51 protein-coding genes and 1 pseudogene (1 of these 52 running past the window's edge) are annotated in these 57,671 nt (G+C 67.8%); 33 read left to right on the top strand and 19 right to left on the bottom strand.

Annotated features, from left to right (window positions below; translation table 11 throughout):
- Together CA982_RS22100 and CA982_RS22095 are read right to left on the bottom strand one after the other, a co-directional pair.
- Positions 1-694 carry the 5' portion of an NADH:ubiquinone reductase (Na(+)-transporting) subunit F gene (locus CA982_RS22100; RefSeq protein WP_425269096.1) on the bottom strand. Its footprint begins 344 nt before the window's first position, so the window shows 694 of its 1,038 coding nt (coding positions 1-694); it begins with the start codon at positions 692-694; the stop codon falls past the left edge of the window.
- Positions 695-697: 3 nt separating this feature from the next.
- The gene (locus tag CA982_RS22095) at positions 698-1,933 is read right to left on the bottom strand and encodes a cytochrome P450 (protein ID WP_086537324.1); all 1,236 of its coding nucleotides are present in this window, start codon (positions 1,931-1,933) and stop codon (positions 698-700) included.
- A 122-nt stretch (positions 1,934-2,055) separates the two neighbouring features.
- On the opposite strand from CA982_RS22095, the gene CA982_RS22090 reads away from it, so the two are divergent.
- Together CA982_RS22090 and CA982_RS22085 are read left to right on the top strand one after the other, a co-directional pair.
- Positions 2,056-3,045 carry an AraC family transcriptional regulator gene (locus CA982_RS22090; RefSeq protein ID WP_086537323.1) on the top strand — a complete coding sequence of 330 codons (990 nt, stop codon included), beginning with the start codon at positions 2,056-2,058 and terminating at the stop codon, positions 3,043-3,045.
- A gap of 51 nt (positions 3,046-3,096) precedes the next feature.
- Positions 3,097-3,588 carry an SRPBCC family protein gene (locus CA982_RS22085; protein WP_086537322.1) on the top strand — a complete coding sequence of 164 codons (492 nt, stop codon included), beginning with the start codon at positions 3,097-3,099 and terminating at the stop codon, positions 3,586-3,588.
- A 139-nt stretch (positions 3,589-3,727) separates the two neighbouring features.
- Here the strand turns inward: CA982_RS22085 and CA982_RS22080 are convergent, their stop codons facing one another.
- On the bottom strand, positions 3,728-9,223 hold the full coding sequence (locus CA982_RS22080; protein WP_086537321.1) for an ATP-binding protein: 5,496 nt from the start codon (positions 9,221-9,223) through the stop codon (positions 3,728-3,730).
- 446 nt (positions 9,224-9,669) lie between these two features.
- On the opposite strand from CA982_RS22080, the gene CA982_RS22075 reads away from it, so the two are divergent.
- The 4 genes from CA982_RS22075 to CA982_RS22060 all read left to right on the top strand — a co-directional run bounded on the left by CA982_RS22075 (position 9,670) and on the right by CA982_RS22060 (position 12,899).
- Positions 9,670-9,948, top strand: a complete 279-nt coding sequence (locus tag CA982_RS22075; protein ID WP_158097828.1) for a PLDc N-terminal domain-containing protein — start codon at positions 9,670-9,672, stop codon at positions 9,946-9,948.
- 17 nt (positions 9,949-9,965) lie between these two features.
- Positions 9,966-10,946 (top strand): M28 family peptidase, encoded by a 981-nt coding sequence (locus tag CA982_RS22070; protein WP_158097827.1) that lies wholly within the window; start codon positions 9,966-9,968, stop codon positions 10,944-10,946.
- Positions 10,947-11,216: 270 nt separating this feature from the next.
- The gene (locus CA982_RS22065) at positions 11,217-12,245 is read left to right on the top strand and encodes a sensor histidine kinase (protein WP_158097826.1); all 1,029 of its coding nucleotides are present in this window, start codon (positions 11,217-11,219) and stop codon (positions 12,243-12,245) included.
- A gap of 9 nt (positions 12,246-12,254) precedes the next feature.
- Positions 12,255-12,899, top strand: a complete 645-nt coding sequence (locus CA982_RS22060; RefSeq protein ID WP_086537317.1) for a response regulator — start codon at positions 12,255-12,257, stop codon at positions 12,897-12,899.
- Positions 12,900-12,951: 52 nt separating this feature from the next.
- Here CA982_RS22060 and CA982_RS22055 read toward each other — a convergent pair whose 3' ends face one another.
- Complete coding sequence (locus tag CA982_RS22055) at positions 12,952-14,058, bottom strand: YdcF family protein (RefSeq protein ID WP_086537316.1); 1,107 nt, start codon at positions 14,056-14,058, stop codon at positions 12,952-12,954.
- Positions 14,059-14,635: 577 nt separating this feature from the next.
- On the opposite strand from CA982_RS22055, the gene CA982_RS27090 reads away from it, so the two are divergent.
- Together CA982_RS27090 and CA982_RS22050 are read left to right on the top strand one after the other, a co-directional pair.
- Positions 14,636-14,761: a hypothetical protein gene (locus tag CA982_RS27090; protein ID WP_279627981.1), complete on the top strand. Its 126-nt coding sequence runs from the start codon at positions 14,636-14,638 to the stop codon at positions 14,759-14,761.
- A 191-nt stretch (positions 14,762-14,952) separates the two neighbouring features.
- On the top strand, positions 14,953-16,071 hold the full coding sequence (locus CA982_RS22050) for an alpha/beta fold hydrolase (protein ID WP_158097825.1): 1,119 nt from the start codon (positions 14,953-14,955) through the stop codon (positions 16,069-16,071).
- Positions 16,072-16,113: 42 nt separating this feature from the next.
- On the opposite strand, the gene CA982_RS22045 is transcribed toward CA982_RS22050, so the two are convergent.
- The gene (locus CA982_RS22045) at positions 16,114-16,437 is read right to left on the bottom strand and encodes a hypothetical protein (protein WP_086537314.1); all 324 of its coding nucleotides are present in this window, start codon (positions 16,435-16,437) and stop codon (positions 16,114-16,116) included.
- Positions 16,438-16,646: 209 nt separating this feature from the next.
- Here CA982_RS22045 and CA982_RS22040 point away from each other — a divergent pair, with 209 nt between their 5' ends.
- Positions 16,647-17,843, top strand: a complete 1,197-nt coding sequence (locus CA982_RS22040; RefSeq protein WP_086537313.1) for a cytochrome P450 — start codon at positions 16,647-16,649, stop codon at positions 17,841-17,843.
- A gap of 77 nt (positions 17,844-17,920) precedes the next feature.
- On the opposite strand, the gene CA982_RS22035 is transcribed toward CA982_RS22040, so the two are convergent.
- Entirely contained in the window at positions 17,921-18,559 is a 639-nt protein-coding gene (locus CA982_RS22035; protein ID WP_086537335.1) for a TetR/AcrR family transcriptional regulator, read from the bottom strand.
- Positions 18,560-18,687: 128 nt separating this feature from the next.
- On the opposite strand from CA982_RS22035, the gene CA982_RS22030 reads away from it, so the two are divergent.
- Genes CA982_RS22030 through CA982_RS22010 form a run of 5 tightly spaced genes read left to right on the top strand, consistent with a single transcriptional unit; the run spans position 18,688 to position 24,530 of the window.
- Positions 18,688-19,827, top strand: coding sequence for a VOC family protein (locus tag CA982_RS22030; RefSeq protein ID WP_086537312.1), 1,140 nt, complete (start codon positions 18,688-18,690; stop codon positions 19,825-19,827).
- Complete coding sequence (locus CA982_RS22025; protein ID WP_086537311.1) at positions 19,824-20,762, top strand: fumarylacetoacetate hydrolase family protein; 939 nt, start codon at positions 19,824-19,826, stop codon at positions 20,760-20,762. Before CA982_RS22030 ends, CA982_RS22025 begins: the two co-directional genes overlap by 4 nt.
- Entirely contained in the window at positions 20,759-21,349 is a 591-nt protein-coding gene (locus CA982_RS22020; protein ID WP_086537310.1) for a DoxX family protein, read from the top strand. The genes CA982_RS22025 and CA982_RS22020 overlap by 4 nt, the downstream gene beginning before the upstream one ends.
- Positions 21,346-22,914 carry a bifunctional 3-(3-hydroxy-phenyl)propionate/3-hydroxycinnamic acid hydroxylase gene (locus CA982_RS22015; protein WP_086537309.1) on the top strand — a complete coding sequence of 523 codons (1,569 nt, stop codon included), beginning with the start codon at positions 21,346-21,348 and terminating at the stop codon, positions 22,912-22,914. Before CA982_RS22020 ends, CA982_RS22015 begins: the two co-directional genes overlap by 4 nt.
- A complete protein-coding gene (locus CA982_RS22010) occupies positions 22,911-24,530 on the top strand; it encodes an FAD-dependent monooxygenase (protein ID WP_086537308.1) in 1,620 nt (539 codons plus the stop codon). Before CA982_RS22015 ends, CA982_RS22010 begins: the two co-directional genes overlap by 4 nt.
- Positions 24,531-24,579: 49 nt before the next feature.
- On the opposite strand, the gene CA982_RS22005 is transcribed toward CA982_RS22010, so the two are convergent.
- From CA982_RS22005 to CA982_RS21985, 5 genes are all read right to left on the bottom strand, one after another.
- Positions 24,580-25,677, bottom strand: a complete 1,098-nt coding sequence (locus CA982_RS22005) for a phosphotransferase (protein ID WP_086537307.1) — start codon at positions 25,675-25,677, stop codon at positions 24,580-24,582.
- On the bottom strand, positions 25,674-26,030 hold the full coding sequence (locus CA982_RS22000; RefSeq protein ID WP_064570383.1) for a hypothetical protein: 357 nt from the start codon (positions 26,028-26,030) through the stop codon (positions 25,674-25,676). Before CA982_RS22000 ends, CA982_RS22005 begins: the two co-directional genes overlap by 4 nt.
- 28 nt (positions 26,031-26,058) lie before the next feature.
- Entirely contained in the window at positions 26,059-27,144 is a 1,086-nt protein-coding gene (locus CA982_RS21995) for a TIGR03857 family LLM class F420-dependent oxidoreductase (protein WP_064570382.1), read from the bottom strand.
- Positions 27,137-28,231, bottom strand: a complete 1,095-nt coding sequence (locus CA982_RS21990) for a phosphotransferase (protein ID WP_086537306.1) — start codon at positions 28,229-28,231, stop codon at positions 27,137-27,139. Before CA982_RS21990 ends, CA982_RS21995 begins: the two co-directional genes overlap by 8 nt.
- Before the next feature lie 193 nt (positions 28,232-28,424).
- Positions 28,425-30,158 (bottom strand): PEP-utilizing enzyme, encoded by a 1,734-nt coding sequence (locus tag CA982_RS21985; RefSeq protein WP_086537334.1) that lies wholly within the window; start codon positions 30,156-30,158, stop codon positions 28,425-28,427.
- A 268-nt stretch (positions 30,159-30,426) separates the two neighbouring features.
- On the opposite strand from CA982_RS21985, the gene surE reads away from it, so the two are divergent.
- Positions 30,427-31,227, top strand: coding sequence for a 5'/3'-nucleotidase SurE (gene surE / locus CA982_RS21980; protein WP_086537305.1), 801 nt, complete (start codon positions 30,427-30,429; stop codon positions 31,225-31,227).
- 335 nt (positions 31,228-31,562) lie between these two features.
- Here the strand turns inward: surE and CA982_RS21975 are convergent, their stop codons facing one another.
- Together CA982_RS21975 and CA982_RS21970 are read right to left on the bottom strand one after the other, a co-directional pair.
- Entirely contained in the window at positions 31,563-32,192 is a 630-nt protein-coding gene (locus CA982_RS21975; RefSeq protein WP_086537304.1) for a hypothetical protein, read from the bottom strand.
- Complete coding sequence (locus CA982_RS21970) at positions 32,189-33,775, bottom strand: AMP-binding protein (protein WP_244176428.1); 1,587 nt, start codon at positions 33,773-33,775, stop codon at positions 32,189-32,191. Before CA982_RS21970 ends, CA982_RS21975 begins: the two co-directional genes overlap by 4 nt.
- A 165-nt stretch (positions 33,776-33,940) precedes the next feature.
- Here CA982_RS21970 and CA982_RS21965 point away from each other — a divergent pair, with 165 nt between their 5' ends.
- Genes CA982_RS21965 through CA982_RS21940 form a run of 6 tightly spaced genes read left to right on the top strand, consistent with a single transcriptional unit; the run spans position 33,941 to position 40,649 of the window.
- Entirely contained in the window at positions 33,941-35,140 is a 1,200-nt protein-coding gene (locus tag CA982_RS21965) for a cytochrome P450 (protein WP_086537303.1), read from the top strand.
- Positions 35,137-36,591, top strand: a complete 1,455-nt coding sequence (locus CA982_RS21960; RefSeq protein WP_086537302.1) for an aldehyde dehydrogenase family protein — start codon at positions 35,137-35,139, stop codon at positions 36,589-36,591. The genes CA982_RS21965 and CA982_RS21960 overlap by 4 nt, the downstream gene beginning before the upstream one ends.
- A complete protein-coding gene (locus CA982_RS21955) occupies positions 36,588-37,415 on the top strand; it encodes an SDR family oxidoreductase (protein WP_086537301.1) in 828 nt (275 codons plus the stop codon). Before CA982_RS21960 ends, CA982_RS21955 begins: the two co-directional genes overlap by 4 nt.
- A gap of 11 nt (positions 37,416-37,426) precedes the next feature.
- A complete protein-coding gene (locus CA982_RS21950; RefSeq protein ID WP_086537300.1) occupies positions 37,427-38,905 on the top strand; it encodes a pyruvate, phosphate dikinase in 1,479 nt (492 codons plus the stop codon).
- Positions 38,905-39,618, top strand: a complete 714-nt coding sequence (locus CA982_RS21945) for a TetR/AcrR family transcriptional regulator (protein ID WP_086537299.1) — start codon at positions 38,905-38,907, stop codon at positions 39,616-39,618. Before CA982_RS21950 ends, CA982_RS21945 begins: the two co-directional genes overlap by 1 nt.
- Positions 39,615-40,649: a ferredoxin--NADP reductase gene (locus CA982_RS21940; protein WP_086537298.1), complete on the top strand. Its 1,035-nt coding sequence runs from the start codon at positions 39,615-39,617 to the stop codon at positions 40,647-40,649. The genes CA982_RS21945 and CA982_RS21940 overlap by 4 nt, the downstream gene beginning before the upstream one ends.
- On the opposite strand, the gene CA982_RS21935 is transcribed toward CA982_RS21940, so the two are convergent.
- Both CA982_RS21935 and CA982_RS21930 read right to left on the bottom strand, forming a co-directional pair.
- Positions 40,650-41,063, bottom strand: coding sequence for a (R)-mandelonitrile lyase (locus CA982_RS21935; protein WP_086537297.1), 414 nt, complete (start codon positions 41,061-41,063; stop codon positions 40,650-40,652). It lies immediately after the preceding gene.
- A gap of 39 nt (positions 41,064-41,102) precedes the next feature.
- Positions 41,103-42,122 carry a zinc-dependent alcohol dehydrogenase family protein gene (locus tag CA982_RS21930; protein ID WP_086537296.1) on the bottom strand — a complete coding sequence of 340 codons (1,020 nt, stop codon included), beginning with the start codon at positions 42,120-42,122 and terminating at the stop codon, positions 41,103-41,105.
- Between the two features lie 170 nt (positions 42,123-42,292).
- Here CA982_RS21930 and CA982_RS21925 point away from each other — a divergent pair, with 170 nt between their 5' ends.
- The 8 genes and pseudogenes from CA982_RS21925 (at position 42,293) to CA982_RS21895 (ending at position 46,995) form a co-directional block, all read left to right on the top strand.
- The gene (locus CA982_RS21925; protein WP_086537295.1) at positions 42,293-43,159 is read left to right on the top strand and encodes a helix-turn-helix transcriptional regulator; all 867 of its coding nucleotides are present in this window, start codon (positions 42,293-42,295) and stop codon (positions 43,157-43,159) included.
- 126 nt (positions 43,160-43,285) lie between these two features.
- A complete protein-coding gene (locus CA982_RS21920) occupies positions 43,286-43,696 on the top strand; it encodes a globin domain-containing protein (protein ID WP_086537294.1) in 411 nt (136 codons plus the stop codon).
- Between the two features lie 107 nt (positions 43,697-43,803).
- Entirely contained in the window at positions 43,804-44,973 is a 1,170-nt protein-coding gene (locus CA982_RS21915) for an LLM class flavin-dependent oxidoreductase (protein WP_058249683.1), read from the top strand.
- A 1-nt stretch (position 44,974) separates the two neighbouring features.
- On the top strand, positions 44,975-45,388 hold the full coding sequence (locus CA982_RS21910; protein WP_086537293.1) for an SRPBCC family protein: 414 nt from the start codon (positions 44,975-44,977) through the stop codon (positions 45,386-45,388).
- Positions 45,389-45,452: 64 nt separating this feature from the next.
- The gene (locus CA982_RS21905) at positions 45,453-45,989 is read left to right on the top strand and encodes a flavin reductase family protein (RefSeq protein WP_208618052.1); all 537 of its coding nucleotides are present in this window, start codon (positions 45,453-45,455) and stop codon (positions 45,987-45,989) included.
- Positions 45,986-46,108: pseudogene (locus tag CA982_RS26970) on the top strand (3,4-dihydroxy-2-butanone-4-phosphate synthase); the annotation flags it as partial. The gene CA982_RS21905 and the pseudogene CA982_RS26970, both read left to right, overlap by 4 nt.
- Positions 46,109-46,200: 92 nt before the next feature.
- Entirely contained in the window at positions 46,201-46,629 is a 429-nt protein-coding gene (locus CA982_RS21900; RefSeq protein ID WP_425269097.1) for a GTP cyclohydrolase II, read from the top strand.
- Positions 46,630-46,995 (top strand): hypothetical protein, encoded by a 366-nt coding sequence (locus CA982_RS21895; protein WP_086537291.1) that lies wholly within the window; start codon positions 46,630-46,632, stop codon positions 46,993-46,995.
- Between the two features lie 311 nt (positions 46,996-47,306).
- Here the strand turns inward: CA982_RS21895 and CA982_RS21890 are convergent, their stop codons facing one another.
- Positions 47,307-48,125 carry a helix-turn-helix transcriptional regulator gene (locus CA982_RS21890; protein ID WP_244176426.1) on the bottom strand — a complete coding sequence of 273 codons (819 nt, stop codon included), beginning with the start codon at positions 48,123-48,125 and terminating at the stop codon, positions 47,307-47,309.
- A 77-nt stretch (positions 48,126-48,202) separates the two neighbouring features.
- Here CA982_RS21890 and CA982_RS21885 point away from each other — a divergent pair, with 77 nt between their 5' ends.
- Entirely contained in the window at positions 48,203-49,801 is a 1,599-nt protein-coding gene (locus tag CA982_RS21885) for a fatty acyl-CoA synthetase (protein ID WP_086537289.1), read from the top strand.
- A gap of 12 nt (positions 49,802-49,813) precedes the next feature.
- Here the strand turns inward: CA982_RS21885 and CA982_RS21880 are convergent, their stop codons facing one another.
- From CA982_RS21880 to CA982_RS21870, 3 genes are read right to left on the bottom strand one after another with little or no spacing between them, the layout of a single operon-like run.
- The gene (locus tag CA982_RS21880) at positions 49,814-52,204 is read right to left on the bottom strand and encodes a PEP/pyruvate-binding domain-containing protein (protein ID WP_086537288.1); all 2,391 of its coding nucleotides are present in this window, start codon (positions 52,202-52,204) and stop codon (positions 49,814-49,816) included.
- Positions 52,201-53,223 carry a TIGR03617 family F420-dependent LLM class oxidoreductase gene (locus CA982_RS21875; protein ID WP_086537287.1) on the bottom strand — a complete coding sequence of 341 codons (1,023 nt, stop codon included), beginning with the start codon at positions 53,221-53,223 and terminating at the stop codon, positions 52,201-52,203. The genes CA982_RS21880 and CA982_RS21875 overlap by 4 nt, the downstream gene beginning before the upstream one ends.
- Before the next feature lie 9 nt (positions 53,224-53,232).
- Complete coding sequence (locus CA982_RS21870) at positions 53,233-54,348, bottom strand: Rv3169 family protein (RefSeq protein WP_086537333.1); 1,116 nt, start codon at positions 54,346-54,348, stop codon at positions 53,233-53,235.
- A gap of 50 nt (positions 54,349-54,398) precedes the next feature.
- On the opposite strand from CA982_RS21870, the gene CA982_RS21865 reads away from it, so the two are divergent.
- The 3 genes from CA982_RS21865 (at position 54,399) to CA982_RS21850 (ending at position 57,597) form a co-directional block, all read left to right on the top strand.
- Positions 54,399-54,998 (top strand): TetR-like C-terminal domain-containing protein, encoded by a 600-nt coding sequence (locus CA982_RS21865; RefSeq protein WP_086537332.1) that lies wholly within the window; start codon positions 54,399-54,401, stop codon positions 54,996-54,998.
- A gap of 251 nt (positions 54,999-55,249) precedes the next feature.
- Positions 55,250-55,915 carry a TetR/AcrR family transcriptional regulator C-terminal domain-containing protein gene (locus tag CA982_RS21855; RefSeq protein WP_086537286.1) on the top strand — a complete coding sequence of 222 codons (666 nt, stop codon included), beginning with the start codon at positions 55,250-55,252 and terminating at the stop codon, positions 55,913-55,915.
- Entirely contained in the window at positions 55,915-57,597 is a 1,683-nt protein-coding gene (locus CA982_RS21850) for an acyl-CoA dehydrogenase family protein (protein ID WP_086537331.1), read from the top strand. Before CA982_RS21855 ends, CA982_RS21850 begins: the two co-directional genes overlap by 1 nt.
- The last annotated feature ends 74 nt before the right edge of the window (positions 57,598-57,671 follow it).

The raw sequence follows: 57,671 nt of genomic DNA, 5'->3' as shown, positions 1-57,671 counted from the left end.
GCACGTGGCGGGCGATGGACTTCAGCGGGGCGAGTCCGGTGCCGCCGCCGATGAGGATCGCCGGCTCGGCCTGCTCGCGGACGAGATGGAACTGGCCGAGCGGTCCGCGGAGTTCGATCCGCTCCCCCACCGCCAGCGAACCGAAGATCCAACCCTCCGTTGCTCTTCCACCGACGGTGCGCTTCACGTGGAACTCCAGGAGCTTCGACTCCGACGGCGGGTTGGCCATGGAGTACTGACGCCCCACACCGGTACCGGGAATAACCAGCTCCGCATACTGGCCGGCGTTGAACGACATCGGCTCGTCCAGTTCGACGACGAGTCGGCGCGTATCGGTGGCGATGTCGTCCAGGACGACGACGGTGCCGTCGTGATCGCGCAGGGGATGTCGGGGCGCTCCGTCGTCGACCGCGGCGCCCAGCGGTTCGACGACCAGGTCCGAGCACGGGGTGGCCATGCAACCCAGCACCAACCCGGCACACCGTTCGGCAGGCGTCAGCGTGTAGTCGGGTGAGTCATTGTGCGCCACTTCGCCGTCGAGTACTCGGAGCTTGCAGGTACCGCAGGTCCCCTGCGTGCAGGAGTGCGGCAGCCATTCCCCCGCGCGCAGAACCGCATCGAGAACCGATTGATCGGCGGCGACCTCGAGCGGCGTGTCCGAACCCTGGATACGCACACGATGTGTGGTGGTCACGCCTCAGACCTCCCACTGGACGTGGAGCTCCTTGGGGCCACGGAAGCCCCAGCCCCAGAAGTTGACCTCGTGGTCGGTGTCGCGCTCGATGTTGGGGATCGTCTCCAGGAGTTCCTCGAGCGCGATCCGGATCACGTTGTTGGCGAAGTAGGTTCCCGCACAGGCATGGACACCGCCGCCGAAGGTCATGTTCGGGATCACCGCGCGGTCGAGGTCGTAGGCGGTCGGGGCGTCGTAGGCGTTCTCGTCCTGATTCGCCGAACCGTAGGAGAGCATCACCACGGAGTTCTGCGGGATCGTCACCCCGCCGACCACGACCTCGTCGGTGGCGATCTTCGCGGCCGCCGACCAGATCGGTGCGACCCACCGCATGCCCTCGCCCACCGCCCGCGGGATGAGGCCCGGGTCGTCGACCACCCGCTCCAGCTGGTCCGGCCGGCTGAACAGGCCGGCGAGCGTGGTGGCCATCGCATGCCCCGGCTCCTGCATCGCGCCGAGCAAGAACACGTAGAGGTTGGGGTAGATGACATCACGACTGCGCGTCTGCCCCTCGGGCATCCCGTCGTGCAGCCAGTGCGAGATCGCGCTGTGGTCGGGGTTGACGATCCACTCATCGATCTTGGGGTCGACATGCGCGATGATCTCGGCCTTCGCCTCGTCACCGGGGACGAAGCCGTTCGGGTTGGCGAACTCGCCGTCGGAGGTCATCGCGGAATTCGTGAACGAGACGCTGAGCTTGTGGAACCACTCCCGCAGCTTGTCGGTGCTCACGTCACCCAGGCCGAGCAGATCGCCGAGTGCCCGGACACTGACCGGTTCGCAGTACTCGGCGACGATGTCGGCCGAGCCGTTGTCCTCGATCCGTTCGAGCAGTTCGCGAGCGTACGGCCGGACCAGGTCGTCGATGTAGTTGTCGACGGCCGACGGCTGCAGATGCGGCTCGACCATGTCGCGGAGATCGCGATGCTCGGGACCGTTCGTGTTGAGCAGCGCTCCGTGACCGAAGGTGCGCCCGCCCGCCGGGGAGATCACCGCAGGCCAGCTGTCCGAATCCTTCGCGATCTGCATGCACAGCTCGCGGGTCGAGACGATGTACATCCCGAGGGAGGGCACGAACGCCACCGGTGCCTCCTTCCGGAGCCGCTCATAGAACGGGTACGGATCCGCCTCGAGTTCGGCCATCGTGATCTCTTCGACGAACTTCGGGGTGACCTCGTGCGAGGGCTGGACTGCGGTCATGGTGACTCTCCGTTGTCGTTCCGGATATCGGTTGTCGGGAGCCGGTTCGTTCGGTCATGCCGCCGGCCACCGTGGCAATGTCTTGTGATCTGGAACACTATGGGTGGAGGTGAGGGGAGAGAATGACTGCGAATGCACCGATGGATGACTCCGCGTGCACCGCCGGTTCCGTGGAACTGAGCACCCGCGAGCTCGCGAGCGCCGAGGGTCGGGTCCGCTGGGCGGAGGCGCTCGACGCCACCTTCTGCGAGATGGACATCGACTGGCCCCAGGATCGACGTCCGTTCGCCGCCCAGATCGTCGCCCGCCCCGTCGGCAGCCTGTCGGTGAGCGTGGTCCGCGCCGATCCACACACCGTCGTCCGCACCCCGGCGATGATCGAATCCGATCCGGCCGACGACTATCTCCTGTGCCTCATCACCCAGGGGGCGGCGACGATCTCGCAGGGCGAACACACCGGGCTACTGGAGCACGGTGCCTTCGGGATCATCGACGCCACTGCACCTTTCGTTGTCAGCGGCGCCACCGAGTTCGAGCAGATCGTCGTACGCGCCCCGCGGGATCAGCTCGCCGCGCGGGCTACGCACGACATCATCGACGACGCGACGGGGCGGGCCATCGCGGTCGATTCGGGCATCGGACGGCTCGTGTCGAGCTTCCTGGTCGACGTCGCGGCCCAGGTCCAGGGGATCTCTGTGTCGTCGTCCGGCACGGTGGCGAGCGCCGTGCTCGACATGGTCGCCGGCGCGGTGACCGAGCAGATCTCACCCCGCACCGCGACGGACCGGATACATGCCGCCGACCTCCGCGCGGTCCAGAACGCGATGACCGATCACCTGCACGATCCCGACCACACCATCGCGCTGGTGGCCGCCGAGGTCGGGATGTCGGTCCGCTACGTGCACAAGCTGTTCAGCACCACCGGCACCACACCGCGGGCCTGGCTCTACGCCCGACGGCTCGACCGGGCCCGAACCCTGCTCGTGCAGAGCGATCTCTGCGTCGCCGACATCTGCGCGCAGGTCGGTTTCCGTGATCCGTCGCACTTCAGTCGTGCGTTCAGCCGGACCTTCGGGGTCAGCCCGTCCCGGTACCGGACCACCGCCCTCTGAGCTGCGCCTTCCCTAGGATGGTCCCTACTACGCGATCACGGGAAGGGACCCATGACGACCAGCGACACCGAACGCAGTGCTCGATTCACCCGCTCCGAGTCCATCCGCATCGACGCCACGCCGCAGCAGGTCTGGGACCTGGTGACCGACATCGGTCGCACCGGCGAGTGGAGTCCGATCTGCAAGGCGTGCTGGTGGGAGGACCCAGCGGTCGGACCCGAGGTCGGCGCCTACTTCCACGGCCGCAACGAGACTCCCGAACGCGTGTGGGAGACCCGCTCGCGAGTCGTCGTCGCCGAGGAACCACGGGAGTTCGCCTGGATGGTGAACGAGAACGCCGTCCGCTGGTCGTACACGATCACACCCGACGGTGGCGGGACGACGCTGACCGAGTCCTGGGCCGTTCAACCGGCCGGTTTCGAGCTGTTCGCACAACGGTTCGGCGACGACGCCGACGCCCAACTCGAGCAGCGTCGCGACGCCGCACTGTCGGGCATCCCGGCCACTCTCGCCGCGATCAAGGAGATCGCCGAGCGCGGGTGATCTGCCCCCTGAGGTGCGAGGAGCGCAAGCGACGAGCCTCGAAGGGCCCGGCGGCTCATCTCACCAGGCCCTTCGAGGCTCGCTCCGCTCGCACCTCAGGGAGCAGGGGCCCCTCGCTTCACCTCAGGAGCAGAGACAGCTACGAGCTGACCACCTCGGAATCCTGCTTGCCCCACGCCGGCGACTTCTCGATGGCACCGATGATCTGGGGCCGGAGCTCCTCGGCCTGGATGACCGCGTCGACCGAGCCGACCTCGACGGCGCGGCGGATGCTGTGCACGGCGTCGAACTCCGCGGCGATCTCACTGATCTTCTCCGCGCGCACGGACTGGCGTAGGTCGGCCAGTTCGGCGTTGAGCCGCGAACGGTCCGGGCCGGTGGCCTGCGCCGTCTCGGCTTCGAGTTCGCGCACTCGGGCATCGGCACTCACCCGCTTGGCCACATCGCCGGCGAAGACGACCGCGGCCGCGGGTGCGCCGCCCAGGACGGAGGCGAACGAACCGTCGATCGCGAGCACGGTCATGTTGGGATTCAACGCCTTCGAGAACACCACGAACGCACCACCGTGATAGCGCGAGATCACGCAGAACACGATGGGGCCCTCGAAGTTCACGATGGCACGGCCGATCTCCGCGCCGTACTCCAGCTGCAACTTACGCAACGACTCCGGCGATCCGTCGAACCCGGACAGGTTCGCCAGCACCACGAGCGGACGGTTGCCACTGGCCACGTTGATCGCGCGGGCCGCCTTCTTCGACGACTGCGGGAACAGCGTGCCGGCGGTGTAGGTGTCCGGACCATCGGTCGGCGTGTACCCGCGGCGCGGCACCTCGCGCGATTCGATACCCAAGAGGCACACCGGGATTCCACCCATGTGCAGATCACATACGACCGCGGTCTCGGCGTCGGCCATCCCCGCCCAGCGTTCGAGCACCGGGTGGTCCTGGTCGGCGACGGCGCGGATCACCGTGCGGATGTCGAACGGCTTCTTGCGGTCGGGGTTCGAGGCTGCCGAGAAGATCTGCCCGACCGTGGTGAAATCGCTGCCGGCCAGGACGTGCGGGTAATCGGAGATGTCACGGTCCACCGGGTCGCTCGTGATCGCGCGACGCGGCGTCTGCTCGCCCGACGCCACGTAGGTGTGCTCGTAGTGAGCCATCAGGAGATCCCGTGCGGCACCGAGATTCGGCGCCCAGTACTGCGCCTGTCCGTTGGGACCCATGACGCGGTCGTAGCCGCCGATGCCGAAGTTGTCCTCGGCCGACACACCGCCGGAGAAGTCCAGCGACTGCTTGCCGGTGAGCACCATCGCCGACTCCGGGGTCATCACCAGGATGCCCTTGGTGTGCATGAGCATCGTCGCCTCGGCGTTCCAGTAAGGCTGGCCGCCCACGTTGATCCCGGCCACCACGATGTTGATCTCACCGCCGGCCTGCGTGAACTCGACGATCCGCTTCAGCGCCCGGGCGATCCAGTCCATGTTCTCGGTACCGGAATCCATGGAGATCCGCGCGCCCGACGAGAGCGCATACCACTCGAGCGGGACCTGCATCTGCTCGGCGAGATCGAGCGCCGCGACCAGCCGGCTGCACTCCGGCTCCGCAAGCGCGCCCAGCGATTTCGTCGGATCGCCGAGCAGGACCACGCGGGTGACACCCCGCGGGTACTTCTCGGTGGGCGTGGTGACCACACCGGCGACGATCGCAGCCGAGTTGCGGCCCTTGGGGCGGTCGACCTCCACCAGACGCTGCTCGGCGTCGAGGTCGTACTCGGTGAAATCGCCCAGGATGGCGGCCAACTCGTACGGATAGACGGTGTTGCGCTTCGCTGCGCGCAACACCTTCTGGCGGTACTCGTCGACCGGCTCGATGGGTTCGTCGCTCGGATCGACGACCCGGACGTCGTACCCGCCGGTGGGGTTGACCGAGAAGTGAACCGAGACCTTGCTCAGCTCACCGGTGTCGCGGTCGCGGCGCCGCGCGATGAGCTGGACCTCCTCGAGACCGACTCCCTGTGTCGTGCCGCGGATGTGATCGGCGATCAGATCGAGGATGTCGGCGTCGACGTCGATCGGCGGCCACACGTACATGATGATCCGGTTGGCGCTCGACAGGTTGGTGGACCCTCGCTGCGCACGCCGGATCGAGTCGACGCACGACGCGAGCGCGGCCTCGGCGGTCGGCAGCGTCAACAGCCGGCCGTCCTGCTCACGCAGGGCAGTCAGGTCGCGCACCTGAGCGAACGCGACGAGACGCCGGTCCGACGGATTTTCCCGTGCGACACAACGGAAGAGGTAAACCTCTTCGTCGTCCGACGACGGCAACCGGGTGAGGTCGAACTTACGCAGGCGCTCCATCTGCATCCGCTGTGCGATGTAGGGATGCAGACCGCGGATCAGACGCTCCTCGGCCATGCCGGTCGCCGACGGCCGGAACGTGACGTGGTGGTGCATCCGCGCGTCGGCGCTCCCGGCGACGGTGATGGTGACGCGATGAACCTGCGGCGGAAGCGAACTCGTGGCGACGATGTCGTGCAGCGTGCCGGCGAGGACGTCGAAGTCGTCGGGCTGCTGCTCCCAGGCGAGGTAGATGTCGGCGTCGACCGCGGCGGTGTCGCGGGCAAGCTCGGCCAGTCCGCCGATGGTGGCGGGCAGGGCGTCGAAACCGACTGCGGCCGAGGCGATGTTGCCTGCGTCGCGTTCGGCGACCACGAAGGTCGCGCCACCGGCCTCCCGGATCCGGATGTCGGCGAGACCCCGGTTGCCGTAGTAACGCCGGGTCAACACCTCGAGCATGACCGAGTTGTCGGCGTGCCGTTCGATGCGCTGCCCGAGAAGCCGCACAAGCGGTTCGGTGCTGCGGACCATGTCGTCGATGCGACTCGTACGGTCGGCGGCGGCGGGGTTCTCGTCGAGGTACTTCAGCTGCTTGCGCACGTTGCTGTAGACCCGAGCGCGGTCGCGCAGCAGCAACGGCTGGCCGTACCAGGCGTAGATGACGCCGCGTGCGAGGTCGGCGACTGCCGGGAAGCGGACCTGGGTGGCGGCGACGAGGCGGTCGAGAGCGGTGCCCACCGCCTCACGGAGTTCGTCGCGCGGGGTCGGCTCGTCGAGCCATTCCAGCAACAGCGCGCTGATCACCGAGGCCGAGTCGTTCGGGTTCTGCAGCGCGAGGAAGATCCGGAAGACCGCGGCCTCGAGCTCGGGGGTGCGCTCGAGGTCGGTGACGCCGTAGTGGCCGAGTGCGCGACCCAGCTGATCATGGAACGCCGCGGGCAGTCCGTCGCGTTCGGCGTCGAGACTCTGCAGGTAGGTGTGGAAGTTCTCGCGTGCGCTGTGCACGTGCTCGACACCGACCTCGTGGCTCGACGGCCGGTTCTGGCTCAGCTCGGCGAGGTCGGCGAACACCGTCACGAGCTCGAGTTCGTCGGCGAGCGGACGACGCCCGCTGTCGATGGCGGCACGGCGGACCGACAGGTATTCGTCGAGCAGTCGTGTCCGGTGATTCGGGTCCACGTCGAAGCCGAGCAGCTGGCTGCGCAGGTCTTCCTGGCTACGGGTGGTCCGCTCGGTCGGATCGACCTGGGGCTCCTCCGGCAATTCGAGGTCGACGGTCGCGCCGACCTCCTCCTCCGCCTCGTCCTCGTCGTCGGCGAGCGGCTCCAGGCGCATCAGGGTGGCGCCGGTCTCGACCTGCGTACCGACCGAGACCGCGCACTCCTTGATCCGCGAGCGCACCGGGGCACGCAGCACCGTCTCCATCTTCATGCTCTCGAGCACCAGGATGGGGGCACCGGCCTCGACCTCGTCGCCGGCCTGGACCGGTGTGGCGACGACAAGTGCCGGTGCGGGCGAACGCACCACACCACCCTCGTCGCGACTGACGCGGTGAGTGACCCCGTCGACGTCGACGAGGTGGATGGGTCCGTGGGTGTCGGTGAGCAGGCGGTAGCGGACCCGGTTGACCACGAGCTGTGCGGCGTGCTCGTCGAAGCGTTCGAGGTCCACGTCGGCGGTGCGGGTCTCGCCCGGCGCCTCGATGACGACGCGGAAGCGGTGTGCCCCGATGGCGGCGACCCGCACACGGTAGGCGACGCCGCGCAGCTTGAGGTCGAGCGGACGCCCGCTCTCGTGCTGAACCTGCGGACGGCCTCCGGAGGCCGTCGACATCAGGCGCTGCCGTTCGACGAGTTCCTCCTCCTCGTAGGCGTCGATCGCGGCGGCGATGAGTGCGATGGCCGAGTGCCGGTTGGCGACGAGGCCGCCGTCTGCGCGTACGCGGTCGATCCAGCCGGTGTCCGCGCTGCCGTCGATGACCTGCGGCTGATCCAGCAACTCGAGAACGAAGCTCTTGTTGGTCGCGCCGCCGGCGATGATGACGCGGGTCTCGCGGATGGCCCGGCGCAGACGGCCGAGCGCCTCGTCGCGATCGCGGCCGTAGGCGATGATCTTCGCGATCATCGAGTCGAAGTCGGCGGGGATGGTGTCGCCCTCGCTCACGCCGGTGTCGACGCGGATGCCCGGTCCCGCGGGCAGCTCGAGCAGGTCGATACGGCCCGGAGCGGGCGCGAAGTCGCGATCGGGATCCTCGGCGTTGAGACGGGCCTCGATGGCGTGTCCGCGCTCGCTCGGTGGCTCGCCTTTGAGTCGCCCGCCGGATGCCACATGGAGCTGCGCACGCACCAGGTCGAAGCCGGTGGTGGTCTCGGTGATCGGGTGTTCGACCTGGAGACGGGTGTTGACCTCGAGGAAGGCGAGCAGGTTCTCGCCCGGGTGGTAGAGGAACTCGACGGTGGCCGCGCCCCGGTAACCCACTGCCACGGCGAGCCGCTCCGCCGATGCCTTGAGCTCGGCGACCCGGTCGGCGGGCAGGACCGGCGACGCCGATTCCTCGATGATCTTCTGGTTCCGTCGCTGTACCGAGCAGTCACGCACGCCCAACGCCCAGGCGGTGCCCTGTCCGTCGGCGATGACCTGGACCTCGACGTGACGCGCGCCGGTCACGAGTCGTTCGAGGAACACGACTCCGCTGCCGAAGGCACGCTCGGCCTCCTCGCGGGTACGGGTGTAGGCGTCGCGGAGGTCGGCGTCGCTGGTGACCTTCCGGATGCCGCGGCCGCCGCCGCCCGCCGTGGCCTTCAGCATCAGCGGGTAGCCGATCTCGGCCGCCGCGGCCACCGCCTCGTCCAGGGTGTCCACCCCGCCGCGGCTCCACGCCGCCACCGGTACGCCCACTTCTTCGGCGATCAGCTTGGCGCCGATCTTGTCGCCGAGCTTGCGCATCGCGTCGGCCGACGGCCCGACGAACGTGACGCCGATCCGGTCGCAGAGTTCGGCGAACAGCGGGTCCTCGGCGACGAAGCCCCAGCCGACCCATGCCGCGTCGGCACCGGTCTCCAGCAGCGCGTGCTCGAGCACCTTCATGTTCAGGTACGGACGCGACGCCGCGGGCCCGAGGTCGTAGGCGACGTCCGCCTCGCGCACGAACGTGGCGTTGCGATCCACGTCGGTGTGCAGGGCGATGACCTCGATGGGTTGCCGGGTCTCCTCCGACAGGCCCCGAACGGCGTGGATGAGCCGCATCGCGGCCTCACCTCGGTTCACGATGGCGATACGAGAAAACAACACCGGCTCCATTCACGTCGTCGTCGTGCGGTTGAAGGTCCGCAGGTACGGTACAGCGCGACGACCCAGCTCAGTGGCGATCCGGGACGCGCGGGGTGGTTCGACGGTGTGATTCTTACGAGTCAAATCGCTACGCGCGAGTACGGCGCGTCGCGGGAGTGCGCGGAACCACGCGATTCGGACTTCAGACGCATCCTCGCGCCACGCCCGGTGCGACGTCGGTGCGCCGTCCCGTGGCGGTCGTCGAGCGGCCCCGGCGGTTGCTTCTCGTGACGTGGTCGGCCGGGCACAGCACCATCCGCCGTCGGCCGTCGGTCGTCGTTCAGATGTAGGCGGGTCCGTCTCAGGGTGTACCGGCGCCCCCGAATGATCGGCACTCTGGGCGACGCGACAGAGGATGCTGCGCTCCTACCGTGAATCGAGATGGTGTTGAACCGATTCATCGACTCACAGGAGAAGTGATCATCTTGTTGGACAAGTACTCTGCTGTCCTGGCCGCGGCGGCCACCGAGGACAACACGCCCCAGCTGATCGTCACGATCGTGCTGTTCGCGGCGCTGGCTGTGGCCGCGGCGGCGTTGCTGGCCCTGGTGATCGCGGCGCTGCTCAGCATCGCGCGGTCGACCTCATACAGCGGGATCGAGAAGGTCTGCTGGGCGGGGATCGTGATCATCTTCCCGCTGGTGGGATCCCTGGGCTGGTTCGGGGTCGGACGCCGTATGCGGGAAGTGGGGTGATCTTGATGCCGAGGAGGATGAGAACTGTTCTCACTCTGCCGGTGGTGGCTGCGGTGATGCTGACCGCATCAGCGTGTGGGGACGATTCGACCACTTCCGACGGGCCTGGCGAGGCCGCGGCCTACCCCTACCTCGAGTCCATCAGTGAGATCGCGAACGAGCACGGCGGCAACCGTGCGGTCGGCACCGACGGCGGCCGGGCCACCCGCGACTACATCGTGGAGCAACTCACCCGGATGGGCTACCAGCCGCGCACACAACCGGTGACCAGTGGCGAAGGCGACATGGGTGCCAACATTCTCGCCGACACCGGTGGCCCCGGGCGCACCGTGATCGTCGGGGCCCACTATGACTCGGTGAAGCAGGGACCAGGAATCAACGACAACGGCACCGGGGTGGCGACCGTGCTGGCCATCGGCGAGCGGTTACGTAACACTCGGCCGAATCTGAACGTGCGCTTGGCATTCTGGGATGCAGAAGAATACGGCATCGCCGGTTCGCACACATACGTGAAGTCGATGTCGCCCGCTGAGACGAAGTCGGTCGTCGCCTACATCAACGCCGACATGACAGGGACTCGGGAACCGACGGCGATGGTGTACGACGCGGACGGCTCGTCGGCCAAGCGGCTCGTGGAGAAGGTCAAGCAGGACCCGGACCTCGTACGAGGGATCAACGCGGCGATCCCGCCGAAGGATGCCGAGTCGGAGAACTTCGAAGCGACGCTGCGTGAGTGTCTGGGGAGGGAGCACATCCCCGTCGACGAGGACGTTCTCTTGAACGGCAGTTCCGATACCGCGCCATTCGTGGGCCGGGTGCCGGCGGGAGGGGCGGTGCTCGTGCACGAGGTCTTATCGCCCGACAATGTGCTGCAGTATGCGCCGGGATATCACACCTCGGGTGACACGATCGACACCGTCGACGCCGATGTCCTGGAGCGAACGACCGACGCGATGTGGTGCTCGGTCCTCACTGTCTCGGACGGTGCGCTGTCGTGACGTCGAGCTCGGCAGTTGACCGAACCGGGGTGAACACGATGTCCTCTTACCGTGACGAATGAACGCCTGCCCTCGGCCGGAGAGGTCACTGATCGTGACCGCCCCGGCCGAGGCGCGTTCTGGTTTCGGGATCCGCTCCGGACCGCCCGGCCCACGACACGTCAGCTGATCGCAGACGGTGTCTGGGCATGCGCGGCCGGCCTGATGTGCTTTCTGGTCGGCAACGGGTCCGACCCAGTACTACTCACCGTGGCTTTGTGTGCAGCTCTCGTGGTTGCCACCGCGACGCGTCACGCCATCCCGACGTTGTCCGTCATCTGCGTGGTCGCCTATCTCGGCGCCCGGATCGCGATCGGACCGCTGAGCTTCATCACGGTCTGGTTCGTCGCTCCGATCGTGTATTCGTTCAGCGCACACACCTCGCGTGCCATCCGCTGGGCGGCGCTCGGTGCGGTGACAGTGGTGTCCCTCCTCGGCGGATGGAAGGTCGCGCAGCTGGTGTCGGATTTCTCGACTCTGGGTCAGCTCCCCGACATCGCCGCCCTCGTCTCGAGCACCGTTCTGGTCTGTGTGGTTCCCGTAGCAGCGTGGGCCGCCGGAATGATGAAGTTCCACCGTGATTCCGCCACGGCTGCCCAGATCGCCGCGGCGCGCGCAGAAGCCGAGCGAGCACGAGCCGTCGAGGCCTACGCTCACGAAGCGGCCCGCAGCCAGATTGCGCGTGATGTCCATGACGTGGTCGCGCACTCGCTGGCCGTGATCATCGCGCAGGCCGATGGCGCTCGCTACTCCCTACGCAGTTCCCCGACTTCCATCGAACCGGCGCTCGGGGCCATCGCCGCCACCGGGCGATCGTCGTTGCTCGAGGTTCGGGCGTTTCTCGAGCGACTACGTACCGACCTGGAGACCCACGACGACACGATCGATCACCTGGACGAGGAGCACCTCCTCGCGCGGATGCGCGCGGCCGGGCTCCGGATAGACCATCACGTCATCGGTGATCCCGAAACTGCCTCGCCGGCAACAACACACGCGGTTCTGCGGATCCTCGCCGAGGCCCTGACAAACGCACTCAAACACGGCGACCCGCGAGAATCGGTCATCATCAGGCAGCGGTGGGACGATCCGGTCACCGTGGAGGTCGTCAACGTGACTGCCGCCCATTCGGGAGAGGCCGGTGGTGGCGGATACGGGACGATCAGCATGACCGAACGAGCACGTCTGGCCGGTGGCTCCCTCGACTCGCGCCGTGTCGGCGACAAATGGGTGGTCACCGCCGTACTTCCCCTGAGACGGTAGTTTGCACCAGTGATCTCAGTAGCTCTCGTCGACGATCAGCCGCTGTTCCGCAGCGGCATAGCGATGGTGATCAACAGTCAGGACGACATGACCGTGGTCGCCGAAGCAGCGACGGGCGCGACCATCCTTACACTGTGCCGCACCCACCGTCCCGACGTCGTGCTGATGGACATCAGAATGCCGGACACCGATGGCATCGAAGCGACGAGCACGTTGTTCGCCGAACTCGGCGCGGAAGCGCCAAAGGTGCTCGTGCTGACCACCTTCGACCTGGAAGAAGCAGCCCTGTCCGCAATCGAGGCCGGCGCCAGCGGATTCATCGTCAAAGACACCGAACCCGAGTTCCTACTCGCGGCCATCCGTCAGGTGAACGCGGGATCGAACGTCGTGTCGTCGGCCGCCACACGATCGCTGTTCGAGCAGTTCCGCCCTGCCGCGCGGAGCACGCCGGGCGCAGAATACGGAGAACTCACTCCGCGCGAACGCGAGATCCTCCTCTACGTGGCACAAGGAATGTCCAACTCGGAAGTCGCCGGCCAACTGTTCATCTCCGAGGCCACCGTGAAGACCCACGTGTCCCGCATACTCACCAAACTCGACCTTCGGGACCGCATCCACATGGTCATCTACGCGTACGAGCACTCCCTGGTGTGAGGTCTCCACCGCAACAACGGTGGCCGGCGGGACCCGCCGACCACGCGGTGGTTCACTGGCCGGGGCCGACAAATCCCGCGGGGTCCCCCCATGACAGCACGTACCAGCAGATGGCGATCCATCCGGCCATCACGAGCACCGACGCCACCGTGGTGCCGCGGCGGAAGTGGACGACAGTGGCGGCGAACTCCCGGAGGAATGCGCTGGGAAGGTAATACGCGGCGGTGGGTGCCCCGACAGACGACGAAGAGATCCCGAGCTGTCTGGCCAGCGAGGCCGCCCGCATGATGTGAAAGTTGCTGGTCGCGATCGCCATCGTCGTCCACGCGATGCTCCGCTCGGCGAGTGCCGCCACAGAGAATGCGAGATTCTCCTCGGTGGAGGTCGATCCGGACTCCAGGATGATTTTCTCAGCCGGGACACCTCTCGTTGCGAGGTACTCGGCCATCGCCTCGGCTTCCGACCGACGCTCGTCGGAGCCCTTTCCTCCGGAGACAACGATGACCGGGTTCTCTCCGGCGACGCATCCTCGCTCGTACGCGGCCATTCCTGCATCCAACCTCGAGGCGAGTAGGGGCGTGACCTGATCACCGGCCAGCCCCGAACCCAGAACCACCACGACGTCGGCGTCACCCTCCCCCGTCATTCTCGAGTAGACAAACGCATACAACGCATAGGCGACGAGCTCGAAAACGATGACCACCCCGGGCGAAGCAACGACCGGGACCAGGAGAACAGCCACACGTCCGAGAGAACTTCCGCTGGCGAGCCACGCGGCCACCTGAAGGACCACCGAGACCAGTGTCATCACGATCAGCCCACCGATGGCTGCAGGGGCCAGGGTCGCCAGGTTGAGACGCTCCCGGCGAGCGACGACCACGGAGTTGATCACCAGGAAGAAGGCCAGCGCCAAGAGGACGAGCGGCACTGCGAGAATCGGATAGACGATGATGATCGCCAGCCACGACTGCACCGTCCCGGGCTCTGTGCCGAGGCCGGCGACCACCGCACAAATCCACAGCAGAACGACGCCGAAGCTGACCCAGATCCCATTCGACGGGCGGCGCGGCTCCTGCCACGTCCGAACCGTTCCGACGGCGATCACCGCGAGTGACGAGAGGAACAGAACAGCGGTCGCGTACATAGCCCAGGTGGTCATCGTGTTGACTCAGCTTCTGCGTCGAAGGACGTTGTGCGAAAAGAACTTCACGCTGTGGCCCCGACACTCGGATGCGTCTGGCGACCCTGGTCGGTGCCTGATTCCGGATCGGAGGAGGGAGTTGAGCACTCCCTCCCCCAACCCCCTGTGAGAGGAGGCCCGAAGCGATCGTCGACGGTGTTCGACTCTCACGCACGGAGATTCACACCGACGTCGCGCACGGCGTGACCGGAATCGTACGACGACCGGCTCGTTCTCGTGCATATCGCCGACACTAGAGCGATCACCCAGCTCGTCACATCGGCCTCGAGTGGGCTTTCGCGTACGTCTTCGGGATGACCGGGGTGCGACCAGCGGAGTACTGAAGGGGCAGCCCGCGAGTCCACCGAGTCGATGTTCCGTTGCCGCAGCCGGCCACCGACCTCCCCGCCACCCTCCCGCCAGGACAGGAACTCGCTCGCCGCCATCCGTCTCGCGGATGACGCGGGTATCGCCCTGGACGCCGATGCGAGAAGTCCGGAGCCGCACTTACTTTGGCCCTCACGACCAATGACTGCGACGCGAAGGACCGATCCACGTGAACCAAACCACCACCGGCCCCGTCACCACCGCGGCCGCCCGCTGCGACGGCGCCGCGCCGTGCCCGGCGGCGACACGCACAGCCGGCGACCCGACTGCTCGTCTGATCGGCGGTCTCCGATGATCGGCACGCGACCGATGCTGGTCGCACTTGCACTCGCCACAGTCGCCACCGCCGCGGGGTGTTCGAACACGAGCACCGCACACCCCCAGCCGGAACCGATCAGCTGGCAACGATGCGAATCTGCGCTGACCGATGCGATCACCGCAATCAGGACCGATCGGGTCAGCGCACTCCGCTGCGCACACCTTTCCGTGCCTCTGCACTACGACATACCCGACGGCCCCACCGTCGACATCGCGATCAGCCGAATGCCGGCCAGTTCGAAGCACAAACGCGGAACACTACTGGTCAACCCCGGCGGCCCCGGACTCGAGGCGAGGACGCTACCGGTGATGCTCACCGAGGTCGCCGGACTGGCCGACTGGGACATCATCGGTGTCGACCTTCGAGGCACCGGGGCCAGCACCCACCCCACTTGCACCGCCATCAGCGATGCAGCCCCGCCGACCAGCGGCCAGATCACGCAACCCGATTCCGAGGCAAGAGCTTTCGTCGACACCATCACGCGAGCCAACCGCGACTGCACCGAGACAGACGGCCCGTTGCTCTCGAGTCTGACCCCCAGGAACGCCGCCCACGACCTGGACCGGGTGCGGGCAGCACTGGGAGTCGACAGGGTCAGCTACTACGGCGCCTCCTGGGGGACGGAATTGGGCGTCGCCTACCGCACCCTGTTCCCCCACCGCCTCGACACGATGGTCCTCGACAGTCCCATGTACCTGGGAACATCACCGGACCAACAGAACAGAGACCTCGCCCAGGCGATTGGCCGTCATCCCCACCCCGAGGAAGCTCCGCCGCCCGCCGACGAGCCACCTGCCGATGACGGCCCGGCGGCGGAAACCACCCCTCAACCCGACACCCCGCCGGCACCTCCGCTGAACCTGTTCACCCCGGCCGCGCGGACCGCCTACACGTGCAACGTGCTCGACCCGGAACCCGACGCGCACGCCCAGTGGGCCGCACACGTCGCGATCACCAGCGAGGCGCGCCTCCCGGTCTCCACCAGACTTCCGCACCCGGCAAACTCCGAGATCCCCGGCGCAAGCGCCTGTTCCGGATGGCCTACACCAGGCCAAGGAATCGATGCGACCGACACCCGACGCCCCCTGCTGATCGTCGGGCACCGGTCCGAGACAACCACACCTCACGTGTGGGCCACGCAAGCCGTGGGCCGGGTAGGTGGCCGGCTGCTCACCATCGAGGACGGTGCGCATGGCTCCGGTCTCGGCGGCTCGTGCGCGGATTACCTGACCGCCTTCCTCGCCGATCAGACACCACCACCCACGACCTGCACTCCGGAGAGATAGGGACGGCGCCGCACCGCGGCGACCGTCGATCGGATCCGACTCTCACCAACACAGGTGAGTCGGGCCCGCGGTGGCAACCGCCCATACGAGCGCGATGGCGAGTGCGATCGACAATGCGGCGACGATCGACCAGGCCACGCTGCGTCGACGAGCAGCGACGGCGACGAACGGCAGCACCCACACCGGTGGGACCACAAACGCCAGCCATCCACCGCCGTCGAGGGTGCGTCCCACCGGACCGTCGCAGGAGGTGTCGACATTGAGCGTCCACGTTCCCCACCACAGAAACGCGGCCGCGCCGACCGTCCATAGGAGCAACGCCGCCGCCAGCACGGCATTCGCGATGATCTGACCGCGGGTGGTCACACAAGGGCCTTTCTCGATCCACGACAGTGAGTGAGTCCATGTGGCCAGTCAGCGCGGGGGTTGTCAATGACAACGCCTGCCGTCACCCGGAATCACGGCGCGACGACGACTTGACCTCAGCTCTCACCTGGGTGATGATTTCGTCAGATTTGACGAACTCGGACCACAGCGCCGGCCGGCCGGCCGCGGTTCTCGACTGAGGCGGGCAGATGACGGGACAGCGTGCGTCGTCGCGGCCGGAAACCCATCGTGGGGCTCCGGTCGTCGACGTCGATCTGTACGGCGACGAGGCCGTCGACGATCCGCATCGGGTGTATCGGCGCCTTCGGGACGCCGGACCCGTGGTGTGGCTACCCCGCCACGGCGTTTTCGCGATCGGGCGGTTCGACGACGTGCGAATGGCATTGCGCGACGACGCCACATTCCGCAGCGGGCGGGGTGTGGCGGCGAATCCACTCGCGAACACCCTCGGGCACTACACGACCCTCGCGAGCGACGACGACACACACATGACCCGCCGCATGATCCTGATGCAGTCACTGACCTCGCGAGCGATCCGGCCGTCACTGCCTACGCTCGAGCGGGAGGCGGTGGCGACCGTCGACAGGCTCCTGACCCACCCCGGCTTCGACGGCATCGCCGATTTCGCCACGCGTTTACCGGTACAGGCCGTAGCAGAACTGGTCGGGGTGAAGGTGTCACCGGAGCAGATGCTGAGGTGGGGGCGAGCGACTTTCGACGGCCTCGGCCCCACCAACCGGCGCGCACGTCGATCTCTACGCGGTTCACTGGGGTTGTTCTTGTACACGATCGCGATCGGGCGTCGGCACGTGACGCCCGATGGGTGGGCGGCGACCGTGCTCGATGCGGCCGACCGCGGGGAAATCGGCCGCATCGAGGCCAAGAACATGATCATCGACTTCGTCGCACCGAGCTTGGACACCACCATCCTCTCGACCGGCCAGCTGCTGTGGAGTCTGGGAACCGATCCCGAAGTCTGGCGCCAACTGCGGGCAGAACCTGACCTGATCCCGACCGCGGTGGTCGAAGCCGTGCGGATGGCTTCGCCGGTTCGAGTGTTCACCCGATCGGTAGCGGCCCACACACAGATGGGCGGAGTCCATCTGCGGCCCCGGGACCGGGTGGCGGTGGTGTTCGCCGCAGCGAACAGCGACGAGCGGCGCTTCGATCACCCCGAGCGTTTCTCGCTGCTGCGACGGGGCAGCAACGTCGGATGGGGACACGGGGTGCACACCTGCGTCGGTATGCAACTGGCCAAACTCGAGATGCAGACCTTGCTCCGCGCCATGGTCGAGCGAGTCGAGACCGTCTCGGTCAGCGACCCGATCCCCCTGCGCAACAACTGCCTTCAGGGCCTCGAGAGCTTTCGCGCCTCCTTCACCTGATGCGATCACACAGGCGAGCTCACTGAAGGGCTACTGCGTCCCGTCGCGGAAATGCAGCACACCGTGGGCGTCGGCGATCAGTCCCACCTCGGTAGCGGCAGGGCGATGAGAGCACGGATGTCGGACTCCGCGACCCCCAGGGCTCGGAGGACATGCTCGGCGACGGCGTCTGTTGCGATCGCGTCGTCGCGCTCGGGCTGTTCGAGGAGCAGCAGCGCCAGCGACAGAGTCGCGCCGGAGACCACGGTCAGCGCGAGATCCACGTCGGGGGCGACGAAGCGTCCGGCGGCCACCGCGGCCTCGATGTCGCGTCGCGCGCGCGGAAGCAACCCGGCATCCGAGCTGGTGAGCATCGACATGCCGTAATTGACAACGACCTTGCTCAGCTCCGGGAACCGACGATGCAGACGTCCGGTCAATCGGAAGCTCTGCGTGAACGCCTCGGCCGGGTCCGCGACGTCGTCGGTCAAACCGTCGAGCAGATCGCCGTGATCGTCCACGATCGCCACCACCGCAGCCTCGAACAGCTCATCTTTGGTCGCGAAGTGGTTGTAGAACGAGCCGTTCCCCACGTCGGCCAGCGTGGTGATCTCGAGCACCGAGGCAGTCGTACGCCCCTCAGCCATCAACTGCTGCGCCGCACGAATGAGCGACCGACGCGTCTGAGCCTTACGCCGCTGCGCGCGCGTCGTCACTGCGGGGTCGTCTCCTGCCATCGGCCGATCCTTTCGCCGGAACGCCTCATGGTCGCACATCCACCACTGACGAAATCGTCAGATTCCCTTGACTGATGCATGCGGCGTGTATGACGATATCGTCAATCAAGAGATCGATCGGAGCCGCGATGCCACTGCAACACGACGTGCACGAGGGTCTGCACGCCGACGAGGGGGCCCGACTTGGCGAGCATCCCGGACGACGCCGGCAACCGGTAGTGAAAGTGCGCGACATCGCCTGGCTGGAGTTCGACAAGCCCGATCTGGCGCGGACCGCAGCCTTCGCGGTCGACTTCGGGTTCAGTCCGACGCTCCAGACACCGCGCGAGCTTCACCTCCGCGGGGCACTGGCGGGTTCTCCGTGCGTGATCGTCCGGCAGGCACCCCGAACAGCGTTCACCGGCGTTGCGTTCCGCGCGAACGACGTATCCGATCTGCACGTCCTGGCCGAAGCGTGGGGACGACCAGTCGAACAGCTCGGCGAGGCCCTCGGCGGCTGCGCGGTGACGACGCGCGACCCGAGTGGATGTCGAGTGCGAGTGGTTGCCGGGGTCACCGAGTGGCCATCGTTGCCACTGCAGACCGTGCGGGGCTCATTCAACTTCGAGCACAACACGATCCGCACCAACACTCCGCAACGCCCACCACGCGCGCCCGCGGTCGTCGAACGGCTCGGCCACGTGGTGCTCCAGTCCACGCGCTACCTGGCATCTCTGAACTGGTATCTGCACAACCTGGGCATGATCGTCAGCGACTTTCTCTACTATCCGGGACAGCGCGAACGCGGCCCGGTCATGAGCTTCATGCGTTGCGACCGGGGACCTGAGCCGGCCGACCACCACACGCTCGCCCTCACGCTGGGTCCGGCCGACCGCTATGTCCACTCGGCGTACCAGGTATGCGACCTCGACGCCCTCGCGGCCGGCGGCGAGTATCTGACCGATCGCGGGTACGCCCGCTCCTGGGGAGTCGGCCGCCACATCCAGGGCAGTCAGATCTTCGATTACTGGCGCGATCCCGACGGATTCCTCGTCGAGCACTTCACCGACGGCGACCACTTCGATCACACGGTCGCCCCCGGTTGGGCGCCGATGACCGCCTCGGGCCTCAACCAATGGGGCCCGCCGGCCACCGCCGATTTCCTCGGCGTCAAACCAGGCCGCGCAGCGCTGCGGGAGTTCACCGCGATCGTGTCGTCGCTGCGCGAGTCGGAGAACGAGTTCGATGTCCAACGCCTACTCGGCCTGATGAAAGTTGCACGCTCATGAGCTTTTCCGTCTTTCGCACCGACGAGGCGTGGTGGGTGCTCGCGCCCGCCGGCGCCCGTCGGATCGACACCTCCGCGACCACGACTGCCGAGCTGATCGCCGACCGCTCGGCGGTTGCCAGGGCCGCTTCAGGCGACGGACCGACGACCGACCCGTCCGAACTCGACCTGCTCTCGCCGGTCACCGCGCCGTGCCGGGTCATCGCGCAGATGACCAATTATGAGTCGCACGTTCGTGATTCCGGGATGGATCCGGACCGGGTCCCGCTGACGTTCTTTCGTAAGTCGTCGGGGTCGATCACCGGTCCGACCGCTGACATCGTCAAGCCCAGCCACGTGTCTTTGTTGGACTACGAAGTCGAGATCGGCGTCGTCTTCGGTCGGACGCTTCCCGTGGGATCGACGGTCGACAACGACTCGCTGGCCGAACTCGTCGCGGGTCTGGTCGTCACCAACGATGTCTCGGCCCGCGACGTGCAATTGCCCAAAACCCAATTCTACGAGGCGAAGTCGTACCCGACATTCACACCGGTCGGTCCGGTGCTGCTGCTCCTGGAACCCGGCGAGTGGGCGAAGTTCAGCACCCTCACCCTGCAACTGCGGGTCAACGGGGTCACCCGTCAGAACAGCTCCGTCGCCGACATGATCTACAGTCCCCTCGAGGCGGTGCGCACCCTCACCCGCTTCCAGCGAGTGGACGCCGGCGACCTGTTGCTCACCGGAACCCCGGGAGGAACTGCGCTCACCGCTCCGCCCAAGCCCATCGAGATGATCGGGGCGCTGCTTCCTCCACACGTGAAATGGAAAGCGTTCTTCCGCCGACAGGGCAGCAACCCCAAGTACCTCACCGACGGGGACATCGTCGAAGCGAGTATCCGTTCGGGGGACGGCACACTCGATCTGGGCACCCAGCGCTCTGTGGTGCGCGAGGCATGAGGTCGTCCGCGACCGGCAGAGACGCCGCGCTCTGGCCTGCCTACGGCTCCCCCGCCGATCTCGTACTCGAGGGATACGGACTCACCGAGGCGACGTGCGCGCGTGTGCGGAGCTTTTTCCACGGCCGATCCGACGGGTCGGTCGGACAACGGATGCCCTGTCAAGATGTACGTGCTGTCGACGACCGGTGGGATGACGTCCCGACCGGCTCCGTGAGGCGGCTGCTCGTCTCGGGCCGCATCCCTGCTGGACGCGGGGTAGCCGTGTGCCTGGCCGCCACCGGCATCGCGAAAGTCCTTGCGCTCGAGCCCATGGTCGAGCGCGCACACCACGTGCGATTCCCGGTGCCGGCGTTCCGCCTGATCGGTGCCGCCGAACTCGCCGGCGCATCCGGACTCGTTGTGGGTGAACGACATCCACGCATCGGCGCAGCGGCAGCAGTGTCGCTCTGCACGGCGATGGTGGGTGCATGCGCAGTGCACCTGCGCATCGGTGATCGTTGGCCGGCCGCGGCCCCGGCGGCCATCATCGGCGCTGCCACCGCCTACGCCGCGGCCGGCTTCGTGGCCCGGGTACGACATCGATGAGTCCGTGCAGTGCCCCGGTGCTGATCGTGGGGGCAGGACCCACCGGACTCACCGCCGCGACGTTGCTCGCCGACCTGGGTGTGCCGTCGGTCGTCTTCGAGCGCTGGGACGGGATCTACCCGCAACCACGCGCGGTGCACCTCGACGACGAGGTGTATCGGATCATCTCCCGACTCGGCATCGGTCCGGAATTCGCGGCGATTTCCCGGCCCGCGCTGGGCCTTCGACTCGTGACGAAGTCGCTCGAGGTGATTGCCGAGTTCCCACGCGATCCCCAGCCGGGTCCACACGGCTTCCCCGCCGCGTCGATGTTCGACCAGCCTCGGCTCGAGGAGTTGCTCCGCGAGGCCGCCGCCGACCGCTCCACGATGATCACCCTGCGTTCAGGTGTCGAGATCGAGGGAGTCGACCAATCCGATGCCGGAGTGACAGTGACCGGCCGCTCCCGGCGGACCGGTGAACCGATCGTCCCCGTGTCAGGCAGCTATCTACTCGGCTGCGATGGCGCCGGCAGCGTCACCCGCTCAGCGATCTCCGCTGGATGGCGGGATCTGGGATTCAGTCAGCGATGGCTCGTCGTCGACATCGAGACCTCCGCCGACCTCGGGCAATGGGACGGCGTGTCGCAGGTCTGCGATACCCGCCGAGCCGCCACGTACATGCGGATCGGCGACACCCGATATCGGTGGGAGTTCCAACTCCTCGACCATGAGAGCGCCGCCGGTTACCGCACCGTCGCCGGCGTCAGACCGCTCGTGCAACCGTGGCTGAACGGCGTGGACGCTCCCGATCTGACACTGATTCGCTCCGCGGAGTACACCTTTCGGGCGCGGCTCGCTCGACGGTGGCGAGATCGACGGATCTTCCTCCTCGGTGACGCCGCGCATCTGACCCCACCGTTCATCGGACAGGGGATGGGAGCAGGCATCCGCGACGCGGCAAACCTCAGTTGGAAACTCGCCGCCGTCCTCTCGTGCGACATACCGCCGACGACGCTGGATTCCTATGAAGAGGAACGCATGCCACACGCGGGCAGCATGATCCGGCTCGCCACGGCAACAGGCGCCGCAATGACCGGCGGCGGCCGCGCCGGCGACGCAATCCGTCGTGCCCTGGCGCCCGTGGTCGCCCGGACACCCCACCTCACCGAGCGACTGACCGACAGCACAACCGCTGCGCTCGGGCCCTCGTGGTACGTCCGTGCCGGCGCACTCGGAGCGTGTCTGCCTCGATGGGCGCGCCGCCACACCGCCGCGTCGTCGGCCGGCATGCTCATGCCCAACGCCATCACGACAGAGCACGGACGCCGTCTCGACGACCGTCGATCCGGCTTTCAACTGGTCTCCGTCGATGCGCCCACCCCGGAACAGTCCTTCGAGATCGAGCGACGCGGCGGCTCCATCCTCGTCGTGTCCGCCGACCATCCTCTCCGACGCTGGCTACTCGACCACCACGCCCGTGCCGCGATCGTTCGTCCCGACGCCACGGTGATGGCTGCCGGCCGGTCGATCGCGGCCATCTACACCCTGCTCCCCACGTTCGCCACCAGACGGGATGCGCGATGAGCCCCCACCCCGGCACCGAAGCCGGCAGCTACGACCTCGCCATCATCGGATTCGGACCCGCCGGCGCCACGGCCGCGAACCTCGCAGGCCGACTCGGCCTGCGCACGCTCGTTGTCGAACGCGACCCGGACGTCTTTCCCCGGCAACGCGCCATCGCCATGGACGACCAGGCTCTGCGCGTGATCCGGGACATCGGCCTCTACGACGAGGTGACCGCGCGCATGCACATGGGTGTGACCGCCCGCTTCATCGGCGTGGACGGCCGGCCCATCCTGACGACTCCGACCCGGCCCAGCGACGAGTGTGGGGACCCCCTGGCCAATTTCTTCCACCAGCCGTGGCTGGAGTCGACGCTGCGCGGCGGCGTGACACGCTTCGACAACGTCGAGGTCCTGCTCGGTCACGAGGGCCGGTACCTCGCTCAGAACGACGACTGCGTGACCCTCGGACTCGACGCCGTCGGCGAGTCCGTACCTCTCCGGCAGGTGCGCGCTTCCTACGTCCTTGCCTGCGATGGTGGTAGCAGCCCCACGCGCAAGTCGCTGGGAGTCGCGTTCGCCGGCAACTCCTACTCCGAACTCTGGATGGACGTTCAGGCGAAGCTCCGCCGACCACTCGCCTATCCCCCGCACTTCGACTTCATCTGCGACCCCGATCGTCCCGGGGTGCGGTGCCCCTGCCCCGGCGGTTACTTCCGGTGGGAGTGGCGCATCAACGCCGGCGAGACGCCCGAACAGATGCTGGCGCCCGAGAACATCTGGCGAATGCTGGCGGCCGACGGCATCACCCCCGATGACATCGACATCCACCGGACCTGGACGTACACGTTCCATGTCCGCAAAGCGGCCGAGTGGCGAATCGGGCGTGTACTCCTCGCAGGCGATGCCGCGCACGTGATGCCACCGTTTGCCGGCCAGGGGATCTCGGGTGCCATCCGCGATGTCGCGAATGTCGTCTGGAAGATCGGCGACGTCCTCGCCGGCCGCGCCGATGATTTCCTGCTCGATTCCTATCAGAGCGAGCGACAAGCACACCACGACTTCATGACCCGCCGCGCGGAAATGTTCGGCCGAATCGTCATGCCACCGAATCGAACGGTCGCGCGGACGCGAGATGTACTGCTGCGGAGCCTCTCCCGGACCCCATTGGGGAGATACGTGGTCGAGCACCTGGCACAGCCACCCGCGCTCGGGCCGGGTTTCTCCGATAGCTCCCGCACTCGCAACCGTGCCGTCGGCCACCTACTGAAGTCGGTGACGGTGGCGTCTCCCGGCATCGTGCTGCATCGAATCGACGCCGCGCTCGGACCAGGCTGGGCGATCCTCGGCCTGAACCGGACACCGTCCGTCGAGGTGCCCCAACACATCCTGGCCGCATGGGAGACCTTCGACCCTCGGCTCATCACCATTCGCCCCGGCACCTCGGTGGTCGGCGACGGCGAAATCGGCGATCCCGTCGGCGAACTCTGGGATTGGATGCGGGCCAGGAGCATCAGGTTCGCCATCGTGCGGCCCGACAGATACATCCACAGTGCCGCCTACCACGCGGCCGATCTTCCGCTGCCTGTCCGTCAGCGTCCGTCCGCGACCAGAACAGGGGCAGCCGCCGGCGCCTGAATCCTGGACGGGCTGCGGACATCGAGCGCCGCCCGGCCGGTGGTGGGGTTCAGGCTGTGCCGCCCACCAGCGCACGCACCTGGGCCACCGAGTCCCAATCGACCACCGCGGCACAGTTGCGGCGCAGCAACGCGAGGATCAGGGTGTTGACCGTCTCGGTGTCGGGCAGCACGTCGATCGCGGCGAGGGTGATGTACAGGCCACTGAGCAGTTGCACGCGGTAGTCCCGCAACGCGGTGTCCTCGTCGTAGCCGGCGGACTTCTTCGCGAAGGTCTCCGCGTAGTGGGTGATCAGGCGGCGTTCGTGCGCTCGCCGCTCCGCGACGTCGACGCTGCCGGACATGAAGTACCCGACGTCGTACATGGGATTGCGGAGTCCGGTGACCTGCCAGTCGATCAGGACCGCACGCCGGTTGCCGCCGACGGACTCGAACAGCACGTTGTCCACGCGGGGATCCCCGTGGGTGAAGGTGAGGTGTTCCTGTGGGAGCAGGTGCCACGCCCGGACCAGTTCGATTGCTTGCCGGATCGCCTCGAGATGATCGTCGGGGAGGTCGTCGGCGAACCGGGTCAGCTCCTCGCGCGCTCCGCGTTCGGCGGCGTCGGACCAGTAGTCGCAGACATCGCTCAGCCGGATCATCCATTCCGGTGCGGTGGCGGTGTCCATCGGGTGGAACTCGGCGTGCAGACTGGCGAGTTCGGTCAGGACCGCTGTCGCGTCCTCGACGGTCGCACCCTGAACCTGGTTTCCCGCAACAGCACTCGTGCTCAAGTCCTCCATCACCAGATTGATCGTGGTCTCGTCTCCCGCGACCCAGTACTTCAGCGGTATCCGGCACGCGTCGCGCGCGGAGATGTCGACATACGCCCCGATCTCGCGATGGTATGCACCACTGCGCAATCCGTGGGCATGCACGTCGGGGTCGCGGGGCCGGAGCTTGACCACGACCGCATCGGGCGCGCCGGGACACGGCCTGGCGTAGGCGATGGTCACCCGGACCGTGTCGCTGACGTTGCCCGCGCCGATCGGCTCGACCGCGATCGACGCGATCGACGTGTCGTGGCCGGCGTGGCAGAGGACCTCCTCCAACCAGGGCGCGGTGATGTCGTCGGTGGTGTCGATCAGCTTCGGTGTCGTCAGCGTCATGACCAGGACCCTTCGAGGTAGTCGGGATTCCACACATCGGTGATGACCCCGTCGTGGACTTTGAAGATCTCGATGCCGCAGAGCCGCTCGCCCGTCGTCAGGCGTTCGGCATTCCAGGTGAGGGATGCGAAGGTCTCGTCGCCGACGAGCGTGACCACGGTGAACTTCGGTTGATGCGCAGCGAGGTCGGCGACGATGCGCTCTCGTTGCTCGCGTCGACTGAGTGCCCGGATGCTGCCCGCCCCATGGCGTGTCATCGGGTCGCCGCAGATCTCGTCGACCAGGTCGATCTGCTCGTCGTTGTACAGTTCGTAGACGTAACGTTCGACGAGTCGTACTGCCCCAGTGCTCATGTGGTGACTTCCTGGTGGATTCTGTCGGTCAACCGCCGAGAGCGGCGAATTCGGCGACCGTGCTGTCGAGTTCGGTCGGGGTCGCACCGTGCATGATCACGCCGTCGACACCCAGGTCGAACTGGGCGCGGACCTTCTCGGCGCAGTGCCGCGGCGTCCCCATGGCCGCGCAGTCGAGCCACTCGGCGGGGATCACGTCGCGAAGGCGCTCGAAGGTCGCGGTGTCCCCGACGGCATCGGCCCATCCCGGTAGCTCGCGCACCACCTCGGAATCCCGGAACTTGTTCAGCGCGGCCACATCCCACCTGTTGGTGGACACCAGCAGGTCCCCGTAGACCTGGAGGTAGGTGGCGATCCGGCCGACGGTCTTCTTCAGGATGACCTGTTCGTCGAGTTCATCGGTGACGGTGGCATAGCACGACCACACCTCGACCGAGTCGGGGTCGCGTCCCGCTGCAGCCGCGGCGTCCTTGACAGTGCGCACGACTCGGGCCGTCGTCTCGTCGGAGAAGAAGGTGTGCAACACGACCAGGTCGTAGGCTCGGCCGGCCATGGCCAGGGTCTCGGGCCCGAACGCCGTCGTGGCCAGCCTGATGTCCTCGTCGAAGGTGGGGTCGAGTGTGATCGCCGGGAACCGGCCCAGGGCCCCGTCGTAGTCGGTCACGGTCTCGCCACGCCACAGTCGACGCATCAGATGAGCGAACTCTTCGAGTTGGGCGGTGGTCGTGTGCGAGAGTCCGAGACCCGCGATCTGTGGACGCAGGCCCCGGCCGACGCCGAGCGTGAAGCGACCGCGGGTGAGGCGATGCATGGTGGTCGCGAAGGCCGCGGTGATCGCCGGGTGGCGGGTGTTGATGTTGGTTGCCGCCGTGGTGATCCCGATGCGGTCGGTCACGGCGCCGGCAGCCCCGGACAGGGCACACGCCTCTTTCACGTTGAGCCGCTCGGAGATGAATGCCTGCCCGAGACCGAGACGCTCGGCGTGCTCGAGTTCTCCCAGCATGTCCCGGGGGTCGGCGACGTGCCCGCCGAGCGTGTAGAACCCCAGTCGTTCGGTACCGATCGCGGGTGTGCCGGTCGGCGGTCGGTGCTCGCGGGTGACCGTGTCAGACATGCACTGCTCCTTGCCCGCTCAGCGCGATGATCCGCGCGAGCGCATCGTGGTCGCGGGCGTGCGCCAGCGAGTTGGTCACCATGGCCGTGAACAGGTCGTCACCCCGATCGGATCGCGCGACGAGCATGGCGGCGGCGACGCCGATCACCAGGTTCTGGAAGGTGCCGACCGGATAGTCCCGCATCAGCTCGGTCAGTGAGTAATCCCTGACGCCGTGCTCGACGAGGCATCGGTGGTAGTGCTCGAGCAACTCGCCTTCGGATTCCCGGCGGGCCGCCGGATCCAGCGCGCCGCCGATGAAGTAGGCGACATCGACGACGCCGGGCGCGAAGATCACCGTCTGCCAGTCGAGAACCGCCAGCGGCACATCGCCGCCGGCCGCGTCGAAGAGGACGTTGTCCGGGCGGTAGTCGCCGTGCTGGATCGTGAACGGCATCGTGCGCAGTGCGGTGTAGTAGTCGGCGATTCGCTCGGTGAACGCCGTTCCGAGTTCGATGTCGGCCTCGGACAACCGGTTTCGGTAGCGGTCCACGAAACCGGACCACCACTCGGGCATCATCTCGCTGAAGCGGGCCCAGTAGGTGTCGGAGATGTCGAGCCACGACGTGCCGGCCAGTTGCGCCGATCCCCAGTACGGTCCGTGGATGCCCGCAGCCTGCTCGACTGCGAGTCGCACCTCGCCGACAGTGCACCCGACGAGCTGATCGCCCGGCCGGGCCGGGGTCAGATCTTCGAGCACGAGCGCGAATTCGGTGTTGTTGGAGTCGATCTCACCGTGATAGCACCGCGGGACGCGGACCTGCAGATTGGGCGCGATGTCCTGATAGAACCGCACCTCGCGCAGGTAGTTCAGTTCACTTCGGCCGGCCGCGCGGCTCTGCTCCTTGTCGGAGGTGACCTTGATGACGAACGACGACGGGGCGGACGTGGGTGCGGCGTAGCTGACCGTCGTCCGGATGCTGTCCGCGACCTGGCCGGTCCCGATGGGGCTGGTGGCGACGTCGGTGATCGCCACCGTGCCGTCCTTCGCCCCGGTGGTGGTGAGCACGGTGTCGAGCCAGGTGGGACAGATGTCAGAGGCGTGCATCGGACTCCTTCGTTGTCGCGCAGACCGACGCCGGGTCGGCGTCTTCGTCGGATGACCGGCGCCAGACCGACCGGCACGATGCCCCGACGAAGCAAGTCGGGGGACGATCGCGGCGGGTGCGCCGAGTGGAGCGGCCGGCCCCGAGGGGTTGGACCCTCTCGGGGCCGGCCGAGTCGAATTCCGAGGTGGAACCTCAGAGGAGAGTGACGGTGCCTGCGGTGCCGTCGACCTCGACGGTCGCGCCGTCGGTGATGCGACGGGTCGCCTCGGTGGCCGACACGACGCACGGGATGCCGAGTTCGCGGCTCACGATCGCGGCGTGCGAGAAGGGTGCGCCCACGTCCACGACGACCGCGGCCGCGGCGACGAACAGGGGTGTCCACGACGGATCGGTGATCGGGGCGATGAGGATGTCGCCGGGTTCGAGAGCGGACGGATCGTCCGGGTCGGTCAGCACCCGGGCGCGGCCTCGTGCGACACCACCACAGGCGGGGACACCGGTGATGGTGTCGCCGGCGGAGGCTGCCGTGACGGTCGACTCCGACCGCAGCGGCCACTCGGAGACCGGCGGCGGGGTGCCGTCGACGACGAACGGCGGCGTGCGGTCGAACAGGTCCAGGTACCCCTTCTCGCGTTCGACGAGGGTGTCGCGGTACGACGCCGGGTCGTCGAGGAAACCCGCCAGCTCGTCGGCGAAGAGCATGAAGATCTGACGTGGCGCGTCGATCGCACCACGGTCCGCGAATCGACGGCCGAGTTCCAGTGCGGGCAGCCGCAATTCGTGGATCAGCATCGCCGCTGTCGTGCGACCCCGTTCGCGGCCGCGCATCCACAGTGCCGATGCGTTCAGCACCGCCTCGAACTGACCTGAGGTCTCGGCGTCGCCGGCGAGCATCTCCCGGATCGCCGCCGCGGCGGCGTCACGCTGCGCGGACCGCTGAGCCGACTTTGCTTCCGGCGCCTCCCCGTCCGACACATCGCGCATCGTCTCGATCGTCGCCAGGGCGAGATCGGGGTCGACGCCCCATGTGATCGCGCGGATCTCCCACTCAGCAGGTCCACGGAAGTCCCAGTCGGCGAGGAAGGCATCCAACTGCGCGGTGAAGGCGCCGACCGCCTGCGACTCCGAGGCCTTGAGCTTGGCGTAGAGCCCCTTGGTTCCGGCATCGAACAGCGCTGCGACATCGGGATGCTGAGCCTGACGGCTCAGTTCCCACATCCGCAGCGAGGGGCCTGCGGAGTCGACGTTGCCCAGGCCGGCCACCAGGGTGAGTGCCTGCTCCGGTTTGCCGACCGCCTCCGCCAGCTGCGCGATGGCACCGAGTCCGACACCGCACTTCAGGCTGGCCTCGATGTGGTGCTTGAAGAGCCGGCGCAGCAGGGTCTCGAACGAGTTCATCCGCTCGACCAGTTCGGCGTCCGACAGCTGTGTCAGATCGGGCCGAGTGCGGCGGATCTCGTCGACCTCGGCCCGATCGGCGTCGTAGGCGGCGAGGTCGGTGGCGCCGAGAACCTGTTCGTTCAGCCAGGCACCGGCTTTCGCCTCGTACTCGGCGTTCTCGTCGAAGTCGCGCTTCTCGCTCTCGTAACTCGGGATGCCGGGCATGTCCCCGAAGTACTGCAGATCGACGGCCTCGGCACTCATACCGGGCACTCGCACGCCGAACAGCCGCATCAACGACATGTTGATGTAGAGGTAGCTGCCGAAGGCCGGGAGGATGTTGAAGGCCACCGCGCCGTCGTAGAGGTCGTCGTCCCACACGCCACATGCCACGAACGCGTCCCGCCATCCGGGTTCCAACGTGTGCTGGAACCCGAGGGAGGCGTTCAACGGGGTGATCGGGTCCGGGAAGATCTCGCCGACGTTGGCGCGCGAGTACAGCGGGAACAGAGTCGAGGTCTCATTCGAGATCGGCCAGGCAGTCATCGTCTTGACGTCCTTCCAGGTAGTCATGAGCGAGCGGCCGACACTCGGACCGCTCCCAGCTCTCGCAGTCGCTCCGAGATGGTTAGCGAACGCTGTTTCACATTATTGTGTGATGACACTCACGTTGTCAACCATCAGTTGTGGCCGGCACCCCGCTTTTACACGCATTTGATCCACCCATTGCTTGCGCGGCTGGACACAGATGTGATGAGTGAGTCACTATTTCCATGGGCGGCCGGTCGTGCCGGTGCCCGGGAGGAGAAGTCTGATGCGTGTGCTGGTCACCAACGACGACGGATACGACGCCGATGGGTTGATCGCGGTCGCGTCTGCGTTGCGCGCCGCCGGCCACGAGGTGGTCGTCGGCGCACCGAGCTCCGAGCGGAGCGGCAGCGGGAGTTCCCTGGGCACCATCGAGGACGGCGCGGTGATCGGCACGACCGAGCACCGGCTCCCCGGCCTCGGCGACACCCCGGTGTTCGCCCTCGACTGTCCGCCCGCACTGACCGCGGTGGCGTTCTGCGCCGGGGCCTTCGGCCCACCGCCCGAACTCGTCGTCAGCGGGATCAACGAAGGCCACAACACCGGACGCTCGATCCTGTTCTCGAGCACGGTGGGCGCCGTGCTGGCCGCCCGCGTGGCCGGCGTCAGCGGTGTCGCGGTCAGTTGCGGATTCGCCCCACACCATCGCTACGACACGGCCGCGGCGGTGACCGAGCGCGTCGTCGGGTGGATGGCCGAAACCCGTGCCACCCCGATGACGTTGAACGTCAACGTTCCCGACGTCGATTTCACCGCACTGCGCGGCATCCGGGTGTCCGCACTGGCGAGCCGGAGCATGTTCACCTTGCGGTTGTCCCGCACCGAGAGCGGCCTGCTGATCAATCGCGACGAGCGGCAGAGCGGGTTCCGCGAGGGCACCGACAGCGCCGCAGTGGCCGACGGGTACGTCTCGGTGTCCGCCCTGCGCGGGGTCGGCGCGGACAACGACTCCCTGGACGACGCCGAAACCGAACTGCGACAGGCGATGACACGGGACGACGTGGTCGGACTAGCACAACTGCGCTGACTCAAACTCAACGGGAGTTGCACCAGCTGATCGCCGGGACCGCATCCGTCCTGACGACACTCCACAGTGATCACCCTGAGCAGTCGGCCGAGGATGTTGGCCTCGACGGGCGCGGCGGCCTCGCTGCGCTCAGACGACGCTGCTCGACCAGCCGAAAGTGCGACCGGGCGCGGCGGCCTCGCTGCGCTCAGACGACGCTGCTCGACCAGCCGAAAGTGCGACCGGGCGCGGCGGCCTCGCTGCGCTCAGACGACGCTGCTCGACCAGCGGAGAGTGTGACCATTCCCGCTGGTTGAGCCGTGTCGAAGCCACGTGGTGACCCGATGATCAGGCCTTCATTCGTCACCCGCGCCACGCTGGTGACCCGAGGTCAGCAGCAGGTCCTGGTGCAGTTCCATCCAGATGTCGTGGTAGCTGTCGTACATCGGGCGCGCGAATGCGGCGGTGTCGCCGCCGTGCACCTTCTCCAGCGCCGCCGAGAGCCTGCCCTTGTAGCGGCCGAGTCGCGGGATCTCGGCGCCGACCTCGTCGAGCGCTTGCGCGATCCGGTGGTGGATACGGTCCAGCTCGGCGATGACGGATGCGTCGTAGTCGGCATCGGCGTGATCGTTGGGCGTCTCGTCGGGGCGGATCTGCCACGAGGCGCACACCTTCTTGAAGTCGCCGTTGATCGGCCCGAAGCCCTCGTGAAAGGTGTCCACCGCAGCACGTTCGGACTCGTTCAGCGGTGATTCCGCGGACAGGCGCTCGTACTCTGCCTTCCCGGCCGGGGTGATCATGGTCCCCGAGATCCGGCCGCCCTCGCGGCGCATCACGAATCCGGCGTCCGCCAGCTGTCCGACGGTCACCGCCAGGGCGTCCGCATCGTGGCCCGTCAGCGCGGTCAGGGTGTCGTCGGTCGCGAGCCCCTTCACCTTGAGGGCATGCAGCACGTCGAAGTGGGCGGTGGAGGTCTCGGTCGTCATACTCTTTCTCCTTGCTGTGACGGATCTTCGGACATCGTCGAAGTTCCCGGTGCCGTGGGTCTTTCGGTTCGCGGATCGGCCGGGGCCCCGGGGGAGGCGAACCGTTCGACGAGCCGCCTTTTGTCGAGCTTGCCGGTGGGTAGGCGCGGTAGGTCGGTGGTGAACTCGACGGACCGGGGCGCCTTGAAGTGCGCCAGGTGTTCGCGCGCATGGGCGATCAGGTCGTCGTCACTCACCGACGCGCCGGGGCGCACCTCGACGACCGCCTTGACCGACTCACCGAACTCGGCGTCCGGCACCCCGACCACCGCGACGTCGGCGACCGCCGGGTGCGTCAGTAATGCCGATTCGATCTCCTCGGGATAGATGTTGACCCCGCCGGAGATGATCATGAAGCCTCGACGGCCGACGAGGTAGAGGAATCCGTCGTCGTCGAGATACCCGATGTCGCCCATCTGCTTCAACGCCGGTCGTGAGGCCCCGGCCGGCCGGCCGGGGCCGTCGGCGGCCTCGAAACACACCGTGCCCTCGACGCCGGGCCCGACGTCCGCGCCCGTGGAGTCGGTGATGTGCACCCGTGCGGTACCCAGCGGCCGACCCACCGACCCCGGATGCGACCGGGCGTCCGTCGGCGAGATGTAGGTGTGCCCGTATCCCTCGGATGCTCCGTAGTACTCGTGGAGGACCGGACCCCACCATTCGAAGATCGCGTCTTTGACATGCGGCGGACAAGGGGCGCCCGAGGTGAAGGCCACCCGATGCCGCGGGGAGAGCGCGATCGACTCCCGGTCGGGCAGGTTCAACAGGCGGATCAGCATGGTCGGCACCCACTGCGAGTGCGTCACACCGTATTCGGTGATCGCTCGCATCGCCCCCGCGGCGTCGAACTTCTCCATGCACACGACGGTGCCGCCGGCCGCCAGCGTGATCAGCTGGAAGGTGAACGGCGCCGCGTGATAGTTCGGGGCGGGCGACAGCAGGACCGAGTCGGCTCCGACGCCGAGTTCGTCGACCAGACCCGAGTGCCGGCGCGGGGCGTCCGCGGGATGCACGCCGAGCAGCGGTTGGGCGAACCGCTTCGGCCGTCCGGTGGTCCCGCCGCTGTAGAGCACCCGCGCGCCGAGCAACTCACGCTCCAAGGGCTCGGATGACTGGTCGGCAAGCGCGTCCGCCAGGGCGACACACCCGTCCGCCGGGCCGTCGGCGCACACGATCACGGTCCGGTCCAGACTCGGGTCGGCGACCGCGGCGACGACCCGGTCGGCGAGCGCCGTACTGGTGACGATCGCCGCCGGGCGGTCCTCCCGAATGAGGGCGGCGAGCTCGGTCGGCTTGAGATGCCAGTTCACCGGGGTCACGTACAGACCGCTGCGCATTCCGGCGGCCACCGCCACCGGCCAGGCCAGGCTGTTCTCCAGGACGAGCACCACCGAGTCGCCCGGGCGGACGCCGCGCGACCACCAGAATCGGGCCAGGCGGTTCGATCGGCGATCGAGTTCGGCGTAGGTGATGCGCTCCCCCGACCCCGCCATGACGTAGGCGACGGCATCGGGGCGGGCACGCGCAGTGGACGGTGGGTACACATCACTCCTGTTTGCGAATCGAAAGTCGCATTGCCTGGTCGGGACACAACCGCAGGTTGCTGCAGGTAGGCAATCTCAGACTTTTGTACTGTTGTGGTTCACAACACACCATAGACTATGGTTTAGTGAAAGTGCAGTCACAAACGAGAGTCCATTGGAGAAGACATGACCATCGCTGACGACATCGACCTGATGGATCTCCGCCCGTTCGCGGCCGGTGTCGATCATGACGTGTTCGCGCGGCTGCGCACCGAGGACCCGTTGCACTGGAACACCGAACCCGACGGGCCGGGGTTCTGGTCGGTCACCCGCTACGAGGACGTGAAGGCCGTGGCCACCAATGCCGACGACTTCACCGTCACCCAGGGCACGCAGATCGCGAGCCGACGCGCGGAGGGCGAGGGTGCGCGCAGCATCCACCACGTCGATCCGCCGGAGCACGGCAAACTGCGCGGGATCGTCACCCCGCACGTGCGGCCGGTGAAGCTCAAGTCGCTCGAAGGCGACATCGCCGCAGTCATCGACGAGCTGCTCGACACCCACGCAGACGCCGGCGACATCGACTTCGTCGCCTCCGTCGCCGCGCAGCTCCCGCTGGTCATGATCGGGCGGTTGCTCGGCGCACCGCTCGAGGACTGCCCCAATCTGCTGCGATGGACCAACCAGATGGCCAGTGAGGACCCCGACTACTCCGAGGGCCCGGAGACCGCGGTGGCAGCGCGGAACGAGGTCTTCGACTACTTCCGCGGACTGGAGAAGCTGCGCCGCGAATGCCCCGCCGACGATCTGATCAGTGTGCTGACCGCGGCCGAGCTCGACGGCGTACCCCTGTCCCGCGGTTACCTCGACGCCTACTACCTGATCCTGATGGTCGCCGGTAACGAGACAACCCGGAACCTGCTGTCCGGCGGCGTCAACGTCCTCGCCGAGAATCCGCAGTGGTGGGAGTTCATGCGCGCGAACCCCGCCAAGATCAGGGTGGTCGTCGAGGAGATGGTCCGCTGGGTCTCGCCGGTGCTGTCGATGCGCCGCACCGCCACCCGCGACATCGAGATGCACGGCAAGACGATCCACGAGGGGGACAAGGTCGTGATGTGGTTCTGCTCGGCCAACCGCGACGAACGCACCTTCGACGACCCGGAGACGTTCATCGGCAACCGGTTCCCCAACGAACACCTCGGCTTCGGATGGGGCGCGCACGCCTGCCTCGGCTCCAACCTCGCGCGCCTGGAGGCACGTCTGTTCTTCACCCGCCTCATCGAGCGTGGACTCGGCGTCACCGTTCTTGATGCACCGAACCGGTTGCAGAGCAACTTCTTCCGTGGCATCAAGACTCTTCCGGTCCGAATCGAGGCCACTCGATGAGCGCGATCGGCGAACTGGCCGAGATCACCGGCCTCGGGACCGGACCGGCCGCCCTGATCGGAGACCGTGAACTCGCCGACGGCGCCCCGATCCCGGTGATCAACCCGTTCACCGACCGGGAGATCGGTGCGACCCGTGAAGCCGGCACGGACGTCGTCGACGAGGCGGTCGCCGCCGCAGCGGACGCCCTGCCGGCGTGGGCACAGACGCCGCCGGCGCAGCGAGCCGCCGTCCTGCGGGCGACCGCCGATCTCATCGATCGACGCGGCGACCGGATCGCGGCACTGGTGACCGCCGAAATGGGTATGCCCACCACGCTGTCCACCGCGACACAGCAGGCACTGCCGGCGACGGTGCTGCGGGCGACCGCGGACGCGGCCGAGAGCTTCCCCTGGGAACAGGTCGCCGACGGGGCGATCGTGCGCCACGTGGCCGGTGGTGTCGTGGCGGCGATCACCCCGTGGAACATGCCGGTGCATCAGATCATCGCGAAGGTCGCGGCCGCACTCGCCGCGGGCTGCACCGTCGTTCTCAAACCCGCCGAGGCAACCCCTTTCGACGCCGCCCTCGTCCGCGGGTGCTTCATCGACGCGGGCCTCCCCGCGGGTGCCCTCGCCATCGTCAACGGCACCGGACCGGTCACCGGCCAGGCTCTCGCGGCGCACCCCGGCATCGCCCACGTGTCGTTCACCGGCAGCGTCCGCGCCGGCAGGGCTGTCGCCGCGGCGGCCGCGGAGTCGCTGGCACGCACCACACTCGAACTCGGCGGCAAATCCCCCGCCGTCGTCCTACCCGACGCCGACCTCGACGCCGTCGTTCCGCGCATCCTGACGTCCGGGTTGGTCAACTCCGGCCAGGCGTGCAATGCCACCAGCAGGCTCGTGGTGCCCGCCGCCCACGCCGACCACATCGAGCCCCTGATCGACGCCGCACTCGGACGATTCGTGTTCGGCGACCCGACCGCACCGGACACCACTCACGGTCCGCTCGCCTCCGCGGCGCACGCGCGACGAGTTCTCGACCGCATCGATGAGACACGCCGGGTCGGCGCCCGGGTGATCGCCGGCACCGGAGAGCGTCTCAGCATCGGCGACTCCCGTTCGTTCGTCTCCCCCATCGTCTTCGGCGATCTCGACCCCACCGCCACCGCGGTCCGCGAGGAGATCTTCGGCCCCGTCCTGGTGGTGCAGTACTACCGCGACGTCGCCGAGGCGATCACGCTGGCCAACGACAGCCAGTACGGCCTGTCGGCCGAAGTGTGGTCCGCCGACCGAGATCATGCACTCGAGGTCGCGACGCGGTTGGAAGTCGGCCAGGTCAAGGTCAACGGCGTACGAACCCGCGAGCGGCCGGCCGTGCCCTTCGGCGGACTCAAGAACTCGGGCTACGGACGTGAGCTGGGCAGTGCGGGCATCGCCGAGTTCACCGAGATCCAGGCGGTGATGGCATGACCCGTTCGACACCTGCCACACGCACCGTGGTCGTCACCGGCGCCGCGTCGGGCATCGGCCTCGCCCTGGTAGAGCGGCTCCTCGACCGGGAACCCGGCACGCGAGTCATCGCCATCGACATCGCCCGCTGCCCGGATGACCGTGCCCACCCGCTTCTCACCGACCTCTCCGACCTGGAAGCGGTTGCAGCACTGGATCTCCCCGACCACATCGATGCGCTGGCCAACGTCGCCGGGGTCCCCGGCACCGCCCCGGCGGAGACGGTCCTGGCGGTCAACACCCTGGGTCTGCGCGCACTGACGTTTCGGGCACTCGAGCGGATGTCCGCGGGTGGCGCCGTCGTCAACGTGGCCTCGATCGCGGCGCACCGGAACACCCTGGCACACGACGACATCGCCGGCCTGCTCGCCGTGCGAGATCGAGAAGAGTTGCGCGCCTGGCTGTCCCGAGTGCAGATCGACGGCCCCGCGGCCTACGACACCTCCAAGCGTGCGGTCGTCGACTGGACGGTCGCACTGTCGGCGTCGCTGCAGCCCCGGGGAATCCGAGCCCTGTCGGTCAGCCCCGGCCCCACCGACACCCCGATCCTGTCCGACTTCGAACAATCGATGGGCGCCGAGGCCATCGCACGATCGGCGTCGATGGTCGGCCGCCACGGCACGGCGGCCGAATCGGCGTCGGTGATCGACTTTCTGCTCGGCCCGGACGCCGCCTGGGTCAACGGCATCGACGTACCCGTCGAGGGCGGACTCACCGCACTTCGCGCCGCAGCCATCCCCCTTCCCCTGTCCCGACCCCGTACCCGGGTCGACATCGCCGAGTGAAAGGACCACTCATGACCACACCTGCTGTCCTCGCGCTGGACGGAACTGCGCCGGCCGATCGGGAACTGCTCGGCGGCAAGGCCTACAGCATCAACCGCATGCGGTCGCTCGGGTTGCCGGTCCCACCGGCCTTCGCCCTCACCACGCCCGTCTGCGCCCAGTTCACCGAAGCGGGCGGCCAGCTCCCCGTTCACGTCTGGGACGACGTCCTCACCCAGCTGCGCGTCTTGGAGCAGCAGACCGGAAAACTCTTCGGCACCGGTCCGTTTCCGTTGCTCGTCTCGGTGCGCTCGGGCGCTGCCCAGAGCATGCCCGGCATGATGGACACCGTGCTCAATCTCGGTCTCACCCGCGAGCTGGCCGCTCAGCTGGCCGAGGCGACCGGCGACCCCGACTGGGCGCGCGACACCTGGGACCGGTTCTGTGCCGGCTACGGCAGCATCGTGCTGGGCGACGCCACCGCCACGCCGCCCGCCGACCCGTATGACCAGCTCCGCGATGCCATCGGTGCGGTGTTCGGTTCGTGGAGCAACGAACGTGTCGCCGCCTATCGGCGTCACCACGGTCTGGGCGAGGGTGGCGGCACCGCGGTGACCGTGCAGGCCATGGTGTTCGGCAACCGCGACGATCTGTCCGGCACCGGTGTGGTGTTCAGCCGCGACCCGGCCACCGGCGCTCCCGAGCTGTTCGGTGAGTGGCTCGCCCGGGCTCAGGGCGAAGACGTGGTCTCCGGTGAGCGCACACCCGAGAGCATCGACTCCTTCCGGACCCACGCGCCCCGCCTGCACGCCGAACTCGCCACCATCGCGCAGACACTCGAGAACGAACACCGCGATCTCGTCGACATCGAGTTCACGGTCGAGAGCGGCACGTTGTACATGCTGCAGTGCCGCTCGGGGAAGCGCTCCGCGCGCGCTGCGGTCCGCATCGCCGTCGACCTCGTCCGCGAGGGACTCATCAGCCGGGACGACGCCGTCGCGCGTATCAGCGCCGAGCAGGCGAAGTCGTTGTCGCAGAACAACTCGGCGGACATCTCCGCCGACGTGGTCGCCACCGGCACGGGCGCCGGGCCCGGCGCCGCGGTCGGCGTCGTCCACACCGACACCGACGAGGCCTGCGCCGCGGCGGCCCGCGGCGAGCACGTCGTCCTCGTCCGCCCGTCGACATCGCCGGCCGACGTGCCCGCGATGTTCGACGCCGTGGCGGTCGTCACCGAGGTCGGCGGCACGACGTCCCACGCCGCCCTGGTCTGCCGCGAGATCGGCGTGCCCTGTGTGGTCGGGTGCGGGACCGGGCTGACGGGCACCCTCGCCGGGCAGACCGTCACCGTCGACGGGTCGACCGGAAAGATCTACGCCGGTGACGCTCTCAGCGCCGAGGAGTCCGCCGACGAGTACGTCGAGGAGTTGCTGTCGTATCTGCCCGACGCGCCGTCCCCCAACCATCCACTGGCCGAACTGGTCGCCGCACGAACTCTGCAGGGGGCCTGATGAGCACCGACACCGGACCGGACGCACGGGCGCACGACGGGATCGACGCGGCCTACTCCGCGGCGGGCCTTCTCGACCACACCGCGGCCCCGGCCAAACGCGCGAACAAGCGCGGTGAGCAGACGCGCGACAAATTGGTCAAGGCGGCCACGGAGTGCTTCACCGAGTACGGATACACCCGCACCCGGATCTCCGACATCACGCACCGGGCCGAGATCTCCCAGGGCAACTTCTATCGCCATTTCGTCAGCCTCGACGACATCTTCCTCGCCGCGCTCCGACCGTCCCTGCTGGAACTGGCGAACGCACGGCTGCGTCCCGATCGCGCCCAGGGCGAATTGCAGTCGCTGATCGAGGTCAACACCACCTATCTGCAGGCCTATGCCCGCAGCCGCCACATGTTGCGACTGCTGCGCGAGGCCGCGGCGGCCAGCGAGAACCGGGGATTCCAGCAGCTCTGGCTCAATCTGCGGGGCGACTTCGTGCGGCGCACCCAACGCTGGCTCGACCGGCTCGTCGCCAACGGCACCATCGAGGCCTGCGACACCGAGCTGCTCGCCGAGACCCTGGGTTGCGCCACCGAACAGATGGCCTACATCCACGTCGGCCTGCCGGCCAGCACACCGCGACGCGAGCGCCTCGAGGCACTCGGCACCGCGCTCGGCGAACTCTGGTACCGGGTTCTCCCGCTCACCTCCAGGACCACGGCATGACCCGCTCCGTCACCTCGACCGTCGAGCGCACCCTCGGGGTCGACGTCACCGTCACCGCGGTCCGCGACGAGACGTCCGAGGCACGCACGATCGTGCTGGACTTCCCCGTGGACACCGACTACCGGCCCGGGCAGTTCATCACCGTGCGCATCCCGAGTGATCGGACCGGCTCCGTCGCGCGCAGCTATTCGCTGTCGACCGCTCCCGGGGTCGACGCCGCCCCGGCGATCACCGTGAAGCGAACCAGAGACGGTTACGGGTCGAACTGGTTGTGCGACAACGCCGAATCAGGTCTGACCCTGCACGTCATCCCACCGTCGGGGGTCTTCACGCCGCACTCCTGGGCGCACCCGCTGTACCTGTTCGCGGCCGGGAGTGGCGTGACGCCGGTGATGTCGATCCTGCGTTCGGCCCTTGAATCCCACGACACGACGGCGACCCTGTTCTACGCCAACCGCGACCGCGAGTCGACGATCTTCGCCGAGGCGATCGACGAGCTGGCCCAGCGTCATCACGGGCGGTTGACGGTGCATCACTGGCTGGAGGCCGACCGGGGGCTGCCCACCACGGACGCGATCGGTGACGTGATCGCCGGCACCGGTGACTGCGAGGCCTTCATCTGCGGTCCGGCGCCGTTCATGGACCTCGTCGAGCACACCCTCGGCGAGCGTGGACTGCACCACGAGGCGATCCATGTCGAGAGGTACGTGTCGTTGACCGGCGACCCGTTCACCCTCACGACACACGACGACGAGTCGGACGCCCACGAGGTCACCGTGCACATCGACGGTGACGTCCGCGCGGTCCGCTGCGGCTCGGACACCGTGCTGCTCGACGCACTGCTCGCCGCCGACGTCGACGCTCCGTATTCCTGCCGGGAAGGTGACTGCGGGTCGTGTGTGGCCCGACTGACCGCCGGCGACGTCGACCACGGCAACGGCATCGCGCTGGAACCCGAAGACATCGCCGAGGGCTACCTGCTGACGTGTCAGGCGACCCCGAAGGGCCCGGTCACCGTCGAGTTCGACTGATCAGATCCCGAGATCCGGCGCCTGCGAGTACTCCTCGTCGGTCACCGGTTGCAGCCACTGCACGACCTCGTTCTCATCGTCGCCCTCGTTGATCGCGAGATGGACCATCAGGCGCGTCGGGGCGGCGCCGTGCCAGTGTTCCTCGTCGGCTTCGAAGAGCACACGGTCGCCGGGACGGATGACCTCGATGGGCCCGCCGCGCCGCTGGCACAGGCCGATCCCCTCGGTGACGAAGACCGTCTGGCTGAGCGGATGACGGTGCCAGTGCGTCCGCGCACCCGGCATGAAGTGGACGAGGCTCGCCGACACACGTGACGGCGGCGGCGACGCGGCCGCCGCATCGAGGTAGACGTCGCCGGTGAACCAGTCACCGGGTCCTTTGACGGTGTCGATGGAACTGCGAGTGATCTTCATGCGGAACACCTTTCGTTGCGGTCAGGGTACCGACCGTGGTCAGATGGTGAGCAACACCTTGGTCGCCCGCCGTTCGTCCATCGCCCGGTAACCCTCGGCGGCGTCGTCGAGCGGGAGCGTCAGGTCGAAGACCTTGCCGGGATCGATCGTCCGGTTCCAGATCAGGTCGATGAGGTCGGGTAGGAAGCGTCGCACCGGGGCCGGCCCGCCGTGCAGGTGGACCCCCGAGAAGAACAGCTCCAGACCCGGCAGCTCCACATCGTGGGAGACGCCGACGTAGCCCACGTGGCCGCCCGGCCGGGTGGACCGGATCGCCTGCATCATCGACTCCTGCGTGCCGACGGCTTCGATGACCGAATGCGCGCCGAGACCACCGGTGAGCTCCCGGATCCGTGCCACGCCCTCGTCGCCGCGTTCGGACACGATGTCGGTGGCCCCGAACTCGCGTGCGAGCGCCTGCCGGTCGGCGTGGCGGCTCATCGCGATGATGCGGTCCGCGCCCAGTTGCTTCGCGGCCAGGACACCGAGCAGCCCGACCGCGCCGTCGCCGACCACGGCCACGGTCTTGCCCGGCCCCACCTCGGCGGCCACCGCACCGAACCAGCCGGTACCCAGCACGTCCGATGCGGCGAGCAGTGACGGGATCAGGTCGGCATCGGGCTGACCGGGAGTCGCGACGAGGGTGCCGTCGGCGTGCGGGATCCGGGCGTACTCGGCCTGGGTACCGAGAGCTCCCATCGGTTCGGCGTGCACGCACCGGGACTGGTAGCCGGCGCGGCAGATCTCGCAGGTGTTGTCCGAGGCGAAGAACGAGCCCACCACGAAGTCGCCCACCTCGATCGACGACACCTGGTCGCCGACCTCGGTGACGGTGCCGACGTATTCGTGGCCCATCGGCGCGTGGTCGACGTCCTCGATGCCGCGGTACGGCCAGAGGTCCGACCCGCAGACGCAGGTCGCGGCGATCTTGATGATCGCGTCGGTCGGTTCCTGGATGGTCGGGTTGTCGCGGTCGTCCACCCGGATCGTGCCGGGGGCGTCCATGATCACTCCGCGCATGTGTTCTCCTCGTCGGTCGGTTCGCTGTCTGTTCGCCTTCGCGAGGCGCGCACGACAGCAATGCGGGTACCCAGCAAGGCAACCGCATATGTCGGCGCGTGAGGAGTTCCTGTCAGGAGGTGTACTGACAGGGCACCCCTCGACGCCGCCGACCGTCCTACGCTGGGCGCATGGACAACCGTGCCGAGGTCCGCGAATTCCTGATGTCGCGGCGCGCGAAGATCTCGCCCGAGACCGCGGGACTCCCGGCCGGCGGCAATCGCCGTGTCCCCGGTCTCCGGCGCAGCGAGGTGGCGACCCTCGCCGGGGTGAGCGTCGAGTACTACTCGCGCCTGGAACGGGGCACCATCGCCGGCGCGTCATCGTCGGTCCTCGAATCACTCGCACGAGCCCTGCAACTCGACGACACCGAGCGTGCCCATCTCCTCGACCTCGCCCGCGCGGCGGACGGCATCCCGGCATCCGGACGTTCCCGTCGCCGGTCGCCGAAGAACACCGCGACCCGCAACAGCCTCCACTGGGCACTGGACGCGATCACCGACGCCGTCGCCTTCGTGCGCGACTCGCATCAGGACCTGCTGGCGACCAATGCGCTCGGGCGCGCCTTCTACTCGCCGGTCATCGGCGACGGCGGCCGCACGCCGAATCTGGCCCGCTTCCAGTTCCTCGACGCGGCCAGCCGCGACTTCTACCCGGACTGGGAACTGTTCGCCGAGATGTGCGTCGCCATCATGCGGGCGGAGGCGGGCCGCGATCCGCACGACAAGGCGCTGCAGGACCTCGTAGGCGAATTGTCCACGCGCAGCGACACTTTCCGCACCCTCTGGGCCGCCCACAACGTTCGCACCCACGGCTCCGGGACCAAGCGTTTCCAGCACCCGGTGGTCGGTGAGCTCACGCTGGCCTACGAGGAGCTCGCCGTGACCGCCGACCCCGGGACGATCCTGATGATCTACACCGCCGAGCCCGGCTCCCCCAGCGCCGAGCGACTGCAACTCCTGGCGTCCTGCGCCGCCAGCGAGGTGGCCGAGATCTGACTCGTTTCGACGGGCCCGATCCGTTGTGATCGGCACCACATCGTGCTAATTGTTACAGAGATACAGAGTCTGTGTCATTGTCACATTCCGATCAAACAGCGTGATCCCGACGAGGTGCAGCCCACCATGTTGAACCGAGAACTATTGCAGGCCAGCCTTTCCCTGGTCATCGACGACGAACAGGAGTTGATGCTCGACTTCTACAACCGATTGTTCGCCGAGCATCCGGAGGTCCGGCCGATGTTCGGCGCCGACCTGCGACCACAGGCCACGATGCTTCAGCAGGCCATAGCGGCGGTCCTCGACCACCTCGACGACGGCGAGTGGCTCGGCCGCACACTCGGCGCGCTCGGACGCCGGCACAACGATCTCGGCGTGACGCCCGAGATGTACGGATGGGTGGCCGACGCTCTGGTCACGACGATGGCCGAACACGGTGGCGGAGCCTGGACCGGCGAGATGACCGCGGCCTGGAACGACGCGCTCGGCGCGGTGGCGGGCCTCATGCTCGACGCGTATCCGGCCGTCGCCGACTGAACGGGCGGTCTGTCGCCGCCGCCGAATGTCTACTTTTGCGGACTTATCTCGCTGTGTCGTGAGTCATAGCTTCTGATGTGTACCCCTCACGTCACACAGGAGTCGTCATGACCAGACTGAAGTTCGGCACGTTCCTCGCCCCGATCCACGAACCGGGACAGAACCCGACGCTGCTGCTGCAGCGCGATCTCGAATTCGTCCAGTACCTCGAGCAATTGGGATACGACGAAGCGTGGTTCGGCGAGCATCACTCCGCGGGTGCCGAGATCTACGCGTCGCCCGAGATCATGATCGCGGCGGCGGGCGAGCGCACCAGTCGCATCAAACTCGGCACGGGCGTCACCTCGGTCTCGTACCACAACCCGCTCTGGGCGGCCGAGCGCATGATCATGCTCGATCACCTGACCCGGGGCCGCGCCCTGTTCGGCCTCGGGCCGGGTTCGCTCCCGACCGACGCCGCGATGCTCGGCCTCTCGCAGATCGACACCCGGGAGTTGCTCGCGGAGAACACCGACATCATCATGCGCCTGCTCCGTGGCGAGACGGTGACGGCCAAGACCCGCACCCACGAACTCTTCGACGCGAAGATCCAGATGGCCCCCTACTCGGATCCGCTGTTCGACGTCGTGGTCGCCGCGATCGCGTCGCCCACCGGTGCGCGCCTCGCCGGCAAGTACGGCATCGGCCTGCTGTCGATCGCTGCCACGCTGACCGCCGACGGTTTCAGTGCACTGCAACATCATTGGGGCCTGCTCGAGGAGTTCGCCGCCCAGGCGGGACGCAGCGACGAGGTGGACCGGTCGACGTGGCGTCTGGTCGGTCCCTTCCACATCGCGGAGACCAAGGAGCAGGCCTACAAGGACGTCGAGCACGGCATCGAGTACTGGTTCAACTACCTCCAGCACGTGGCGGCCTTCCCGCAGATGGACGTCCGCGGGACCAACAAGCACGAGATGATCGACTTCATCAACACCTCCGGCATCGGCGTCATCGGCACCGCCGACGAGGCACGCGCGCAGGTCCAGCGCCTGATCGACCAGTCCGGCGGTTTCGGCACGCTGCTGATCCAGGGTCACGACTGGGCGAACCCGCAGGCCACCCGGCGTTCCTACGAACTGTTCGCGCAGGACGTCATGCCGTACTTCCAGGGGCAGGCGCAACCGATGATCGACGCCGCGGCACGCGCCCAGGCGGTCCGCGAAGGTCAGGCGGCCGAACACGTCAAGGCCGTCGAGCACATGACCAAAAAGTACGAAGCCGAACTGGGACGGGTGTGACATGGCGAGCATCGAGGTGACCAAGGACTTCCCGTTGTCCGCCAGGGACGTGTGGTCGTGGATCGGTGACACCGGCGGTGTGGCGGCGTGGATTCCGGCCATCGACACCTCCCGGATGGACGGCGACGTCCGTCATGTGGTCTTCACCGACGGCGCACCGGCGCGCGAACGCATCGTCGCGTTCGACGAGGCGGCACACACGTACTCCTACGAGTACATCGACGGTCCACTTCCGCTCGAGCACTATCGCTCGACCGTGTCGGTCACCGCCACCGGTGACGACACCTGCTCGGTCCACTGGTCCGCGCAGTTCGGCGCCGAATCCGCCGCGGTGGAAGCCGAACTCGCCACGGCCATCGAGGGCATCTACGCGGCCGCTCTCGACGAGCTGGCCACCATGGCCGTCCGAGTCTGATCCTCCAGGTCTCGGCGGGTGCACAGCAGGACGCACCCGCCGGGCCGCAACGGAAGGAAATCCATTGAACCCCAGTCACACCGCCGACGAGGTTGCTTCCGTGTACGCCGGCGACGCGGAGTCGATCCGCGATCGATTCCGGGAGGTGCTCGCGCACTTCGGTTCCGGCGTCGTGGTCATCACCTCGGGCAGTCCGGACGGTTCTCCCGTAGGGATGACCGTCGGCTCCTTCACCTCCATCTCGATCGAGCCGCCGCTCGTCGGCTTCTTCGCCGGCAACACCTCGACGACGCTGCCCTCGGTGGTGTCGAACGGCGCCTTCTGCGCGAACGTCCTGGCCGAGGACCAACACCTCCTGGCGCGCACGTTCGCCCGTAGCGGCGCGGACAAGTTCGCCGGCGTGGAGTGGACGGCGTCCATGAACGGCTCCCCCCGGCTGGCCGGCGCGCACGCGTGGATCGAGTGCACCATCGACGACCACCGGCCCATCGGCGACCACGAGCTCGTCGTCGGACGGGTCGACGCACTCGGGGTGCCCGCGGTCAACGACCCGTTGATCTTCCACCGCTCGGTGTTCCACGGATTGCGAGCACATCGATGAGCCCCGACGACCGAACACGCACGGCCCGTGCCGCGATCGAACGGTGTCTCGATCAGTTCCGCCTCGGGCGACCGGTCATCGTCGTCGACGACGCCGACCGCGAGAACGAAGCCGATCTCGTGATGCCCGCGCAGTTCGCCGACGTCGACGACATCGCGTTCTTCCTCGAGCACGCACACTCGGGTCACGACGCTGCGACTGCGGTGCACAGCTGCGAGCCGCACTCCAGCACGTCGCGGATGCCGGAGCCGGGGTCGTGGTGTACGTCGGCGGCCACGAGGGGCGCGGTATCGGTCTCTCCGCGAAGATCGCCACCTACCGACTCCAGGACCTCGACGGCGTCGACACCGTCGAGGCGAATCTGCGTCTCGGTAAACCCGTCGACAACCGGGATTATCGGGACGCGGCAGCGATTCTGGCAGATCTCGGCATCCGACGAGTCCGCTTGCTGACCAACAACCCGGCCAAGGTCGACGGGCTGACCTCCCAGGGTGTCGAGGTCGTCGAGACGGTCGGACTCGAGGTCGAGGTCACCGCGGACAACGTTGGATACCTTGCCACCAAACGTGATCGGCTCGGCCACCGGCTGGCACCGTCGGTGGCGACAGCGACAGCGACGACGACGGCGGCGGTGGTCTGAATGTCCGACGAGAAGATCACGGGGACCAGCGGATTCGGCTCCTTGTTCGAACGGGTGACGGTGATGCACGCGACCGATCGGTGGAGCGGTGTCGCCGGTGACGTCGAAGCCGTCCTGGGATCACCCAAGTTCTCCGACGGATCCGCGTGGGCGGCGTGGGATGCGCTGAGCGTCTCCGACGAGACGGACGGGCCGGCCTGGTCGCTCCTCGCGCGCACCGCCGACCTCGAGGCCACCGTCGACGTCGCCCGCGCGCTGGGGTGGCATGTCGGCGAGAGGACGGTGGGTGCTCACGAGACGCGAGTGCCCTTGCGTTCGCCGCACGGACTGACCGTCATCGCGTACACCCCGACGCCTGCGTCGTGACCGCGTCGGGAGTCACTGTGGCCACCTCAGTATCTGCGGCCTGGCTATCGTCATGGAACACGAAAAACGCTCATGAGCGTTCGAATTGTCTGCTCCCTGAGGTGCGAGCGACCGGCCCCCTGCTCCCTGAGGTGCGAGCGAAGCGAGCCACGAAGGGTTTGGCAACGTGTCTCACCAGGCCCCTTCGAGGCTCGTCGCTATCGCTCCTCGCACCTCAGGGAACAGGGGTTATGTCGTTCTTTCGGAGTAAGGAGCAGTGTTCAGGTCGCTCCTCGCACCTCAGGGAGCAGGGGTTATGTCGCTCTCCCGGATCAATGAGCGCCGCGCCGGGAACGCAGCACCGTGGTCGCCAGCTCGGCCCGGTTGCGCAGTCCGGCGGCCTCGAAGATGCGGCTCACGTACTTCTTCACCGACAGTTCCGACAGCGACAGGCGCTGGGCGATCTCGGCGTTGCTCAGCCCGTCGCTGACGAGTTCGGCGACCTCCAGTTGCCGCGGCGTGAGTGCCGCCAACGGATCGACGGGCACGTGCGTCGCGGACACCGTCGCGGATCGTGCCCGCAGCTGCCGAGCAAGGATGCGCATCGCGACCAGATCCGACTCGTCCCACTTCCGGACGCGGTCGAACATGCCGATGAGAGCCTCACCGTCGGAGAGCGGAAGGTGCAGGGCCGACGCGGTCTCCATGTCATTGGGGTGCAGATAGTCCACGACATAGGAGCGCTGCGGGACCGGCAGGCGCGACAGCTCGTCGAGGGTCGCGAAACCGTCGGCGGTGAGGACCCGGCGGGCACGCGGCAGCGCGAAGATGTCCTTGTCGCGCCACCGTTCGCGGTAGTCCCGCAGCAGCGGGGCCGCGGCGCCGGTCAGCAGCGGAGCCGGGTCGTCGAAGATCTCGCTGTACGTGCGGCCGTGGAAGAACGTCACGTCACGAACCCCGAAGTACGTGGAGATGGCCTCGACCAGACCCTCTTTGAAGTCCTGACCGCCGGCCGCGTGCTCGCACTGCTCGAGCACCGCCAGGACCGCGAGCATCTGCCGACGCGACAACAGGTCCTGCCATCCCCCGCGAGGCGACACCGGATCGGCGCCACGCCTGCGTCGGGCGCCCGGCTCAGAACTACCGCGCATAGCTACGAACAGTACCCATCGACCCGGAGCCACCGGCCCGGGTCGCACAATTCCACCGGATCGAGAGGCACCCGCCCATGACGACTCCTCCCCGCGGAAGCGACCTGATCGACGCAGCGCGGTCACATTCCCTCGGCGACATCCCGCGCAGGTCGGCCGCCCGGACGCCCGACAAGCCGGCCGTCATCCACCGCGACACCCGGCTGACCTTCCGCGAGTTCGACGACGCCGTCGACCGGGTCGCCGCCGCGTTGCACGCCGCCGGCCTGCGACCGGGTCAGACGCTGGGCATCCTGTCGCACAACTGCTGGCAGTTCCCCGTGGTCGTCTTCGCCGCCGCACGGATCGGGGTCGTCACGGTCCCGATCAACTTCATGCTCACCGCGCCGGAGATCACCTACATCCTCGATGACTGCGGCGCGTCCGGCCTGATCGCCGAGGACGCGCTCGTGACCACCGCCGACGAGGCGATCGCCGCGTCGGGCGCACCGGTGACCGTCCGCCGATCGATCCCGCTGAGCACCGGAGCTTCCCATTCCCGGTGGCCGTCCGTCGACGACTGGGTGCGAGAACCGGCCGGGCCGTTGCCCGACGTCCGCGTCGCCGACGACGACGTCATCCGCATCATGTACACCTCCGGCACCGAATCCCGGCCGAAGGGCGCGATGCACACGAGCCGAACGCTCATGTGGCAGTACATGAGTTGCGTTGTCTCGGGCGGGATGAGCGAGGACGACATCGAGGTGCACTCGCTTCCCCTCTACCACTGCGCGCAACTGGACAACTTCCTGATCACCGACATCATGCTGGGCGCGACCAGCATCATCCTCGACCGTCCGGACACCGCGACGCTGCTCCGGACGGTAGCCCGGGAGGGTGCGACCAAACTCTTCTGCCCGCCGACCGTGTGGATCTCGTTGCTGAGTTCCCCCGACTTCGACCCGGATGTCCTGTCCTCGCTGCGGAAGGGTTACTACGGGGCCTCCGCGCTCCCCGTCGAGGTGCTGGGTGAACTGAGCGCGGCCCTGCCCGACCTCCGCCTGCGGAACTTCTACGGCCAGACCGAGATGGGTTCGCTGGCAACGGTCCTGGCGCCCGACGACCAGGCCACCCGCGGGGGTTCCGCCGGCCGCCCCGCGCTGAACGTCGAGACCCGGATCGTCGACTCCGACGGTCACGGCGTGCCGGCCGGCACGGTCGGCGAGATCGTGCATCGCAGCCCCCAGGTGACCATCGGCTACCTCAACCTGCCCGAGAAGACGGCCGAGTCGTTCCGAGGGGGTTGGTTCCACAGCGGTGATCTCGGCTACGTCGACGGCGACGGGTACCTGTGGGTGGTCGACCGGCAGAAGGACATGATCAAGACCGGCGGCGAGAACGTGTCGAGCCGCGAGGTCGAGGAAGTGCTGTTCGAACACCCCGCCGTGCACGAAGCAGCGGTCATCGGCGTTCCGCATCCCCACTGGGTGGAAGCCGTCGCGGCGGTGGTGGTGCCGGCCGCCGGGTGCACGATCGACCCGGCCTCGATCACCCAGCACTGCCGAGATCGACTCGCACCGTACAAGATCCCGAAGATCGTGATCGCGAGCGAGTCCTTGCCCAAGAACCCCAGCGGCAAGATCCTGAAGCGCGACCTCCGGGACCACTATGCCGACGTCGCCACCGGTGACGGCTGAACCCGCCGGTTCTCACCCGGTCGAGCTCACCTCGATCCGTTCCACGATCCCGCGATCACCGTCGACCCGCACCCGATCTCCGGTCCGCAGCACCTGGGTGCCGATCAGTGTGTTCACGACACACGGCAGACCGTACTCGCGGGCGACCACCGCCCCGTGCGAGACCGAGCTGCCGATGTCGGTGACCAGGGCGCCGATGACGGTGAAGTACGGCGTCCAGCCGACGTCGGTGACGGGCGCGACGAGGATCTCACCGCGCTGGACATCACGCGCCTCCACGATCGACTTCGCCACGCGCACCACACCTTCGACGGTGCCGCGGCTCGCAGGGCGCCCGGCGATCCGATCGTCGGTGGCACCGCGTCGCGGGGCGGCGACGAGCGGCGACGGTCGTCCCACCGACACATCGTCGAAGTCGAGGGAGTCTTGGAACGACAACGCCTCTCGACGCTGCCGCGCGCTGCGCACGAGACCGACCGCTTCCGCGGGGTCCGCGTCGGCGAGACGCTGCAACTCCGCGCGGTCGAAGAAGAAGACGAGGTCCGGCTCCGGTAGTCGTCCGGTCTCAGCCAGCACCTCACCGAGATGCCGGTAGCCTCGCTTGAGCGCATGAGCCATGAGCGCCATCCGGGACTTCGTCTCCTCGCGCCCGCGCGCGCCGCCCTGCGCCAGACGGGCGAGGAGCCTGATCACGGCGGGCGGCGTTTCGTCGACGGCCGCCGGAGCCGAATTCCGAACGACGGGGTCGAGCGCAGACCGCACCATCACCTGCATCATCGACCCCAGCCCGCCGGGATCGTCGGCCCAGGACGGGTCGCGCATGCACAGTTCGCGGTACCCGCGGTGACCATGTCGCTCGAGGAAGCACCGCAACGCGCGACCGGCGTCACCGGAGGCCGACCGCAACCCGGTGACCGCCACGTCCGGTGCCGCGGAGAGGAATTCCCCGGCGACCGCGGGGTCGGCCGCGATGGTGTGGACGACCGCGTCGAGTTCCGCGAGCATCATGGCGCTCTCGACTTCCGACGCACCGGCCATGAGCCGCGCGGTCTGCGCCTTGCCGTCATCCTCGGAGCGCCCGTCCTTGACCGCCTGGCGGACCAGGACACTCTCCAGGACGTTGGCCGCCACCGCGGCGCGCGACGACGAGCGCACATGGGTCAGCGTCACATCGCAGTACTGCTCGACACCGGTCTCCAACTGCTGCACCACAACCCGCGGATCGCGGCTCGTCGGCACCGGGAAGGCCGCGATCTCGGCGGGCAGTCGCCGGATGGCCGGGCCCACCGACAGGGCATGTGACGTGAGTCGGATCGTGTTGCCGAGCTTCCGTCGTAAAGGTTGTGCCGGTTTCGGTGTCAGCTCGTCGATCACCCGGCCGCAGATCGACATGGAGAACTGTTCGAGCGAGTTGCCTATGATGCCCGAGCTCAACGCCGTGCCCTCGGTCAGGTTCAGGAACATGTGCCCGTAGAAGTAGCCCACCTGCAGCCACGGCTTCTCGTACCTCTCCTGTGCCCTCGCGACCACCTGCACCATCTGCATCGCATAATCGATCGCGAAGCCGGAGACCGACGCGGTCAGCGGACAGAAGGCACCGGGCATCATCTCGCCGATGTTGCACCGGGTGTACACATGATCGGCACCGGCCAGCGGCGAGTCCATCTCGTTGAGATCGCCCGGCAGGGTGGTGATCGGCCGGGCCTGCAACCACCACAGTTTCCCGGCCGTGTCGATGGCCCACTCGAGGTCCATCGGCCGGCCCCACTCCTGTTCCGCCCGGCGGGCACCGGCTCGGATGTCGGCGATCTCCGCCGCCGACACGACCGGTACCGCAACGTTTTCCTGGACGACGACGGAACCGTCGACGTCGAGCACGAGATGGTCGGGTGCCGCCGTCCCGTCGACGAGCGACTCGCCCAGTCCGGCGACGGCGTCGATCACCATCAGATCTCGGCGCCCCGACGCCGGGTCCGCGGTGAACACCACGCCGGCGGCGCGCGCGTCGACCATTCGCTGGACCACCACATTCATGGTGGCGGAGCCGTTTCCGCCGTACGACGACGCTCGTCGTGAGTGCGCCGACTCGACGCAGGCACGAACGGCGGCGACGAAGGCGTCGGCGGAATCGACCCCGAGCACGGTGTCGTACTGGCCGGCGAAGGACTGATCGGGGCCGTCTTCCCCCACGGCCGAGGAGCGGACCGCGACCGGCGTCAGTCCGGCGGCGGCCATCTCGTCGAATCGTCCCGTGCCCGCGTCGGGATCCGCGGCGGACGCATCGGCGATGACATATCCCGGCGGCACCGGGAGTCCCAGGCGGCGCAAACGCGCGAGCCCGGCCGCCTTTCCTCCGTAGCGGTCATCGGTGATGTCGTCGAATTCGACCGTTGCCGAGCTCATCTCGCACCATCACTCGGGGTGTCGCCGCTCAGGGCGTCGACGATCTCGGCCAGCGGCTCCACGTCGATGGGCCCCGGCTGGTACAGACAGATACGATCCGACACACCGTCGACCCGGTCGCGGATGTGCGCGGCGATCTCGGCCGGAGTGCCGCAGGCCGCAATGGTGTGGAGCATCTCGTCGTCGATGAGTCCGGCCATCTCCTGCCAGCGCCCCTGCTTGGACATCGCGTTGAGTTCCGGCTGCAGGTCTCCCCACCCGTGCGCATCGAGGACCGGACGGTATGCGGGAGTGGAACCGTAGAAAGCCAACAGTATTCGCGTCGACGCATGGTCGTCGTCGCTCCCGGTGCCCGAGGCAACCGACACGATGATCTCCGGCACCACCTCGAAGTCGTCCTCGCCACGACCGGCGGCCGCGAGGCCCGCCCGCACGGCGGGCAGCGTCGTGCCGTGCAGGAACCGCTTCGACCCGAACGGCATCACCAGCAGGCCGTCCGCGACCTCGGCGGTGGCCCGGGTGAGCCGCGGACCCAACGCGCCCAGGTAGATCGGCGGCGGCCCATACGGGTTCGGCCCCGGGACGAAGGTCGGCGTCATCAGCGTGTGCCGGTAGTACTCCCCACGAAAGTCCAACCGCTCGCCGGAGTGCCACGTCGCGAAGATCGCGCGCAGCGCTCCGACCATTTCCTTCATCCGCTCCACGGGACGGTCGAATTCGGCGCCGTATCGCTTCTCGATCTGGGCGCGCACCTGGGTACCGAGTCCGAGAATGAATCGGCCCTCGCTGAGCAGCTGCAGGTCGTTGGCCTGGTGGGCGAGTTGAATCGGGTTGCGCGGGAGCGCGATCGCCACATTGGACATGATGTCGAGCCCGTCCACAGCCGTCGCCAGCGCGAGCGGCGTGAACACGTCGTGCGGACCTTCGAAAGTGAACACACCCGACGCCCCGGCCTCTTTCAGCGCCCGGGCGCGATCGACCGCGTCGGTCGGGTTGAACAGGGCAGTCATGACCTTCATCGTGGTGCCCTAGCCGTTCACGTCGGTCCAGTCGGAGAAACCCGACGGATGATGGGGACCGATGACGCCGTGCTCGAACAATCCGGCTCCCTGTCGGATGGTGCCGTCCGGCTCGGTGCAGACCGCCGTTCCGACGTGGTCGATGAGGCTGAAGAAAGCCCGGGCCATCACGTCCGGGTCGGTGAGGTCGAAGGTGACACGTTCGGCGAACGGCCCCTCCTGCCATGTGCCGTGACCCCAGGAGGAGTCACCGCCGTAACCCGAGCCGAAGGCGATGGGCGCGAACAGCTTCGACTCCACGTCGAGGACGACACGGTCACCGGCACGGGTGAGGAACTCGACGTGTGCACCGCGGGGAATCCGCGTCCCGGGCGTGTAGTCGATGGTGACGCGCACACCGTCGAGTTGTTCGACGCGACCGTCCCGCCAGCGACGCGTGCAGTCGTAGAGGCTGCGATGGCCGTCCGGATCCTCTTGCAGGATCAGAAACAACTGGAAGTCCTCGAAGGCCAGCGGGAGGTAGAGCCACCACATCCCGCGGAAGGAGGCATCGGGCCGTCCCGCGGGTTCGGCTTCGCCCACCGGCCTGATGCCCCAGGACCGATCCCGGCTGGCCACACTGCTGTCGTGATCGACGGTCAAGCGCTCACCGTCGAGGTCGATCCACCCCTCCCACGACCCGACCTGGGCAAAACGACACGCCTCCAATGTGACCCGACGTTCGGTCACCATGTTGTGCGGCTTCTCCAGGGCCGCGGGGAAGAGGCCGCGCCAGGTCAGGTCGGCGGAGATGCCCTCGGTCTCCGACAGCGTCAGGTGCAATTCCCGGAGTGGCTCCACCACGTCGAGCCGGTAGCCGTTGACCTGCTGGTGGAGCCGGTCGTCGTCGATGGCGTCGCTGAGGTGCACCGCGGTCTGCGTGTCCCCCCGACGCACCACGAAGTAGGCGTCCTTCACCCCGAGCCTGGGGTAGTAGCCGATGCCGGTCAGTGCCATGAACCGGCCCTCGCGGTCGAGCACGTTGAAATACGAGCGGTCGTAGAAGTTCCGGTCCGACGTCGCGGGCCAGGTGACCGGGGCCGACGTCTGATGGATCGGGTACTCGTCGAGTGGACTCAGTTCCACGGACACTCCTCTAATACGATGCACACTGTATTGGAACTATGATGAAGCTCATGACAGCAGATGGCCAGAGGGAAAACAAGAGGTCGACGTCGTCGGCACCCGGACGGCCCCGTGACGGAAGGATCGATGCCGCGATCGTCGCGGCGACCCGTGAGCTCATCCTCGAGACCGGCTACCCCGCGCTGTCCCTGTCCGCGATCGCCGCCCGTGCCGGCACGACGACGGCCGCCATCTACCGGCGGTGGTCGGGCAAGGCCGAACTCGTGCACGAGGCGGTGCTGTCCGCCGAGACCCTAGCGCCACCAACTGGTTCCGGAGACGTGCAGCAGGATATCCGCGCCCTCGTCGAGATCGTCCGGGCGATGTTCAACCGCCCCGAGGTGCGGGTGGCCCTCCCCGGCCTGATCGCCGACACCGTCGCCTCACCCGAGGTGCACAGTCAGATGATCGCCCGGCTCGCCGGCGACCTCACCGCCTTCGAGTCCCGCTTCGGTCAGGAACGCCGCGACGACGACCGGTTGCCCATGCTGGCGGAGGTCGTCGCGGGCACCGCGATCTTCCGCATCCTCATCCGCAGCGACGCCGCACTCGACGACGCCTGGGTCGATCAGATGGTCGAACTCATCACCGAGCGCTGGCCGGCGAGCTGATCGACCCGCGGCAGTCCATCGACCACCCGATGCAACTCATTCTGAGCATCTTCGACTTCCCCGACCGCGCGATCCCCGACTCCGCACTCGCATACCCCCGCATCCTGGACGTGGAGTACGTGCAGGTGAGCGCTCTCGGCGGCGACTGAGACAACCCCCCGGGGCCGTGCACGTCAGCACGTGGACCTTGCCGCCCCCACGGCGGCACTTTATTGTTTGTCGTACAAACACTGACGATGACGAGGACACTCATGCCCACGACCGGACGCGCCACGAGAGAGGCCGGCAAGGCCACGCGCACGTCGTTGCTCCGCGCAGCCGCCGAAGTGTTCGCCGAGAACGGGGAGTCCGCGTCGGTGGCGCAGATCTGTCAACGCGCCGACGCCTACCCGAATCAGATCACGTACTACTTCGGCTCCAAGGAACAGCTGTTCGTCGAGGTCGCGAGCGCAGGCGTGCTGCGCGCCGGCCGTCGCGCGGAGGAAGCGGCCGCCGCCGCCGAGACCGTCCGCGAGTACACCAACACCCTCGTCGGGACTCTGCTCGGCCCCTGCGCGCGGGACGTCGAACTCTTCACGACCGCAATGCTTCTCGTCGCGCGCCGCACCGATCTGCGGCCCCTGATCACCGACACACTCACACTGCTGCACGAGCGCGGTGAAGAAGCCCTGCTGTCCACGCTCGTCCGCACCGGATGGCAGCTCCGCGCCGGGATCGACGTCGAGGCCCGAGCATTCTGGTCGGCGATCTTCGGACTGGCGGTCCAGAAGGCCGCCACCGGTGCGGATTTCGGTTACCGACTCACCGACGCCGTGGCCGTCGTCTTCACCAATCTCCAGATCCCCGACGAGGTGCTGGACAGTCCGCTCCACCCGGTCCGTACAGACGCGCCAGCACACGCAGCACAGGAGGCATGATGACCCAGTCCGCGAGTTCCGTTCGGCCGCAGCCGCATCTCACCCACGAGGTGTTCAACCAGTCGGCGGCGCGGGTCGACGTGAACGAGTACGACCTCGACACGGTGTTGCGGGAGGCCGTCGCCCGCCACGACGCGGGCTGGGGCGATGCCGAACTGCGTGACATCGGCGCCCTCGTCGGGAGTGCATCGTTCAAGCACGACGCCCATCTGGCGAACACCGTCACCCCGACACTGCGGACCTTCGACCGATGGGGCAATCGCATCGACGAGGTCGAGTACCACCCGGCCTATCACCGCATCATCTCCGCGTCGATCGCCCACGGGTCCCACACCCGGTGCTGGGCGGATCCGCAGCCCGGTTCACACGTGGTGCGGGCTGCGGCGTTCATGCTCTTCGGCCAGATCGAGCCCGGTCACGCATGTCCGGTGTCGATGACCCATGCGGTGATCCCGTCCCTCGAACTGCAGCCCGACGTCGCCGCCCAGTGGGTGCCGAAGGCACTGTCGCGCATCTACTCCCCCGACCTCTCCGCAGGCAAGGGGTCGGCGATCTTCGGCATGTCGATGACCGAGAAACAGGGTGGCTCCGACGTGCGCGCCAACACCACCGTCGCGATCCCCGCCGGGTCCGGCGGGCCGGGCGCCGACTACCTGCTGACGGGGCACAAGTGGTTCTGCTCGGCCCCGATGTCGGATGCCTTCCTCGTGCTCGCACAGGCCCAGGGCGCAGGGGGCGAGGGGCTCTCGTGCTTCCTGCTCCCGCGTATCCTGCCCGACGGCACCCGCAACGTCTTCCGTATCCAGCGGCTGAAGGACAAGCTGGGCAACAAGTCCAACGCATCGAGTGAGATCGAACTCGACGGGACAGTGGCGATCATGGTGGGCGAGCCCGGCCGCGGCGTGCGCACCATCATCGAGATGGTCGCGCAGACCCGACTCGACTGCGTTCTCGGATCGGCCGCGGGGATGCGCCAGGCCGTGGCCGAGGCGGTCTGGCATGCCCGGCACCGCAGCGCATTCGGTGCGACTCTGGCCGACCAGCCCGCGATGACCGCCGTATTGGCCGACCTCGCATTGGAATCCGAGGCCGCGACCACCACCGCCATCCGGCTGGCACGCGCGCACGACGAGGACGCCGACCCACAGGAGCGGGCCTTTCGCCGGCTCGCCACCGCGGTGTCGAAGTACTGGATCTGCAAGCGCGGACCACACCATGCCTATGAATCCCTGGAATGCCTGGGCGGCAACGGTTACACCGAGGACTTCCCGCTCGCCATGCGCTATCGGGAGCAACCGGTGATGGCGGTGTGGGAGGGCTCCGGCAATGTCATCGCGCTCGACGTCCTCCGGGCCATGACCCGCGAACCCGAGTCGATCGCCGCGTTCGACGCCGAGGTCGCGCTCGCCCGCGGCGCCGACCGCACCCTGGACACCCATCTCGACAACCTGCGCGACCGGCTCGGCGAGCTCTCCCGGCTCGACGCCGCCGATGCTCAGCGGCGGGCGCGGTCCACCGTCGAGGCCATGGCCCTCGCCCTCCAGGCGTCGCTCCTCGTCCGGCACAGTCCCACCGCGGTCGCCGATGCGTTCATCGCCGCGCGACTCGGCCCCGACCGCAGCTTCGAATACGGCGCACTCCCCGCCGGCGCCGATCTGGGCACGATTCTCGAGCGGCACTGAGCCATCGATCCCGGTTGAGGTGCGGCAAAGCCACCCCGCCCCCTGAGGAGCGAGCTTGCGAGCGTCACCCCCCG

The sequence above is a fragment of the Gordonia lacunae genome (genome assembly GCF_002149015.1).
Lineage (GTDB): Bacteria > Actinomycetota > Actinomycetes > Mycobacteriales > Mycobacteriaceae > Gordonia > Gordonia lacunae.
The sequence above is the reverse complement of the archived record's forward strand: the minus strand, read 5'-3'. Positions and strand labels throughout refer to the sequence as shown.

Coding starts and splice junctions, on each gene's coding strand:
- CA982_RS21915 (WP_058249683.1), top strand. CDS start 43,804: ATGACCAGACTGAAGTTCGGCACGTTCCTCGCCCCGATCCACGAACCG.
- CA982_RS21940 (WP_086537298.1), top strand. CDS start 39,615: ATGACCCGCTCCGTCACCTCGACCGTCGAGCGCACCCTCGGGGTCGAC.
- CA982_RS21920 (WP_086537294.1), top strand. CDS start 43,286: ATGTTGAACCGAGAACTATTGCAGGCCAGCCTTTCCCTGGTCATCGAC.
- CA982_RS21885 (WP_086537289.1), top strand. CDS start 48,203: ATGACGACTCCTCCCCGCGGAAGCGACCTGATCGACGCAGCGCGGTCA.
- CA982_RS22035 (WP_086537335.1), bottom strand. CDS start 18,559: ATGGCAGGAGACGACCCCGCAGTGACGACGCGCGCGCAGCGGCGTAAG.
- CA982_RS22095 (WP_086537324.1), bottom strand. CDS start 1,933: ATGACCGCAGTCCAGCCCTCGCACGAGGTCACCCCGAAGTTCGTCGAA.
- CA982_RS22090 (WP_086537323.1), top strand. CDS start 2,056: ATGACTGCGAATGCACCGATGGATGACTCCGCGTGCACCGCCGGTTCC.
- CA982_RS21865 (WP_086537332.1), top strand. CDS start 54,399: ATGACAGCAGATGGCCAGAGGGAAAACAAGAGGTCGACGTCGTCGGCA.
- surE (WP_086537305.1), top strand. CDS start 30,427: ATGCGTGTGCTGGTCACCAACGACGACGGATACGACGCCGATGGGTTG.
- CA982_RS22030 (WP_086537312.1), top strand. CDS start 18,688: ATGCCACTGCAACACGACGTGCACGAGGGTCTGCACGCCGACGAGGGG.
- CA982_RS21850 (WP_086537331.1), top strand. CDS start 55,915: ATGACCCAGTCCGCGAGTTCCGTTCGGCCGCAGCCGCATCTCACCCAC.
- CA982_RS22040 (WP_086537313.1), top strand. CDS start 16,647: ATGACGGGACAGCGTGCGTCGTCGCGGCCGGAAACCCATCGTGGGGCT.
- CA982_RS21930 (WP_086537296.1), bottom strand. CDS start 42,122: ATGCGCGGAGTGATCATGGACGCCCCCGGCACGATCCGGGTGGACGAC.
- CA982_RS21990 (WP_086537306.1), bottom strand. CDS start 28,231: ATGCACGCCTCTGACATCTGTCCCACCTGGCTCGACACCGTGCTCACC.
- CA982_RS21985 (WP_086537334.1), bottom strand. CDS start 30,158: ATGACTGCCTGGCCGATCTCGAATGAGACCTCGACTCTGTTCCCGCTG.
- CA982_RS22080 (WP_086537321.1), bottom strand. CDS start 9,223: ATGGAGCCGGTGTTGTTTTCTCGTATCGCCATCGTGAACCGAGGTGAG.
- CA982_RS22085 (WP_086537322.1), top strand. CDS start 3,097: ATGACGACCAGCGACACCGAACGCAGTGCTCGATTCACCCGCTCCGAG.
- CA982_RS21965 (WP_086537303.1), top strand. CDS start 33,941: ATGACCATCGCTGACGACATCGACCTGATGGATCTCCGCCCGTTCGCG.
- CA982_RS21995 (WP_064570382.1), bottom strand. CDS start 27,144: ATGTCTGACACGGTCACCCGCGAGCACCGACCGCCGACCGGCACACCC.
- CA982_RS21880 (WP_086537288.1), bottom strand. CDS start 52,204: ATGAGCTCGGCAACGGTCGAATTCGACGACATCACCGATGACCGCTAC.
- CA982_RS22000 (WP_064570383.1), bottom strand. CDS start 26,030: ATGAGCACTGGGGCAGTACGACTCGTCGAACGTTACGTCTACGAACTG.
- CA982_RS21875 (WP_086537287.1), bottom strand. CDS start 53,223: ATGAAGGTCATGACTGCCCTGTTCAACCCGACCGACGCGGTCGATCGC.
- CA982_RS22020 (WP_086537310.1), top strand. CDS start 20,759: ATGAGGTCGTCCGCGACCGGCAGAGACGCCGCGCTCTGGCCTGCCTAC.
- CA982_RS22015 (WP_086537309.1), top strand. CDS start 21,346: ATGAGTCCGTGCAGTGCCCCGGTGCTGATCGTGGGGGCAGGACCCACC.
- CA982_RS21855 (WP_086537286.1), top strand. CDS start 55,250: ATGCCCACGACCGGACGCGCCACGAGAGAGGCCGGCAAGGCCACGCGC.
- CA982_RS21910 (WP_086537293.1), top strand. CDS start 44,975: ATGGCGAGCATCGAGGTGACCAAGGACTTCCCGTTGTCCGCCAGGGAC.
- CA982_RS21935 (WP_086537297.1), bottom strand. CDS start 41,063: ATGAAGATCACTCGCAGTTCCATCGACACCGTCAAAGGACCCGGTGAC.
- CA982_RS21975 (WP_086537304.1), bottom strand. CDS start 32,192: ATGACGACCGAGACCTCCACCGCCCACTTCGACGTGCTGCATGCCCTC.
- CA982_RS22010 (WP_086537308.1), top strand. CDS start 22,911: ATGAGCCCCCACCCCGGCACCGAAGCCGGCAGCTACGACCTCGCCATC.
- CA982_RS22005 (WP_086537307.1), bottom strand. CDS start 25,677: ATGACGCTGACGACACCGAAGCTGATCGACACCACCGACGACATCACC.
- CA982_RS21945 (WP_086537299.1), top strand. CDS start 38,905: ATGAGCACCGACACCGGACCGGACGCACGGGCGCACGACGGGATCGAC.
- CA982_RS21895 (WP_086537291.1), top strand. CDS start 46,630: ATGTCCGACGAGAAGATCACGGGGACCAGCGGATTCGGCTCCTTGTTC.
- CA982_RS21950 (WP_086537300.1), top strand. CDS start 37,427: ATGACCACACCTGCTGTCCTCGCGCTGGACGGAACTGCGCCGGCCGAT.
- CA982_RS22025 (WP_086537311.1), top strand. CDS start 19,824: ATGAGCTTTTCCGTCTTTCGCACCGACGAGGCGTGGTGGGTGCTCGCG.
- CA982_RS22055 (WP_086537316.1), bottom strand. CDS start 14,058: ATGACCACCTGGGCTATGTACGCGACCGCTGTTCTGTTCCTCTCGTCA.
- CA982_RS21890 (WP_244176426.1), bottom strand. CDS start 48,125: ATGCGCGGTAGTTCTGAGCCGGGCGCCCGACGCAGGCGTGGCGCCGAT.
- CA982_RS21960 (WP_086537302.1), top strand. CDS start 35,137: ATGAGCGCGATCGGCGAACTGGCCGAGATCACCGGCCTCGGGACCGGA.
- CA982_RS21955 (WP_086537301.1), top strand. CDS start 36,588: ATGACCCGTTCGACACCTGCCACACGCACCGTGGTCGTCACCGGCGCC.
- CA982_RS21925 (WP_086537295.1), top strand. CDS start 42,293: ATGGACAACCGTGCCGAGGTCCGCGAATTCCTGATGTCGCGGCGCGCG.
- CA982_RS22070 (WP_158097827.1), top strand. CDS start 9,966: ATGAGAACTGTTCTCACTCTGCCGGTGGTGGCTGCGGTGATGCTGACC.